Origin of the sequence: Microbacterium sp. NPDC086615 (assembly GCF_040686055.1) — a bacterium.
Lineage (GTDB): Bacteria > Actinomycetota > Actinomycetes > Actinomycetales > Microbacteriaceae > Microbacterium.
The window spans coordinates 181,585-238,003 of the sequence record NZ_JBFBJJ010000001.1 but is presented as its reverse complement, the minus strand read 5'-3'; the positions used below and the strand labels follow the sequence as shown (position 1 = coordinate 238,003).

Annotated in this window: 51 protein-coding genes and 1 tRNA gene (1 of these 52 cut by a window edge); 35 read left to right on the top strand and 17 right to left on the bottom strand. The window is 70.1% G+C overall.

Going from position 1 to position 56,419, the window contains the following annotated elements; genetic code table 11:
• The 3 genes from AB0O24_RS01150 to AB0O24_RS01140 form a co-directional block, all read left to right on the top strand.
• Positions 1-548 carry the 3' portion of an ABC transporter permease gene (locus AB0O24_RS01150; RefSeq protein WP_275801772.1) on the top strand. Its footprint begins 211 nt before the window's first position, so the window shows 548 of its 759 coding nt (coding positions 212-759); the start codon falls outside the window, past its left edge; its stop codon occupies positions 546-548.
• Between the two features lie 38 nt (positions 549-586).
• A complete protein-coding gene (locus tag AB0O24_RS01145; RefSeq protein ID WP_275801773.1) occupies positions 587-1,504 on the top strand; it encodes an ABC transporter substrate-binding protein in 918 nt (305 codons plus the stop codon).
• Positions 1,505-1,617: 113 nt separating this feature from the next.
• Positions 1,618-3,408, top strand: a complete 1,791-nt coding sequence (locus tag AB0O24_RS01140) for an ABC-F family ATP-binding cassette domain-containing protein (protein WP_363371921.1) — start codon at positions 1,618-1,620, stop codon at positions 3,406-3,408.
• 22 nt (positions 3,409-3,430) lie between these two features.
• Here AB0O24_RS01140 and AB0O24_RS01135 read toward each other — a convergent pair whose 3' ends face one another.
• A complete protein-coding gene (locus AB0O24_RS01135) occupies positions 3,431-3,943 on the bottom strand; it encodes a hypothetical protein (RefSeq protein ID WP_275801775.1) in 513 nt (170 codons plus the stop codon).
• Complete coding sequence (locus tag AB0O24_RS01130; RefSeq protein ID WP_050901880.1) at positions 3,940-4,392, bottom strand: MarR family transcriptional regulator; 453 nt, start codon at positions 4,390-4,392, stop codon at positions 3,940-3,942. The genes AB0O24_RS01135 and AB0O24_RS01130 overlap by 4 nt, the downstream gene beginning before the upstream one ends.
• Before the next feature lie 133 nt (positions 4,393-4,525).
• On the opposite strand from AB0O24_RS01130, the gene AB0O24_RS01125 reads away from it, so the two are divergent.
• From AB0O24_RS01125 to AB0O24_RS01095, 7 genes are all read left to right on the top strand, one after another.
• Positions 4,526-4,597, top strand: a tRNA-Gln gene (locus tag AB0O24_RS01125).
• A 1-nt stretch (position 4,598) separates the two neighbouring features.
• Entirely contained in the window at positions 4,599-6,047 is a 1,449-nt protein-coding gene (glmU, locus tag AB0O24_RS01120; RefSeq protein ID WP_363371919.1) for a bifunctional UDP-N-acetylglucosamine diphosphorylase/glucosamine-1-phosphate N-acetyltransferase GlmU, read from the top strand.
• Positions 6,037-7,071: a ribose-phosphate diphosphokinase gene (locus tag AB0O24_RS01115; protein ID WP_058614481.1), complete on the top strand. Its 1,035-nt coding sequence runs from the start codon at positions 6,037-6,039 to the stop codon at positions 7,069-7,071. The genes glmU and AB0O24_RS01115 overlap by 11 nt, the downstream gene beginning before the upstream one ends.
• A 279-nt stretch (positions 7,072-7,350) precedes the next feature.
• Positions 7,351-7,854, top strand: coding sequence for a hypothetical protein (locus AB0O24_RS01110; protein ID WP_363371917.1), 504 nt, complete (start codon positions 7,351-7,353; stop codon positions 7,852-7,854).
• A 5-nt stretch (positions 7,855-7,859) separates the two neighbouring features.
• Positions 7,860-8,738, top strand: a complete 879-nt coding sequence (locus AB0O24_RS01105) for an FAD:protein FMN transferase (protein WP_363371914.1) — start codon at positions 7,860-7,862, stop codon at positions 8,736-8,738.
• A gap of 31 nt (positions 8,739-8,769) precedes the next feature.
• Positions 8,770-10,323: an FAD-dependent oxidoreductase gene (locus tag AB0O24_RS01100; RefSeq protein WP_363371913.1), complete on the top strand. Its 1,554-nt coding sequence runs from the start codon at positions 8,770-8,772 to the stop codon at positions 10,321-10,323.
• Between the two features lie 76 nt (positions 10,324-10,399).
• The gene (locus AB0O24_RS01095) at positions 10,400-11,413 is read left to right on the top strand and encodes a YdcF family protein (RefSeq protein ID WP_363371910.1); all 1,014 of its coding nucleotides are present in this window, start codon (positions 10,400-10,402) and stop codon (positions 11,411-11,413) included.
• Between the two features lie 15 nt (positions 11,414-11,428).
• Here AB0O24_RS01095 and AB0O24_RS01090 read toward each other — a convergent pair whose 3' ends face one another.
• The 6 genes from AB0O24_RS01090 to AB0O24_RS01065 form a co-directional block, all read right to left on the bottom strand.
• On the bottom strand, positions 11,429-12,886 hold the full coding sequence (locus AB0O24_RS01090; RefSeq protein WP_363371908.1) for an ATP-binding protein: 1,458 nt from the start codon (positions 12,884-12,886) through the stop codon (positions 11,429-11,431).
• Between the two features lie 89 nt (positions 12,887-12,975).
• Entirely contained in the window at positions 12,976-13,710 is a 735-nt protein-coding gene (locus AB0O24_RS01085; RefSeq protein WP_058597454.1) for a response regulator transcription factor, read from the bottom strand.
• 5 nt (positions 13,711-13,715) lie between these two features.
• Positions 13,716-14,189, bottom strand: a complete 474-nt coding sequence (locus AB0O24_RS01080) for a VanZ family protein (RefSeq protein WP_363371905.1) — start codon at positions 14,187-14,189, stop codon at positions 13,716-13,718.
• Positions 14,190-14,191: 2 nt separating this feature from the next.
• The gene (gene gndA / locus AB0O24_RS01075) at positions 14,192-15,787 is read right to left on the bottom strand and encodes an NADP-dependent phosphogluconate dehydrogenase (protein ID WP_275799416.1); all 1,596 of its coding nucleotides are present in this window, start codon (positions 15,785-15,787) and stop codon (positions 14,192-14,194) included.
• Positions 15,788-15,874: 87 nt separating this feature from the next.
• A complete protein-coding gene (locus tag AB0O24_RS01070; protein ID WP_363371903.1) occupies positions 15,875-16,393 on the bottom strand; it encodes a gluconokinase in 519 nt (172 codons plus the stop codon).
• A 26-nt stretch (positions 16,394-16,419) separates the two neighbouring features.
• Positions 16,420-17,115 (bottom strand): FCD domain-containing protein, encoded by a 696-nt coding sequence (locus AB0O24_RS01065; protein ID WP_275799419.1) that lies wholly within the window; start codon positions 17,113-17,115, stop codon positions 16,420-16,422.
• A 130-nt stretch (positions 17,116-17,245) separates the two neighbouring features.
• Between AB0O24_RS01065 and AB0O24_RS01060 the strand changes: the two genes are divergently transcribed.
• Together AB0O24_RS01060 and AB0O24_RS01055 are read left to right on the top strand one after the other, a co-directional pair.
• Positions 17,246-18,025 (top strand): SDR family oxidoreductase, encoded by a 780-nt coding sequence (locus AB0O24_RS01060; RefSeq protein WP_275799420.1) that lies wholly within the window; start codon positions 17,246-17,248, stop codon positions 18,023-18,025.
• A gap of 19 nt (positions 18,026-18,044) precedes the next feature.
• The gene (locus tag AB0O24_RS01055) at positions 18,045-19,046 is read left to right on the top strand and encodes a zinc-binding dehydrogenase (protein ID WP_363371899.1); all 1,002 of its coding nucleotides are present in this window, start codon (positions 18,045-18,047) and stop codon (positions 19,044-19,046) included.
• A 52-nt stretch (positions 19,047-19,098) separates the two neighbouring features.
• On the opposite strand, the gene AB0O24_RS01050 is transcribed toward AB0O24_RS01055, so the two are convergent.
• Positions 19,099-20,010 carry an NAD(P)-dependent oxidoreductase gene (locus AB0O24_RS01050; protein ID WP_363371896.1) on the bottom strand — a complete coding sequence of 304 codons (912 nt, stop codon included), beginning with the start codon at positions 20,008-20,010 and terminating at the stop codon, positions 19,099-19,101.
• 110 nt (positions 20,011-20,120) lie between these two features.
• Here AB0O24_RS01050 and AB0O24_RS01045 point away from each other — a divergent pair, with 110 nt between their 5' ends.
• From AB0O24_RS01045 to AB0O24_RS01030, 4 genes are all read left to right on the top strand, one after another.
• A complete protein-coding gene (locus tag AB0O24_RS01045; protein WP_275799423.1) occupies positions 20,121-21,176 on the top strand; it encodes a D-2-hydroxyacid dehydrogenase in 1,056 nt (351 codons plus the stop codon).
• A gap of 42 nt (positions 21,177-21,218) precedes the next feature.
• A complete protein-coding gene (locus AB0O24_RS01040) occupies positions 21,219-22,013 on the top strand; it encodes an IclR family transcriptional regulator (protein ID WP_275799424.1) in 795 nt (264 codons plus the stop codon).
• Between the two features lie 147 nt (positions 22,014-22,160).
• Positions 22,161-23,570 (top strand): MFS transporter, encoded by a 1,410-nt coding sequence (locus tag AB0O24_RS01035; protein WP_363371893.1) that lies wholly within the window; start codon positions 22,161-22,163, stop codon positions 23,568-23,570.
• Positions 23,567-24,304: a fumarylacetoacetate hydrolase family protein gene (locus AB0O24_RS01030; protein ID WP_275799426.1), complete on the top strand. Its 738-nt coding sequence runs from the start codon at positions 23,567-23,569 to the stop codon at positions 24,302-24,304. Before AB0O24_RS01035 ends, AB0O24_RS01030 begins: the two co-directional genes overlap by 4 nt.
• Before the next feature lie 6 nt (positions 24,305-24,310).
• On the opposite strand, the gene AB0O24_RS01025 is transcribed toward AB0O24_RS01030, so the two are convergent.
• Positions 24,311-24,436, bottom strand: coding sequence for a hypothetical protein (locus AB0O24_RS01025; protein ID WP_013586064.1), 126 nt, complete (start codon positions 24,434-24,436; stop codon positions 24,311-24,313).
• 277 nt (positions 24,437-24,713) lie between these two features.
• On the opposite strand from AB0O24_RS01025, the gene AB0O24_RS01020 reads away from it, so the two are divergent.
• The gene (locus AB0O24_RS01020) at positions 24,714-25,340 is read left to right on the top strand and encodes a 50S ribosomal protein L25/general stress protein Ctc (RefSeq protein ID WP_275799428.1); all 627 of its coding nucleotides are present in this window, start codon (positions 24,714-24,716) and stop codon (positions 25,338-25,340) included.
• Positions 25,341-25,450: 110 nt separating this feature from the next.
• On the top strand, positions 25,451-26,035 hold the full coding sequence (gene pth / locus AB0O24_RS01015) for an aminoacyl-tRNA hydrolase (RefSeq protein ID WP_275799429.1): 585 nt from the start codon (positions 25,451-25,453) through the stop codon (positions 26,033-26,035).
• Positions 26,036-26,099: 64 nt separating this feature from the next.
• Here the strand turns inward: pth and AB0O24_RS01010 are convergent, their stop codons facing one another.
• Both AB0O24_RS01010 and AB0O24_RS01005 read right to left on the bottom strand, forming a co-directional pair.
• Complete coding sequence (locus AB0O24_RS01010; protein WP_363371888.1) at positions 26,100-26,621, bottom strand: hypothetical protein; 522 nt, start codon at positions 26,619-26,621, stop codon at positions 26,100-26,102.
• A 114-nt stretch (positions 26,622-26,735) separates the two neighbouring features.
• On the bottom strand, positions 26,736-27,203 hold the full coding sequence (locus tag AB0O24_RS01005) for a hypothetical protein (RefSeq protein ID WP_275801594.1): 468 nt from the start codon (positions 27,201-27,203) through the stop codon (positions 26,736-26,738).
• Positions 27,204-27,268: 65 nt separating this feature from the next.
• On the opposite strand from AB0O24_RS01005, the gene mfd reads away from it, so the two are divergent.
• Together mfd and AB0O24_RS00995 are read left to right on the top strand one after the other, a co-directional pair.
• Positions 27,269-30,844 (top strand): transcription-repair coupling factor, encoded by a 3,576-nt coding sequence (mfd, locus tag AB0O24_RS01000; protein WP_275801593.1) that lies wholly within the window; start codon positions 27,269-27,271, stop codon positions 30,842-30,844.
• An 8-nt stretch (positions 30,845-30,852) separates the two neighbouring features.
• Positions 30,853-31,227 (top strand): SdpI family protein, encoded by a 375-nt coding sequence (locus AB0O24_RS00995; RefSeq protein ID WP_275801591.1) that lies wholly within the window; start codon positions 30,853-30,855, stop codon positions 31,225-31,227.
• Between the two features lie 118 nt (positions 31,228-31,345).
• Here the strand turns inward: AB0O24_RS00995 and AB0O24_RS00990 are convergent, their stop codons facing one another.
• From AB0O24_RS00990 to AB0O24_RS00980, 3 genes are all read right to left on the bottom strand, one after another.
• Positions 31,346-35,788, bottom strand: coding sequence for a cadherin-like beta sandwich domain-containing protein (locus AB0O24_RS00990; RefSeq protein ID WP_363371885.1), 4,443 nt, complete (start codon positions 35,786-35,788; stop codon positions 31,346-31,348).
• 111 nt (positions 35,789-35,899) lie between these two features.
• On the bottom strand, positions 35,900-36,976 hold the full coding sequence (locus AB0O24_RS00985) for a DUF916 domain-containing protein (protein ID WP_275796866.1): 1,077 nt from the start codon (positions 36,974-36,976) through the stop codon (positions 35,900-35,902).
• Positions 36,977-37,062: 86 nt separating this feature from the next.
• A complete protein-coding gene (locus AB0O24_RS00980; protein WP_307385753.1) occupies positions 37,063-37,728 on the bottom strand; it encodes a hypothetical protein in 666 nt (221 codons plus the stop codon).
• Positions 37,729-38,024: 296 nt separating this feature from the next.
• Here AB0O24_RS00980 and AB0O24_RS00975 point away from each other — a divergent pair, with 296 nt between their 5' ends.
• The 3 genes from AB0O24_RS00975 to AB0O24_RS00965 are packed head-to-tail and all read left to right on the top strand — an operon-like array spanning position 38,025 to position 39,959.
• Positions 38,025-38,681, top strand: coding sequence for a TRIC cation channel family protein (locus AB0O24_RS00975; protein WP_363371882.1), 657 nt, complete (start codon positions 38,025-38,027; stop codon positions 38,679-38,681).
• Positions 38,678-39,328, top strand: coding sequence for a TRIC cation channel family protein (locus AB0O24_RS00970; RefSeq protein ID WP_363371879.1), 651 nt, complete (start codon positions 38,678-38,680; stop codon positions 39,326-39,328). Before AB0O24_RS00975 ends, AB0O24_RS00970 begins: the two co-directional genes overlap by 4 nt.
• A 31-nt stretch (positions 39,329-39,359) precedes the next feature.
• Positions 39,360-39,959, top strand: a complete 600-nt coding sequence (locus AB0O24_RS00965) for a gamma carbonic anhydrase family protein (RefSeq protein ID WP_363371876.1) — start codon at positions 39,360-39,362, stop codon at positions 39,957-39,959.
• Between the two features lie 178 nt (positions 39,960-40,137).
• Here AB0O24_RS00965 and AB0O24_RS00960 read toward each other — a convergent pair whose 3' ends face one another.
• Positions 40,138-42,810 (bottom strand): phosphoenolpyruvate carboxylase, encoded by a 2,673-nt coding sequence (locus AB0O24_RS00960; RefSeq protein WP_275797876.1) that lies wholly within the window; start codon positions 42,808-42,810, stop codon positions 40,138-40,140.
• Between the two features lie 285 nt (positions 42,811-43,095).
• Here AB0O24_RS00960 and AB0O24_RS00955 point away from each other — a divergent pair, with 285 nt between their 5' ends.
• Together AB0O24_RS00955 and hisS are read left to right on the top strand one after the other, a co-directional pair.
• Positions 43,096-43,695, top strand: a complete 600-nt coding sequence (locus tag AB0O24_RS00955; protein ID WP_275797880.1) for a MazG family protein — start codon at positions 43,096-43,098, stop codon at positions 43,693-43,695.
• 82 nt (positions 43,696-43,777) lie between these two features.
• Positions 43,778-45,025, top strand: a complete 1,248-nt coding sequence (hisS, locus tag AB0O24_RS00950; protein WP_275797878.1) for a histidine--tRNA ligase — start codon at positions 43,778-43,780, stop codon at positions 45,023-45,025.
• A gap of 185 nt (positions 45,026-45,210) precedes the next feature.
• Here the strand turns inward: hisS and AB0O24_RS00945 are convergent, their stop codons facing one another.
• Positions 45,211-46,068 (bottom strand): helix-turn-helix transcriptional regulator, encoded by an 858-nt coding sequence (locus AB0O24_RS00945; protein ID WP_363371872.1) that lies wholly within the window; start codon positions 46,066-46,068, stop codon positions 45,211-45,213.
• 126 nt (positions 46,069-46,194) lie between these two features.
• On the opposite strand from AB0O24_RS00945, the gene AB0O24_RS00940 reads away from it, so the two are divergent.
• The 10 genes from AB0O24_RS00940 to AB0O24_RS00895 form a co-directional block, all read left to right on the top strand.
• The gene (locus AB0O24_RS00940) at positions 46,195-47,640 is read left to right on the top strand and encodes an MFS transporter (RefSeq protein WP_363371869.1); all 1,446 of its coding nucleotides are present in this window, start codon (positions 46,195-46,197) and stop codon (positions 47,638-47,640) included.
• 85 nt (positions 47,641-47,725) lie between these two features.
• A complete protein-coding gene (locus AB0O24_RS00935; protein ID WP_363371866.1) occupies positions 47,726-48,538 on the top strand; it encodes an SGNH/GDSL hydrolase family protein in 813 nt (270 codons plus the stop codon).
• 207 nt (positions 48,539-48,745) lie between these two features.
• The gene (locus AB0O24_RS00930) at positions 48,746-49,537 is read left to right on the top strand and encodes a cytochrome c oxidase assembly protein (protein WP_307385762.1); all 792 of its coding nucleotides are present in this window, start codon (positions 48,746-48,748) and stop codon (positions 49,535-49,537) included.
• A 31-nt stretch (positions 49,538-49,568) separates the two neighbouring features.
• Complete coding sequence (locus AB0O24_RS00925; protein ID WP_363371863.1) at positions 49,569-50,246, top strand: O-methyltransferase; 678 nt, start codon at positions 49,569-49,571, stop codon at positions 50,244-50,246.
• A gap of 247 nt (positions 50,247-50,493) precedes the next feature.
• Complete coding sequence (gene eno / locus AB0O24_RS00920) at positions 50,494-51,774, top strand: phosphopyruvate hydratase (RefSeq protein ID WP_058597836.1); 1,281 nt, start codon at positions 50,494-50,496, stop codon at positions 51,772-51,774.
• Between the two features lie 183 nt (positions 51,775-51,957).
• A complete protein-coding gene (locus tag AB0O24_RS00915) occupies positions 51,958-52,626 on the top strand; it encodes a septum formation initiator family protein (protein WP_275800008.1) in 669 nt (222 codons plus the stop codon).
• A 259-nt stretch (positions 52,627-52,885) separates the two neighbouring features.
• Positions 52,886-53,404: a DUF501 domain-containing protein gene (locus AB0O24_RS00910; protein WP_363371860.1), complete on the top strand. Its 519-nt coding sequence runs from the start codon at positions 52,886-52,888 to the stop codon at positions 53,402-53,404.
• On the top strand, positions 53,401-54,702 hold the full coding sequence (locus AB0O24_RS00905; RefSeq protein WP_363371858.1) for a S8 family serine peptidase: 1,302 nt from the start codon (positions 53,401-53,403) through the stop codon (positions 54,700-54,702). Before AB0O24_RS00910 ends, AB0O24_RS00905 begins: the two co-directional genes overlap by 4 nt.
• Positions 54,699-56,096, top strand: a complete 1,398-nt coding sequence (locus AB0O24_RS00900; protein WP_275800003.1) for an FAD-dependent oxidoreductase — start codon at positions 54,699-54,701, stop codon at positions 56,094-56,096. Before AB0O24_RS00905 ends, AB0O24_RS00900 begins: the two co-directional genes overlap by 4 nt.
• Before the next feature lie 107 nt (positions 56,097-56,203).
• Positions 56,204-56,419: hypothetical protein (locus AB0O24_RS00895; RefSeq protein ID WP_363371853.1), on the top strand; the 216-nt coding region annotated here is incomplete at its 3' end.

Here is a 56,419-nt window from a genome sequence, read left to right as displayed (position 1 = left end):
TCCCATCGTTCGGCCTGCTGATCCTGCTGACGCTGCTCCTCGGGGTGCTGCACAAGCCCGAGGCGGCGGTCATCTCGTTCGTCATCCTCGCGATCCCTTCGCTCCTCGCCGGCGCCTACACGGGCCTCGAGGCGATCGACCGTCGCGTGATCGACGCGGGGCGCTCGATGGGCATGACCCAGATGCAGGTCTTCTGGCGCATCGAGGTCCCCCTCGGGCTGCCGCTGCTGGTCGGCGGCATCCGCGCCGCGACCCTTCAGGTGCTGGCCACGGTCACGATCGCGGCCTACATCGGCCTCGGCGGGCTCGGCCAGTACATCGTGGCCGCGATTCCACTCCGCCGCTTCGACATGCTCATCGGCGGCGCGATCCTCGTCGCCGCGCTCGCGCTCGTCACCGACGGGCTCTTCGCCCTTCTTCAGCACCTCGTGGTGCCCCGCGGCATCCGTGTCGCCGGTGCCGCCCAGCCCCGGCGACGCTCAGCCCGCCGTCGCCGTGCCGAAGCTCTCGCCGTGGGATCGCCCGCAGCGCCCCCGGCGACCCCCTGATCCATCCGATTCCCGAATCACCAGAAAAGAGAGCACCCATGTTCACAGCACGAACCCGGAAGGGCCTCGGCCTCTTCGCCGGCCTCGCGGTCGCCTCCCTCGCCTTCGCCGGTTGCAGCGGCGGGTCGAGCGACCCCCTCAGCAACGGCGGCGGCGACGCCTCGGCCTCGTCCGCCACGATCGTCGTCGGCTCGCAGGCGTACTACTCGAACGAGATCATCGCCGAGATCTACGCCCAGGCCCTGGAGGGCGCGGGCAAGACGGTGACCCGCCAGTTCCAGATCGGTCAGCGCGACGCCTACATCCCGTTGCTCGAGGACGGCACCGTCTCGGTCTTCCCCGAGTACACCGGCAACCTCCTGCAGTTCTTCGAGAAGGACACCACCGCCCGCACCTCGGAGGACGTCTACAAGGCGCTGCCCGCCGCCCTTCCCGAGGGCCTCGAGGTCCTCGACCAGTCGCCCGCGACCGACCAGGACTCGTACACCGTCACCAAGGCCTTCGCCGACGCGAACGGCCTCACTTCGATCGCCGACCTCGCCAAGGTGACCTCGGGTCTCACCCTCGGAGGCAACCTCGAGCTCGCCGAGCGCCCCTACGGGCCGACGGGTCTGCAGTCGACCTATGGCGTCAGCGTGCAGTTCTCGGCCACCGGCGACACCACGGTCGACGACCTCGTCGCCGGCACGGTCCAGGTCGCGAACGTCTACACGGCCGACCCCCGTATCAAGACCGACAACCTCGTCACGCTGACCGACCCCAAGGGGTTGTTCCTCGCGTCGAACGTCGTGCCGGTCGTGAATGCGAACATTGCGCCCGAGGTGTCCGACGTGCTGAACAAGGTCAGCGCGAAGCTCACGACCGAGGGCCTCGTCGCACTCAACGTCGAGTCCAAGGTCGACCAGAAGTCGTCCGCCGACATCGCGAAGGAATGGCTCTCGGCCAACGGCCTCTGAGCCTCTCCGCTCCGACGGGGTCGTCCGGTTCGCCGGGCGACCCCGTCGTCGTTTCCGGATGCCGGGAGCACCACGCGCGCCGGGGGCCGGGCACCGCGTAGCCTGGGACGGATATGGCACATCTGCTCGGGGGCGAAGCCCTGCACCTGGAATACCCGACCAAGGTCGTCTTCGACTCCGTCTCGCTCGGCGTGAACGAGGGCGATCGCATCGGCATCGTCGGTCGCAACGGCGACGGCAAGTCGAGCCTGCTCGGCATGCTCGCGGGCATCCGCGAGCCCGACGGCGGTCGCGTGACGGTGCGCGGGGGAGTGACCGTGGGCGTCCTCGATCAGCAGGACACGCTCGACGACGACGACACCATCGGCCACGCGGTCGTCGGCGACCGCGCCGAGCACGAGTGGGCGGGAGACGCGCGCACGCGTGATGTGATCGCGGGGCTGCTCGGCGACCTGCCGTGGGACGCGCGTCTCGGCGACCTCTCCGGCGGCCAACGACGCCGCGTCGCGCTGGCGAGGCTGCTCTCAGGCGACTGGGACGTGCTGTTCCTCGACGAGCCCACCAACCACCTCGACGTCGAGGCCATCACCTGGCTCGCCGGGCACCTCAAGAAGCGCTGGGCGCCGAGTTCGGGCGGACTCCTGGTCGTCACGCACGACCGGTGGTTCCTCGACGAGATCTGCAACACCACGTGGGAGGTGCACGACCGCATCGTCGAGCCCTTCGAGGGCGGTTACGCGGCGTACATCCTGCAGCGTGTCGAGCGCGACCGCCAGGCGGCATCCATCGAACAGCGTCGGCAGAACCTCGCCCGCAAAGAGCTCGCGTGGCTGCGCCGCGGCGCGCCCGCCCGCACGTCGAAGCCGAAGTTCCGCATCGACGCCGCGAACGAGCTCATCGCCGATGTTCCGGAGATCCGCGACAAGGTGGCGCTGCAGTCGCTCGCGGTCGCACGCCTGGGCAAGGACGTCGTCGATCTTCTCGACGCGGGGGTGTCCTACGGCGACCACGTCGTGCTGAAAGACGTCGAGTGGCGCATCGCGCCGGGGGAGCGCACCGGCATCCTGGGCGTCAACGGCGCGGGGAAGTCGACGCTCCTGAACCTCATCACAGGATCGCTCGAACCCACCAGCGGACGCGTGAAGCGCGGCAAGACGGTCAAGGTCGCCACGTTGACCCAGCGTCTGGACGAGCTCGACCAGCACCTGAACGACCCGGTGCGCGTCGTCATCGCGGGGCTCCGCACCACGTACTCCTTCGGCGCGGGGTCGAAGGCGCAAGAGCTGACCCCGGGCCAGTTGCTCGAGCGCCTCGGGTTCTCGAGCGCGCAGCTCTCGACGCCGGTGAAAGACCTCTCGGGCGGACAGAAGCGGCGTCTGCAGCTCCTGTTGATCCTGCTCGACCAGCCCAACGTGCTGATCCTCGACGAGCCGACCAACGACCTCGACACCGACATGCTCGCGGCGATGGAAGACCTGCTGGACTCGTGGTCCGGCACGCTCATCGTCGTCTCCCACGACCGGTACTTCCTCGAGCGCGTCACCGATCAGCAGTACGCGATCCTGGATGCCAAGCTCCGCCACCTCCCCGGTGGAGTGGACGAGTACCTGCGGCTCCGGGCACTTCAGGATGCCGAGCCCTCGCGGTCGACGGCGGCTGGGGCCGCGGCATCCAGGGGCCTCCAGGGCGCCGACCTTCGCGCGGCGCAGAAGGAGGCATCCGCCACCGAGCGCAAGATCGAGAAGCTGCAGCAGCAGATCGACCGGGCCAAGGCGGCGCTCGCCGAGCACGACCAGGGCGACTACGTCGGTCTCGGCAAGGAGATGCAGCGCATCTCGGGTCTCGAGGCCGAGCGCGACGAGCTCGAGATGCGGTGGTTCGAGCTCACCGAGGCGATCGGCTGACCCGCGGCGCCGAGGACGCGCGTCAGTGCACCATCGTCTCGAGCACGACGATGAACACCCCGAGCACGGCGGTCGACAGGGCTCCGACGAGACGGAACACGAGCCGGGATCCGCGGCGACGGTAGGCGTTGTAGCCGAGGATCGCGAGCACGATGATCGTTGCCAAGGCGGTCCAGTCCGAGGCGTCGTCGACCGAGGCGTTCGTCATCCCCGCCCACACGAGGCAGAGCGCGGCGGGCAGCGACGCGTAGAGCATTCCGGCGGCGTGCCGCATCGCCTCGCGCGTCGAGTGGCGCAGGCCGTGCGTACCGTGCTCGGTCAGGGTGTGAGCGAAGACGTGGGCGATGTAGAAGACCAGCAGGGGGAAGACGGATGCCCCGAGCAGTTCCCAGGGTGAGTCGGCGTGGTCGTCGGCGATCGTGATGAACGACGCGTAGACGATGAGGCCGTAGATGGCCGCGGGGGAGCGGAAGCGCACGTCGAGCCACGCTTTGAATCGGTCCCACATGGTGGCGGCCGCGGCGGTGTCGGTCACGCGTCGAATCCCATGCTCAGCTTGCGCAGCAGGGTGGCCAACCGGTCGCGGTCGCTGCGCGACAGGCCGTCGAGAAGCAGCGCTTCGGCGTCGACCAGGCGGGTGATCGCGGCGTCGACACGCACACGGCCGTCGTCGGTCAGGGTCACGAGAATGCTCCGTCCATCGCCGGGGTCGGATTCGCGCCGCACGAACCGGCGGGCGACGAGCCGGTCGATGCGGTTGGTCATCGTGCCGCTCGAGACGAGCGTCTGCTGCAGGAGTTGCTTCGGGCTGAGCTGGTACGGCTCGCCCGCGCGCCGCAACGCCGAGAGGACATCCCACTCCCACGACTCGATGTCACTGCGGCGGAAGGCTTCCTTCCGGGCGATGTCGAGGTGACGCGAGAGGCGCGCGACGCGCGAGAGCACCTCGAGGGGAGAGAAGTCGAGGTCGGGGCGTTGGCGCATCCAGGCGTCGACGATGCGGTCGACCTCGTCGCTGTCCCGGTTCGTGCTCACGGTCTCATTATGGCGAGAGCGTGCGGCGCGCCGACGCGCGGCTGACGGGTCTGGCAGACTTGACCGGTGCCCGCGGGCACGGTCCGCCGTGGTGTAACGGCAGCACGACAGCCTTTGGAGCTGTTAGGTCTAGGTTCGAATCCTGGCGGCGGAGCATGACCTCAACGACCGAGCTCGCCGTCGTCGTCCTCGCTGCGGGCCAAGGCACGCGTATGCGATCCCGCCTCCCCAAGGTGCTGCATCCCGTGGGCGGCCGCCCCCTGGTCGGGCATGTCCTCGACACGGCGGCATCCCTCGATCCCGCGCGCATCGTGGTGGTCGTCCGGCACGAACGCGAGCAGGTCGCCGCCACCGTCGGCGAGCTCGCCCCCGGGGTCGTCGTCGTCGATCAGGACGACGTCCCCGGCACCGGCCGCGCGGTCGAGGCGGCGCTCGGCGCCCTCGAGGGATTCGAGGGCGACGTGCTGGTGCTGAGCGCCGATGTGCCGTTGCTCGAGACGGGCACCCTCACCGAGCTGCTCGCCACCCATCGCTCCGGCGGCACCGCCGTGACCCTGCTCAGTGCGCGCGTCGACCAGCCCTTCGGGTACGGCCGCATCCTGCGCGACGAGACCGACGGCGTGCGCCGGATCGTCGAGCAGAAAGACGCCACGGCCGACGAAGCAGCGGTCACCGAGATCAACGTCGGGGTCTACGTCTTCCAGGCGTCACCGCTTCGGACCCAGCTCGCGCTCGTCGGGACCGACAACGCCCAGGGCGAGAAGTACCTCACCGACGTGGTCGGTCTGCTCCGGGACGCGCACCTCGGGGTCGCGGCATCCGTCACCTCCGACGCCGCCGCGGCGCTCGGGGTCAACGACCGTGTCCAGCTGTCGGAAGCGGGCCGCACGCTCAACGCGCGAACCGTCCGTCGCTGGCAGCTGGAGGGCGTCACGGTCGTCGACCCCGCGACCACCTGGATCGACGTGACCGCGACACTGGCGCCCGACGTCACGATCCTCCCGAACACGCACGTGCGCGGCGCGACCGTCATCGCGTCGGGGGCCACGATCGGCCCCGACACCACGCTCACCGACTGCGAGGTGGGCGAGGACGCCACGATCACCCGCACCGACGGCACGCTCGCCGTCATCGAGGCCGGAGCGACCGTCGGCCCCTTCGCCTACCTGCGTGCGAACGCCCGCGTCGGCGTGAACGGCAAGGTCGGCACGTTCGTCGAGGTCAAGAACTCGTCGATCGGCGAGGGCAGCAAGGTGCCGCACCTGTCGTACATCGGCGACACCGACATCGGTCGCGGCGTCAACCTCGGCGCCGGCGCGATCACCGCGAACTACGACGACCTCACCAAGCACCGCACCGTGATCGGCGACGAGGTGCACAGCGGCTCGCACAACGTCTTCGTCGCGCCGGTTACGATTGGAGACGGCGCCAAGACGGGTGCCGGTGCGGTCATCCGCAAGGACGTCCCGCCCGGCGCGTTGGCCCTCAGCGTTGCACCTCAGCGCAACATCGAGGGGTGGGTCGAGAAGAACCGACCGGGCACCGCAGCGGCCGATGTGGCTGCGCGGGCTCGGGCTGAACAGGAAGCGGCCGATGGCTCGTAAGAAGAATCGTGTAGACCTCGACCGCGACAACGGCATCGCCCCCGGGCTCGTCGCCAAGACCAAGAAACGACTCGTCGTCGCCTCGGGGCGCTCCCACCCCGAGCTGGCGAAGCAGGTCGCCGAGCACCTCGGCACCGAGCTCGCTCCCACCGAGCACCGCACCTTCGCCTCGGGTGAGATCTACACCCGCTTCGAGGTGTCGATCCGCGGCTGCGACGTCTTCGTCGTGCAGTCGTTCGGGCCGCCGGTCAACGAGTGGCTCATGGAGCTGCTCATCATGCTCGACGCGCTCAAGCGCGCCTCGGCAAAGCGCATCACCGTCGTCGCGCCGTACTTCCCGTACTCGCGTCAGGACAAGAAGGGCCGTGGTCGCGAGCCCATCAGCGCCCGGCTCGTCGCCGACCTGCTGAAGACCGCCGGGGCCGACCGCATCATGAGTGTCGACCTGCACGCGGCCCAGATCCAGGGCTTCTTCGATGGCCCTGTCGACCACCTGTTCGCCAAGCCGGTGCTGCTCGAGCACTTCGAGCAGGGGCTCACCGGTGAGGACCGCGAGACCCTCACCGTCGTCTCGCCCGACATGGGGCGCGTGCGCGTCGCCGACACGTGGTCCGACAGCCTCGGCGCGCCCCTGGCGATCATCCACAAGCGTCGCGACCCGAAGGTCGCCAACCAGGTGTCGGTGCACGAGATCGTCGGCGACGTGAAGGGACGCACGTGCCTCCTCGTCGACGACATGATCGACACCGGAGGCACGATCCAGAAGGCCGCACAGGCCCTCAAGGCCAACGGCGCGCGCAAGGTCATCGTCGCCGCCACGCACGCGATCTTCAGCGATCCCGCGAGCGAACGCCTGCAGGATCCCGCGATCGACGAGGTGGTCGTCACCGACACCGTGCCGCTGCCCGCGGAGCGCCGCTTCCCCGGTCTCACGGTGCTGCCGATCGCGCCGCTGCTCGCGCGCGCGATCCACGAGGTCTTCGAGGACGGCTCGGTCACGAGCATGTTCGGCGGCGACGCGTAAGCGTTCCTCCGTCGCTCAGCCGTCTCCTTCCGGGAGGCGGCTGAGTTCGTTTCCCTCGTGGCTGTACCGTCAGGCGGAGTCCGGGACCGACACGCCGGTTCCGGATGCCGTGACCCGGCGTGTCGCCCGAGATCTCCGCGCGACGGTACGGGGTTCCCCGCCCACTGCGCCGCAGGGTCTCTCATAGGTTGCACAAAGTATTGAACCGAGGTGCCGCCAAGGTCGTGTTCCTACGGTGAGCACGAACGCGCCGCGAGGCACGACAGAAGGAGGACCCTGATGATCCGCACCACCGCCGTACCCCGTCCCGTCCGCATCGGCACCGCTCTCCTGGGCGTCGCCGGCATCGTCACCCTGGCCGGTTGCTCGGGCGGCTCGACCACCGACGCCGCTGCTCCCGCCGAGTCGGCTCCGGCGGCGACCGCGGCTCCGACCGCGAGCGCGACCACCGACAGCTCGACGACTGACAGCTCGACGACCTCGAGCACCTACAAGGACGGCACCTACGAGGCGACGGGCCAGTACGCCACGCCCGAGAGCGTCGAGACCGTCGACGTCACCCTCACGATCGCCGACGACACGATCACCGCCGTCGAGGTGACCGGCGACCCGCAGGCCGCGGAGTCCAAGCGCTACCAGAGCGAGTTCATCGGCGGCATCAAGGACGAGGTCGTCGGCAAGAAGCTCGACGAGATCTCGGTGAGCAAGGTCGCCGGGTCGTCGCTCACCAGAGGCGGCTTCAACAAGGCGGTCGACACCATCAAGACCGAGGCCAAGGCCTGACCATCATGACCATCCCGACCGCGACGGGTTCGACCTGGACCTTCGACGCGATCGGCACGTCGTGGGCGATCGAGACGGCGGCGCCGCTGCCCCCGGTCGCCCGCGACGCGGTGTCGGCCGTCATCGACCGCTTCGACCGGGAGTGGTCGCGGTTCCGCGACGACTCGCTCGTCTCCGCCCTCGCGGGAGGACGCATGGCATCCGTCCCCGCCCCCGACGACGCGGATGCCATGCTCTCGCTGTACGACGAGCTCGACACCGCGACGGCCGGCGCCGTCAATCCGCTCATCGGCGACGCGCTCGCGCGCCTGGGCTACGACGCGCGGCTGACGCTCGCCCCGTCGGGCGATCCGGAGCCGGTACCGGTGTGGCGCGACACCCTCTCGTGGAGCGACGGGCGGCTCGCCGTCGCGCGTCCCGCCACGATCGACGTGGGCGCGCTCGGCAAGGGTCGTCTCGTCGACCTCGTGGTCAACGCGGTGCGCGCGCACGTCGACGGCGACATCGTCGTCGACGCATCCGGCGACCTCGCCGTTCGCGGCGAGCCGATCCGCGTCGCGCTCGAGCACCCGTACGACCCGACCCTCGCGATCGGTGTGATCACCGTCGCCGAGGGGGCGCTGTGCGCGTCGGCGATCAATCGGCGGGCGTGGGGCGACAACCTGCACCACGTCCTCGACGCCCGCACGGGCGCGCCGGTCCGGGCCTACGCGGCGACCTGGGCAGCGGCCGACACCGCGATGCGGGCCGACGCCCTCGCGACCGCGTTGTTCTTCGACGGGGGACCGGAACTCGCGGCATCCTGGAACGCGCACTGGGTGCGTATGCACACCGACGGTCGCGTGGAATGGTCGCCGGGTTTCACCGGCGAGATCTTCTCGTGACCTCAACGCCACAGCTTTCGAAGGGAATCCCATGAGCGCCACGCTCACCGCGGGCTCGACCCGCGTGCTCGGCCTCATCGGCCGGGTGTCGATGTACCGCCTCGTCCTGTCGTCGCTCGGTCTGCTGGCCGTCTATGCCCTCGTGCTCTCGTTCGCCGGACAGATCGGCCCCCAGCCGCTCGAGATCGTCGCGAGCGCCGTGGTGCTCGCTGTCGCGTGCGCGGCAACCGACCTGGCCGCGCAGGGCGTACTCCGGATGCCGCGCCGCCTCGAGTCGTCGCTCATCACGGCCGCGATCGTGCTGTTCGTCCTCCGGCCGAGCCTCGAGCCGCTCGCTCTGGCCGGTCTCGCCCTCGCCGGGGTCGTGGCATCCGCATCGAAGTACCTCCTCGTCTGGCGTGGCCGTCACGTCTTCAACCCGGCGGCCACGGGGGCGGCGGTGCTGACCATCGTGAGTGTCTGGGCGCCGGATCTCGGTGGCTCGGCCTGGTGGGTCGGAACCCCGTTGATGGCGATCGGCGTACTGGTGCTCGGTGTGCTGCTGCTCCTACGCACCGACAAACTCCCGATCGTGGTGACGTTCTGGCTCGTGGCGATGGCGGTCGCATTCGTGCGCACCAGCATCCAGTTCCAGACGGCGGGCTTCCCGGTCGACGTGCCGGCGCTGCTCCTGCAGGTCGCGTTCTCGTCGCCGTTCCTGTTCCTCGGTGCGTTCATGCTGTCGGAGCCGCTCACGCTGCCGCCGCGCCGCCTGCAGCAGTACGCCGTCGCGATCGTCGTGGGCGTCCTGGCCGGCTGGCCGATCGCCGTCGGGGCGATCACGCTCGGACAGGAGCGCGCTCTGCTGATCGGCAATCTCGTGGCGTTCGCGTTCTGCCTGCGCGCGGCGGTGCGCCTGCGCGTCGAACGCCGTCGCGACCTGACTCCGACCGTCCGCGAACTGACCTTCCACGCCGCGCGTCCCTTCGCGTTCTCGCCCGGTCAGTACCTGGAGCTCGACGTCCCGCACCGTCGCCCCGACGCCCGCGGCACGCGGCGGGAGTTCTCGATCGTGTCCGCCCCGGAAGACCTGCCCGAGGTGCGCATCGCCTACAAGGACGGCTCGCAGTCCTCGTACAAGAAGGCGCTCGCGGCCGTCGAGCCGGGCTCGACTCTCGCTGTCACGGGCGTGTGGGGGGACTTCGTCCTTCCCTCTCGACCGACCGCGCCCGTGCTGCTGGTCGCCGCAGGGATCGGCGTGACGCCGTTCGTCTCGCAGCTGCGGCACCTCCAGGCCACCGGGCAGCGCCGCGACGCCGTTCTCGTCTACGTGGTGTCCGACCCGAGCGAACTCGCCTTCCGTGATGAGATCGCGGCGAGCGGCATCCCGGTCGTCGTCTTCTCGCGTGAGGAACCGCACGATCTGCCCGCGGGATGGTCGTGGGCGGGACCCGACCGGGTCGACGCCGATGCTGTGCTTCGCACGGTTCCCGACATCGCCCAGCGCGTGGCCTATGTCTCGGGTCCGCCCCGGCTCATCTCGGATCTCGCGCCGGCGCTCGCCAAGGCCAGATCGCTCAGGACCGACGCCTTCGCGGGGTACTGACCCGCGACCGGACGCAGACGCGGGCGCGCCCCGCAAGCGCCCGGGAGGGGCAGGCCCGACCCGATAGCGTCGCGACATGCTCCTCCTGGCTTTCGCCGCGCTGCTGCTCGTCGTCTTCGCGGTGGCGCGTGCCCGTCAGCGTGCCCAGCTGCGCGAGGGGACTCTGCTCGTCGCCGCGGTCGTCTTTGCCGCGCTGGGCGTGCTGCAGCTGCTCGTGCAGACGGATCCGGATGCCGCCCGCGCGGCGATCCTCGTCGTCGCCGTCGCGGTGCCCGTGGTCGTGGCGGTGCTCGCGGTGTTCCTCATCACCAACGGCATCACCATGCTGCGACTCGAGGGGCGGAGTCTGGCGAACCTGCTGTCGCTGATCGCCGGGATCGGGCTCGTGGCCTTCCCGTTCGTCCTCCTCGCGCTCCTGGCGTGGGGAGGACTGGGCGGCTTCCTCGTGGCGGCTCTCGTGGTCCTGATCGCGGGGTACGCGGCGGCCGCGTTCGTCGCGTTCCTCGTGTCGTCGCTGCTGTACGCCGCGCTGCCCGTCCCGCGCACGCCGACCGCGATCGTCGTCCTGGGCTCCGGGCTGATCGACGGGCGGGTGCCGCCGTTGCTCCGGGGCCGCCTCGATCGCGCGATCGCCGCCTGGCAGCGGGCGGTCCGGGCCGGGGGAGTCGCGCCCTTCGTCATCCCGTCCGGCGGTCAGGGGCCCGACGAGCCGCGCGCGGAGGCCGAGGCCATGGCGGACTACCTGCGAGAGCGCGGCATCCCCGCGGACCTCGTCCATCCCGAGACGCGCTCTCTGAACACACGGGAGAACCTCGCCTTCTCACGTGCGATCGTCGGGGAGATCGGCGCATCGAAGCCGCTGCTGGTCGTCACGAGCGACTACCACGTCCTTCGCGCAGGGCTCCTGGCGCGTCGCGAGTTGCCCGGAGCGCGTGTGGTGGGTGCCCGCACGGCGGCGTACTTCGTGCCGAGTGCGTTCCTCCGTGAGTACGTCGCCCTGCTGAACCGGCAGAGGTGGATGCACGTCGTCTTCGCGCTCGTCTTCGGCGTCGCGCTGGTGAGCGTCTACGCCGTGATCTTCCTCACGTGAACCCCCGCCTCGTCGTCAGGCGTCGGCGGGCGGACCGGGGTCGGCGGGCTTCGCGGGAAGGCGGACCTCGAAGGTCGTGTCTCCGGGCGTGCTCTGCACGCTGATCGTGCCGCGGTGCGCTTCGACGATCGCCCGGGCGATCGACAGCCCCAGCCCCGTGCCGCCCGTCTTCCGGTCGCGAGAGCGGTCGGCGCGGGCGAAGCGCTCGAACAGCTGGGCCGCGACCGCGGGGTCGACCCCGGGCCCGTTGTCGTGGACGCGAAGGACGGCGTCGTCGCCCTCGCGGGTCACCGAGACGGCCACCTCGCTCCCGGCCGGCGTGTGCGTGCGCGCGTTGGCGAGCAGGTTCGCCACGACCTGGTGGAGCCGAGACGCGTCGCCGGCGAGTTCGACGGGTTCGTCGCCGACGTCGATGGTCCACGAGTGGTCGGGTCCGGCGGGCCGCGCGTCCCCGACCGCCTCCACCGCGAGACGCGTGAGGTCGACCGTGCCGAAGACGAGTTCCTGGCCCTCGTCGAGCCGGGCGAGCAGCAGCAGATCCTCGACCAGCGTCGTCATGCGGATCGACTGGGCGAGGATCCGCTCGAGCGACTGCTCGGTGGTCTCGACGGCCATTGCGGTTCGCTGACGCGACTCGTCATCGTGGGCCTGGCGCATGGCGCGCAGCGAGAGCTCCGAGAACCCGCGGATGGATGCCAGGGGCGTGCGCAGCTCATGACTGGCGTCCGCGACGAATCGGCGCATCAGTTCTTCGTTGCGTTGGCGGGCGGAAAGTGAGGCATCGACACGGTCGAGAAGCGTGTTGAGGGCCGCGCCGACCTGCCCGATCTCGGTGTGGTCGTCGACCTGTTCGGTGGGCACGCGCTCGGTGATCGACACGTCGCCCTGGTCCATGCGGATCGAGGCGACGCGCGTCGCCGTCTCGGACACCGCCTTGAGGGGGCGGAGTCCCAGACGGATCACGAGTGCGATGACGGCGGCGAGGAGCAGGAGCCCACCGGTCGTGACCAGGGCGACCGTGGTGAGGATGGCACCGATCGTGCCGGTGACCTGTGACAGGGGAAGCCCGACGAGAAGGACCTCGTCACTGCCGGCCGTGCCGTAGGGGCGGACGAGGTATTCGCCGAGGTTCGGCAGTTCCACCGTGCGCGAGGCGGGGCTCGACGAGGCGAGGCTCTCCACGATCTGCGCGAGCTCGTCGGCGGTCAGGGCGCGGGAGTTCCCGTCGTCGACGACCGCCCCCGTCGTCCCGCCGAGGCGCGTCTTCATGACCATGAGGGTGCCGTTGTCGAACGGCCCCGAGTCCAGGACGTTCTCGGCCGTGCTCTGCAGATTGATGCGCGGCTGGGCGAGCGAGGCGACGTCGCCGACCTCCGCCTCGAGGTTGTTCAGCAGCACCTGGCTGAGGATCGCGCTGGTGGACACCCCGATCATGATGAGGATGAACGCGACCATACCGATGACCGCCGTCATCAGGCGAGCCTGGAGGCTCCACGGCCGACTCAGCCGCCGTGAACGGGCGGGCGGAGGAGACACCGGTGGCTCCGGCCGCGGGGGAGTCGTCACTGCGGCGCTTTGATCATGTAGCCGACGCCGCGAACCGTGTGGATGAGCGGCTCGTGACCCGCGTCGATCTTCTTGCGCAGGTACGAAATGTACAGCTCGACGACGCTCGAGCGGCCGCCGAAGTCGTAGTTCCAGACCCGGTCGAGGATCTGCGCCTTCGACACGACACGGCGCTGGTTCCGCATGAGGAACCGCAGCAGCTCGAACTCGGTCGCGGTCAGCTCGATCTCCTGACCCGCGCGCACGACCTCGTGGCTGTCCTCGTTGAGCGACAGGTCGCCCACGCGCAGGATCGGCTCCGCGTCGCGCGTCAGAGCGGTACCGGCGCGGCGCATCAACCCGCGCAGACGCGCCACGACCTCCTCGAGGCTGAAGGGCTTCGTGACGTAGTCGTCGCCACCCGCGGTGAGACCGGCGACGCGGTCCGCGACGGCGTCCTTCGCGGTCAGGAAGAGGACCGGCACGTCGTTGCCGGAGTGACGCAGCCGCTGCAGGACCGCCATGCCGTCGAGGTCGGGCATCATGATGTCGAGCACCATGGCATCCGGAGCGAAGTCGCGCGCGGCCTGCAGGGCGTCGAAGCCGGAGCCCGCTGTGCGGACGTCCCATCCCTCCATGCGCAGAGCCATCGAGAGGAGGTCGGTGAGCATCTGCTCGTCGTCGACGACGAGGACGCGCAGGGCGCTCCCGTCGGGGCGAGTGAAGGCGGGAGCGGTGGCGGTCACGGTCATGGAACTCATTGTGCGCTCGTATCTATGAGCTTTCTATGGCGTGGCTTATGGGAATCCTGAGAGCGAGCTGCGCGCCAGCCGACAACGGCCATCAGGACGACGCCGATCGCCGCTCCCGAGGTGTTCGCGATCACGTCGCGCACGTCGGCGACGCGGGTGGGGAGGAACAGGAGCTGCGTCGTCTCGATCGCGGAGCTGATGAGCAGGCCCGCCGCGATACCGTGCCACCACCGTCCGCCCCACAGCAGGACGAGCACGCCGAGGGGCGCGAACATCACCACGTTGGCGGTGAACTCGACCCCGTCGAAAGTGATCCACGCGGTCGGCGGCCAGCCGCGGGCGGCGCGGAGGATCGCGTGCAGGATGCCGCCGACGTTCTCGTCGTAGATCGTGGGACGCAGCGTCATCCACCAGACTCCCGCGGCGTGCAACGCCGAAGCGGCGACGAGCAGAGCCCGTCGCCGCCTCGTCACCTGCACCGTCAGTGAGTGTCCTCTGCCTCGATCTCGGTGCGGTCGCCCGACCAGAGGGTGTGGAACGTGCCCTCCTTGTCGACGCGACGGTACGTGTGCGCACCGAAGAAGTCGCGCTGGCCCTGAATGAGCGCCGCGGGGAGGCGCTCGGCGCGCAGGCCGTCGTAGTACGCCAGCGACGAGCTGAACGCGGGGGCGGGGATGCCGCTCGCCGCGGACAGCGCGACGATGTGGCGCCAGGCGTCCTGGGCGCGGCCGAGGGCCTCGACGAAGTACGGCGCGGTCAGCAGCACGGGGAGCGTGGCCTCGGCGTCGTATGCCTCGGCGATGCGGTTGAGGAACTGGGCGCGGATGATGCAGCCGCCGCGCCAGATCTTCGACACCGCGCCGAGGTCGATGTTCCAGTCGTACTGGGCCGCGCCGGCGCGGATCTCGTCGAAGCCCTGAGAGTAGGCGACGATCTTCGAGGCGTACAGCGCGAGGCGCACCTGCTCGATGAACGCGTCGGCATCCTCGCCCGAGAGCAGGTCGGTGCCAGAGGGGCCGGGGAGCTCGCGCGAGACCTCGCGCTGCTCGGGGTGGCTCGACAGCGACCGCGCGAAGGTGGCCTCCGCGATACCCGAGACGGGGACGCCCAGGTCGAGGGCCGTCTGCACGGTCCAGGCGCCGGTGCCCTTGGCGCCGGCCTGGTCGAGGATGACGTCGACGAGGGGCTTGCCGGTCTCGGCATCCGTCTGACGCAGGACCTCGGCGGTGATCTCGATGAGGTACGACTCCAACTCGCCGCGGTTCCACTCGGCGAACACGTCGGCGATCTCGGCGGGGGTCTTGCCGGTGGCGCGACGGATGAGGTCGTATGCCTCTGCGATGAGCTGCATGTCGGCGTACTCGATGCCGTTGTGCACCATCTTCACGAAGTGGCCGGCGCCGTCGTGGCCCACGTGGGTCACGCACGCCTCGCCCTCGGCGACCGCGGCGATGGAGGTCAGGATCGGGCCGAGCGTCTGCCACGACTCGTCCGAGCCGCCGGGCATGAGCGAGGGGCCCAGAAGGGCGCCCTCCTCACCGCCCGAGACACCCATGCCGACGTAGTTGATCCCCGTCTCGCGGACGGCCTTCTCGCGGCGGATCGTGTCGGTGAAGAGGGCGTTGCCGCCGTCGACGATGATGTCGCCGGGCTCGAACACCTTGACCAGCTCGTCGATGACGAAGTCGGTGGGGCGACCGGCCTTGACCATGATGATCGCGGTGCGAGGCTTCGACAGCGACGCGGCGAAGTCCTCGTACGAGAACGACGCGACGAAGTTCGCCTCGGGGTGCGCTTCGAGCAGCTCGTCGGTCTTCGAACGCGAGCGATTGAACACCGCGACGGTGTTGCCCTCGCGGCTGGCGAGGTTGCGTGCGAGGTTGGACCCCATCACCGCCAAGCCGACGACGCCGATGTTCGCGTGGGCCTGACCGTCGCCCTGTGGGCGCGAATCGGCCTCGGCGGTGGGACGCGCGACCTCTTCGGGGCCGGGCGCACCCTCGTGCACCTGCGCGGCCTCGTGCGGGGCCTGGTCCTGGTCGGTCGAGGGTCCGGTCGGGGAGGGGGTGGACGTCATGCGTTTGCTCCGTATTCAGGTGCGAGGAAGGGTGGGCGATTCACGCGGGCCGCCTCCGCCACTTTATCGGCTCGGCCTTTGCGTGTTTCAGGGGGTGATGGTGGGGAGGCTGAGTCGGTCGATGACCTCCTCGACCTGCTGGGAGGGAGTCAGATCGAGGTCGACGCGGATCGCCCGCTCATCGGCATCCGGCATCTGCAGGGTCTCGAACTGCGAGGTGAGCAGCGACGGCGGCATGTAGTGCCCCTGGCGGCGCAGAAGGCGCTCGAGCACGAGAGCGGGGTCGCCCATGAGGAGGACGAACGTGACCTCGTCCCGGCGCAGCACGTCACGGTAACTGCGCTTCAGTGCGGAGCACGTGATGATCCCGGGGCGGCCGGCCGCGATCTGTCCGTCGATCCACGCCGCGACGCGGTCGAGCCACGGCCAGCGGTCGTTGTCGTTGAGGGCGTGACCGGATGCCATCTTGGCGACGTTGGCCTCGGGGTGCAGATCGTCGCCCTCTTGGAAGTCCCACCCGAGGCGTCCGGCGAGCATGCTCGCGACGGTGGATTTGCCGGTCCCGGCGGGACCCATGAACACGAGGACGGGGGGTGTGGTGACCATGAGCTCTCTCTTCGTCGATCGGTCGGTCAGAGGGTGGGGCGGACTTCGGTCAGCACCGCTGCGACGTAGCGGCGGGTGTGCTCCTCGGCGGCATCGGCGTCGGCGCGGCCGATTGCGGCGGCCGTCTCGACGTGGTTGTCGAGGGCGTCGGGGTTGGGGATGCCGGGGGTCAGTCCGTGGAGGGCGCGTCCCTCGATTGCGGCGGCGATCGGCGCCCGGGCGGCTGCGAGCATGAGATTCCCGCTCGAGACGAGGATCAGGTCGTGGAACGCGATGTCGGCCGCGAGGTACTCGGGGGAGTCGCCGAGGCCCGCAGCTCCCAGGCGGGCGAGCTCGTCGGCGAGGCGGAGCAGCTCGCCGCGCTGCAGGTCGGTGGCGCGGCGGGCGCTGAGGCGCGCAGCCGCCGGTTCGATCGCGGCCCGCAGTTCCGTCGTGTTTGCGATGAGCTGGTCGCGGCGGCGTCCGGCGAGCTGCCACCCGATCAATCGCGTGTCCAGGGCGCTCCAGTCGACCGCGGGGCGCACCGTGATGCCGACCCGACGCCGTTGCTCGAGCATGCCCATCGCCTCGAGCACGCGCACGGCTTCGCGCACGACGGTGCGGGAGACGGCGTACTCGGACTCGAGCGCCGCGAGAGTCAGGACGCGACCCGCGGGCAGGTCGCCGTCGACGATGCGCATCCCGATGGCATCCACCAACGAGCCGTGCGACGCTCGGGCCATCCGTCCCTCCTGAGTTGTTTGATACGACCATATCTTGTCAAAAATATGATCATTGTGTGAGGATTTGCGGGCGTGAGTCGGTGATCGGCTTCGCGGCCGCTCTCACCGTCTTCAGACTCGGAGGACCCCCATGACCGCCTCGAACGCCGATCTGTTCGACGTGTCCGACCGCTTGGCTCTCGTGACCGGCTCGTCTCGCGGCCTCGGCCGGGGCTTGGCGCTGACCCTCGCACGCGGCGGAGCGCGGCTGATCGTGCACGGACGGGACGCGGATGCCGTGGAGCAGACGCGCGCCGAAGCCGAAGAGCTGTCGGGTCGTCCCGCGCACGCCGTGACCTTCGACGTCAGCGACGCCGGCGCCGTCGAGAGCGCCGTCGCGGATCTGCTCGACAACGTCGGGGCGCCCGACATCCTCGTCAACAACGCGGGCGTGCAGCGCCGCGCGCCCATCCACGAGTTCCCGGTCGCCGACTGGGACGACATCGTCGCGGCGAACCTCTCGGGCGTCTTCTACGTCTCGCGCTTCATCACGCCCGCGATGGTCGCTCGGGGCTCGGGCAAGGTCGTCAACGTCGCGTCCGTGCAGTCGCGCCTCGCGCGTCAGACGATCGCGCCGTACTCGGCGACGAAGGGCGGTGTCGCGCAGCTGACCGCCGGCATGGCCGCCGACCTCGCGCGGTTCGGCATCCAGGTCAACGCGCTCAGCCCTGGTTACTTCGCGACCGAGATGAACCGCGCCCTGGTCGACGATCCCGAGTTCACGCGCTGGCTGACGCAGCGCACGCCTGCGGCCCGATGGGGCGACGTCGACGAGCTGCGCGGCGCGCTGCTGTTCCTCGCGTCCGACGCGTCGAGCTTCGTCTCGGGTCAGAACATCTTCGTCGACGGCGGGATGACGGCGGTCGTCTGACCGCGGAGAGGAATCATCGATGAAGTCTCTGCTGATCGAGAAGGCGCTCACCGCTGAGGTGCGCGACGTGCCCATCCCCGAGCCCGGCAAGGGGCAGGTGCGCCTGCGTGTCGAGTACGTCGGCATCTGCGGGTCGGACCTGCACTACTACTACGAGGGCGCGAACGGGGCGTTCGTGGTTCGGGAACCCCTGGTCCCCGGTCACGAGCTCTCCGGCCGCGTCGACCTCGACCCCTCCGGCGCTCTGGCGCCGGGGACGCCGGTCACCGTCCACCCCGCGCGCTTCGGCACGCCGCGCGAGGGCATCGAGAATGCCCCGCACCTGTGGCCGGGCGGGTCATATCTCGGCAGCGCATCGACCTGGCCGCACACGCAGGGCGCGGCATCCGAGTACCTGATCGTCGAGGCCGACATGGTGCGCGTCCTTCCTGACGGTCTGCCCGTGCGCCGTGCGGTTCTCGCCGAGCCGCTCGCGGTCGCGCTCCACGCGCTCGGCAAGGCCGGTCCCGTCGAGGGGCTCGACGTGCTCGTCACCGGTTCCGGGCCGATCGGCCTGATGGCCGTGGCGGCTGCCGTCGCTGCCGGTGCACGCGTCACCGCCACCGACGTACTCGCGGGCCCGCTCGAGCGGGCGGCGGCGCTCGGCGCGTCGGCGACCATCGATGTCTCCGCCGACGCGGTGGAATCGGGTGCCTATGCGGTGGTCCTGGAGTGCTCGGGCGTGCCGGTGTCGATCTCGACCGCGCTGAAGGCCGTCCGCCCCGGTGGCACCGTCGTGCAGGTCGGCATGCTCCCCGACGATCCGCGACCGGTGAACCTCGCCCCCTTCATCTCGAAAGAGGTGCGCTATCTCGGCGCGTTCCGCTTCCGCGACGAGATCGATCAGGCGGTCGCGCTGCTCGCGGCGAACCCCGGCATCGAGAGCGCGCTCACGCACGAGTTCGCGGTGACGGATGCCGCCGAGGCCTTCGCCACGGCGCGGGACTCGCAGCGCTCGGGCAAGGTCGTCTTCGCCCTCTGAGGAACAATGACGCCCCGGTGGTCGCTGCCACCGGGGCGTCGTCATTCGTGCGTCAGTCGTCGCTGCGGACCGCCGTGAACCGGCGCGTGACGGCGATGTCGCGCTCGCCGAGGCCACGGTCGACGATCTCGTCGAAGGCGGCGCGGAGGGCGGGAAGCAGTGCCGGGCGCGTGTCGGTCGCGGCGGCGATATCGGCGGCGAACCGCAGATCCTTGACCATGTAGCCCGCGACGCCGCTGGGTGAGTCGTCGCCGGTCACGAGCTTCTGGCGGCGGCTGGCGAGCAGGTTCGACCCCGCGTACCCGCCGCCGAGCAGTTCCCAGAGCGCCGCGGGGTCGACGTCGGACCGGGCGGCGAGCTCGGTTGCCTCACCGAGGGCGAGGATGGTCGCCGCCACGACCATCTGGTTGCACGCCTTGGCCACCTCTCCCGCGCCGAGGGGGCCGAGACGGACGGGGGTGCCGCAGGGCGCGAGGAGCTCCCCGGCGAGATCGGCGACGGTGCTATCTCCGCCGAGCATGATCGACAGGGTCCCGGCCTTCGCGCCGTCCTCGCCGCCCGAGACAGGGCAGTCGACGACCCGGATGCCGGTGGGCAGCCGTTCCGCCAGCTCGCGCACGCCGACCGGAGAGGATGTCGACCCGATCATCAGGAGGAAAGGGCGCCCGTCGATGCCCGCGAGCAGCCCGTCGGGGCCGTCGAGGTGCTCCTCGAGCTGCGGGAGGTCGGGGAGCATGACGAGGACGGCGTCGGTGGCCGCCGCGAGTTCTCGCGCCGTCGACGCCCACGCGGCTCCCGCCGCGGTCAGTGCGTCGCGCTCTCGGCGGGCGTGGACGGTCAGGGCCCCGCGCGCGGACAGCAGATGCTGCGCCATGGGCTCGCCCATGGCGCCGAGGCCCCAGACGCCGAGGCGCACCTCGGCGGCGGGGGGAAGGGTGCCGGTCTCTTCGTCGAGCGTCGTCATGTCGGCATCCTATCGGCTAGACAATAGGTTGAACAGGGTTCAGTATGGTGAACGACGTTGGACGAGTCCGCGACGGGCGACCAGCCTCGCGGCGAGAGGAGACGACGACGATGTCGACACGCAAGAGCTTACGCGCGGTGGTGGCGGTGCCCCTGAAAGAGGAGCACTGCGAACTGATCGAGCGCCTCGAGCCGCGCGTCGAGCTGATGCGCGACGCCTCGCTCACGCACCCGATGCGCGGGCCCGCCGACTGGTCGGGTGACCCGGCGCACGAGCGCTCGGCTGACGAGCAGCGCGCATTCGACGACATGGTCGACTCGGCGGACGCGCTCTTCGGCATCCCGGACGTCGATCCCGCCGCCCTCGCACGGACCGTCGCCGCCAATCCGAAGCTGCGGTGGGTGATGACGACCGCTGCGGGCGGAGGAGGGCAGGTGAAGGCGGCCGATCTCGACCGCGCGGCGCTGGATCGCATCGTCTTCACCACCAGCGCCGGCGTCCACGGGGGACCGCTCGCCGAGTTCGCGGTGTTCGGCGTCCTCGCCGGCGCGAAGGACCTGCCGCGGCTCGCGCAGCAGCAGGCGGATCGACGCTGGACCGATCGCTGGGAGATGCGCCAGGTCGACGAGATGACCGTGCTCGTCGTCGGGCTCGGGGGAATCGGGGCGGAGTGCGCGCGCCGCTTCCACGCGCTGGGCGCCGAGGTGTGGGGGACGACGCGCTCCGGCACCCCCGTGGACGGGGTCGACCGCCTCGTCTCGCTCGACGAGCTGGCCACGGCGGTGAGCGAGGTGGATGCCATCGTCGTCACCCTGCCGGGAACCGATCAGACGCATCACCTGATCGGCGCCGAGGTTCTCGCCGCGGTGAAGCCGGGGGTGATCGTCGCGAGCGTCGGTCGCGGGACCGTGATCGATGAGACGGAGCTCCTCGCGGCTCTCGACGACGGACGCGTGTCCTTCGCCGCCCTCGACGTGTTCGAGGTGGAGCCCCTCCCGGAGGAGTCGCCGCTGTGGCGGCATCCGAGAGTCCTCGTCAGCCCGCACACGGCCGCGCTCAACAGCAAAGAGGAGGAGCGCATCGCGCGCCGGTTCGCAGAGAACGCCACGCGCCTGCTCGACGGCGAGCCGATGCGCGCGGTTGTCGATACGGTCGAGTTCTATTGACCTGTCGCGGCCCTCGCGACTCCGGTTCGACGGGAGGACGCCGTGAGTGATGACGAAGCGAGCGCGATCGCGCGCGATCCGGCTCCAGCCGTCGGGCGCAGCATCCGTCTTCTCGGCCTGCTCGCCGAGGCGGGTCGCGCGCTGACGCTCACCGAGCTGGCGGCGGGCCTCGGGCTCGCGAAATCGTCGACGGCCAATCTGTGCCTGTCGCTGGAGGCGGGGCGCATGATCGAGCGCGTGCCGCTCGGCTACCGTCTCGGGATCCGCACGGCAGAACTCGGGGGAGCGTTCGCCGCGCAGTTCAACCAGGTGCGCGAGTTCTACGCCGTCTGCGAGACCTCTCCGGCCCTCTCGTCCGAGCTCGTGCAGGTCGCGGTCCTCGATGACGCCGACGCCCTTTATCTGGCGCGCTACGAGGGCTCGCGCTCCGTGCGGCTCGGGACCCCGCTCGGCTCGCGCCTGCCCGCGGCCCTGTCCGCCACGGGGCGCGCGCTGCTGATGACCCGCAGCGACGACGACGTCCGGGCGCTGCTGACGCGAGGGCGTCCGCTGCCGAAGCTGACGGAGCACAGCACGGTCGACGTCGAGGGCGTCATCGCCAAGCTCGCCGCGGCGCGGGAGCGCGGGTGGTCGGTCGACGAGGAGGAGTCGTTCCGCGGCATCGTCGGCGTCGCCGTGCCGCTCGAGGGGTGGGCGCCCGGTGATCCGCAGCTCGCCCTCGGCGTCGGCATCCCCGTCGCGGATGCCACCCCCGAACGCGTCGCCCGTGTCGGTGCCGCGCTGCGCGAGGCGGCGAAGGCGCTGACGAACCCGTTCAGCGCGTCGCGCTCGCGCTGAGGAGCGCCTCCTCCGCCTCGGAAGGGGCGGTGATCGTGGTGTCCGCGGGAGGGGAGACAAATCCTGCGTCCAACATATTGAACTGTGTCCACAGGGTTGGTACAGTCGCGGAAGTCGAAAGACCCCAGCCGATCGAAGGAGATGGCCGTGACCACTGCATCCACACCGACGCCGCAGCCGCAGGATGACCCCGAGTACGCTGCCAATCTGCGTCGCGCCACCCTCGCATCGAGCATCGGTAGCGCGCTGGAGTACTTCGACTTCGCGCTCTACGGCCTCTCGACGGCGTTGATCTTCAACGTCCTGTTCTTCTCGCAGGACAACCCGGCCCTCGCCACGGTCGCGGCCTTCGCGACCTACGGTGTGGGATTCCTCGCCCGCCCCTTCGGCGGACTGTTCTTCGGCGTCCTGGGCGACAAGCTCGGCCGCAAGTGGGTGCTGGTCATCACGATCCTGCTGATGGGCGGGGCGTCCACGGCCATCGGCCTGCTCCCGACCTACGAGGCCGTCGGCATCCTCGCGCCGATCCTTCTCGTCATCATGCGTCTGCTGCAGGGCTTCGGCGCCGGCGCCGAACAGGCCGGTGCCACCGTGCTCATGGCCGAGTACGCGCCGGTCAAGCGCCGCGGGTTCTTCTCGGCGCTGCCGTTCATCGGCATCCAGGCGGGCACGCTGCTCGCGGCCGTCGTCTTCAGCCTCATCTCGCTGCTTCCCGAGGACCAGTTGCTCAGCTGGGGCTGGCGCGTGCCGTTCCTCGCGTCGTTCGTGCTCATCCTGCTCGCGCTGTTCATCCGCATGCGCCTGCGCGAGACCCCGACGTTCATCGAGCTCGAGAAGAGCGAGCAGATCGCCGAGCGCCCGATCCGCGACATCTTCACGCGGGGCCTGCCGGGCGTCATCGTGGGCATCGGCCTGCGCATGGCCGAGAACGGCGGCTCGTACATGTTCAACACCCTCGCGCTGACGTTCTTCGTCGCCTCCGTGGGTGGCCAGGCCGACCGCAGCCTGCTGACCTGGGGTGTCACGCTCGGCTCGCTCATCGGCATCTTCTCGGTGCCCCTGACGGGCGCGCTGTCCGACCGTATGGGTCGCCGCACCGTCTACCGCATGGGTGCGCTGTTCATGCTGGTCTTCACCTTCCCCGCCTGGTGGCTGATCTCGCTCGGGAGCTACCCGATCACGATCGCCGTGATCGCGATCGGCATCGGCGTCGCCGTCAACTCGATGCTCGGACCGCAGTGCGCCATGCTCCCCGAGCTGTTCGGCAACCGTCACCGCTACCTGGGCGTGGCGATGGCGCGCGAGATCTCGGCCGTTCTCGCCGGTGGCCTCGCGGGAGTCCTCGGCGCGTACATCATCGCCGTGAGCGGGGCGAACTGGCTCCTCCTCGCGATCTACATGGGGACGCTCGCGCTCATCACGACCGCCTCGACGTTCCTCGTCCCCGAGACGCTCCGTCGCGACCTCACGCGTACCGACGACGCCATCAAGGTGTCGCGCGACGAGGCGGGCGAGGGTGTGGATGCCACGACCGTGACCGTTCGGACGATCCGGTGACCCGTATCGCCCGCGTGCGGACGACGGAGGGCGTCCGCACTGTTCGGCTCGACGGAGAACGGTTCGTGCCGATCGCCGACCCCTACGCCGCGTTCGCTGCGGGGGAGCAGATCACGGATGCCGGGACCCCGGTGGAGGGGACTTTCGAAGCGCCGTGCGTCCCGACGGTCGTCGTGGGAATCGCTCAGAACGGGCCCGACCACGCGGCTCCCGTCCAGGCGTGGCTGAAGAGTCCTCGTACCGTCACGGGTCCGGACCAGACGGTCGCACTCCGCCGCGACGCCGGTACGACGGTCGCCGAGGCGGAGGTCGCGGTCGTGATCGGTCGCGACACGACGGGCCTTACGGCCGAGAACGCGCACGAGTACGTGCTCGGCATGACCGCGGTGAACGATCTGTCGAGTCCCGATCGGTCGGCATTCGACCCCCGCAACTTCGAGTCGAAGTCGGGGGAGGGGTACACCCCACTGGGGCCGTACATCGACACCGCGATCGGTCTCGACGACGACGTGACGCTCCAGCTCGTCGTCGACGGGGAGCCCGTTCGCGACACGTCGGCGGGGCGCTACCCGATGTCGATGCGCGCGTGTCTCGCGTACGTCGCAGCGTGGACGACGTTGGGCCCCGGGGACGTGATCATGATGGGAGCGCCGTTCTCGGCATCCCCGATCCGTCCGGGAGTCACGGTCGAGGTCGTCGTGGGCGAGATGCGGCTGCGGACCCCGACGATCTGACGTGCGTCAGTGCTTCTTGTAGCCCGCGTTGCGGCCCATCGAGAAGAGGGCGCCGATCGCGCCGATGCCGCCGAGGAGGGCGACACCGCCGATGACCCAGAGCACGACGTGGGAGAAGAAGCCGCTGTCCATGATGATCCTTCGGGTCGGTGGGTTTCGATTCTACCGGCGCGCTCCGGTGCTCCTCGACACGCGCGGGTCGTGCGGACGCGCTCGCGCTGGTAGACTTCCGGGGAACTTCGGCGAGGGACTGTCGCACACCGTTTGGTGAACGTGGCATCCGTGATCGACGCGGTGATGCAGGCTCCCGGCTTTCCTCACGCGCTCGCGTTCGAGTCGAATCCAGACCACCGGTGCGGGCCGTGTTCCGCCCCCAAGCTGCGGGCCGCATGCCCGCGAGGAGAACATCATGTCGGAAGACAACAAGGTCGTCGCGGAGCTCCGCGAGAACTTCGGCAAGGGCTTCGCCCGTCGCCTCCGCGCCGCGGGCAAGATCCCGGCCGTCATCTACGGCCACGGCACCGAGCCCCAGCACGTCGCGCTGCCCGGTCACCAGACCGCGCTGCTGATCCGTCGCGCGAACGCCCTGCTCGACCTCGACATCGCGGGCAAGAGCCAGCTCGTGCTGGTCAAGGACGTCCAGAAGGACCCCGTGCGCCAGATCATCGAGCACATCGACCTCATCGTCGTGAAGAAGGGCGAGAAGGTCCAGGTCGACGTGCCCGTCGTCGTCATCGGCGAGCCCTTCTCCGGCACCATCGCGATGCTCGACACCGCGACCGTGTCGCTCGAGGTCGAGGCCACCCACATCCCGCAGAACGTCGAGGTCGACGTCGAGGGCGCCGAGGACGGCACGCAGATCACCGCTGCCGACCTGAAGCTCCCCGCCGGCGCGAGCCTGGTGACCGAGCCCGAGACCCTCATCGTGGGCGTCTCGGTGCCGCTCGACACGCTGGCCGCCGAGGAAGAGATCGCCGAGGCCGACGCCGAGGTCGCCGAGGAGCAGTCCGAAGAGGCCGAGGCCGCCGACAACTGACACCGGACGGCTGCGAATCGCAGTTCGTCGACGAGGGGGCGCGTACTCGCGCCCCCTCGTTTCGTTTCCGGCTGAACTGTCATTTCGGCCGAACCGAGAGAATGGATGCCATGGCAGACACGTGGGTGATCGTGGGACTGGGCAACCCGGGCCCGCGCTACGAGGCGACGCGGCACAACATCGGCCAGATGGTCGTCGACGAGCTCGCGGCGCGGCGGAGCGAAGCGTTCCGCGCACACAAGGCGAACGCCCGCGTCGCCGAGACGTGGCTGCGCCCGGGCGGCGCCAAGCTCGTGCTCGCGAAGCCGAACAGCTTCATGAACGTCTCGGGCGGTCCGGCTGCCGGGCTCGCCCGCTTCTACGACGTCGCTCCGGAGCGGGTGGTGGTCGTCCACGATGAACTCGACATCCCATACGACACCGTGAAGCTCAAGACGGGCGGCGGTCACGGCGGACACAACGGTGTCCGCGACGTCGCCAAGGCGCTGGGCACTCCGGAGTTCCCGCGCGTGCGCGTCGGCATCGGCCGCCCGGTGGGTCGGCAGGACCCAGCGGACTGGGTGCTGGATCCGTTCGGCGCGACCGAGCGTCAGACCCTGCCGATCCTCGTCTCGGATGCCGCGGACGCGGTGGAGATGCTCGTCGAGGAGGGGCTGGTCGCGGCGCAGCAGCGATTCCACGCCCCGCGCGCCTGACGAGAGCTCACATGACGAGAGCCCCGGCCGATCGGCCGGGGCTCTCGTCATGTCGCTGAGGGGCTCAGCCGATGGTGTTGACGTACGGCGCCGCTCCGGCGGTCGCGCCGATGCCGAAGACCACGGCGACGACGATGCCGCCGAGGACCGCGAGGATGATCGCGGTGATGCCGTAGCCGCGGCCACGGTTCTTGACGGCCGCGATGATGCCCTGGATGAAGCCCCAGAGGCCCAGCGCGCCGAAGACGAGGAAGCCGGCGACGGCGAGCAGACCCGCCACGGCTGCGGCCTGCTGCGCGCTCTCGGGGAGCGTCGACGCGTCGATCTGCGTGCCGTTCGCGCCGGTGGTCGCGTACTGCACGAGGGCGCCGCTCTGCATGCCGCCGATGAATGCGAGGATCGAGCCGATCACGATCGCGGCCAGCGACACCACGAAGGCGATGAGGCCGAGACGATTCGACGGCTTCGCGGCCGACGCGGTCGGCGGCTGGTAGCCCGGGGACGCGGGGTAGCCCGCCTGAGCGGCGTCGGCGCGCGTGGCGGGAGGAGGGTTGTACGGCTCGGGGGGCGGCGTCGTGCTGCTCACGGGGTACTCCTTCGATCGCGGGACGGATTCATCCCATGGCCGCGAGTATAGGGAGACCGACCGATTTCTGAGAAGAAGCTGGACGCGCGCCCGCAAACGCGGTAACGCCCCGAGTCAGACGAGCGCTCCTCCCGTGCCCGCGGTGGTTCCGGCACCCGCGACAAGCGCGATGGCCACGAGGGCGCCGAACACCAGGGGGCCGAGGGCGGCGAAGACGATGGCGACGATGCCCATCGGTCGGCCCCGGTCGCGAGCGGTCGCGATGATCCCGACGACGAGCGCGGCGATCCCCAGTGCGGTGCCGCTCCAGAAGGCGATCTCGACGACGAGGACGAGATCGCGGACGGGGGTCAACACCCGCAGGTCGATGTTCTGTCCGCCTTGAGCGACGATCTGCGCGCCGGCTCCGCGGCCGACGCGGAACGCGGCGAACCCGGCGACCGCGGGGGCGACGAGCATGCTCAGGATGCCGGCCACGAGGGCGAACGCCCCGAGAGGGCGCCGCTTCTTCGGCTTCGGTGGGGGAGCCAGAAGCGTTCCCGTCGCGGGAGCGACGTAGGGGGAGGCGAAGGGCGACGACATGTCAGCACTCTACGAGACGGGCTCCCGCCGACCCGATGTCGGTGCCCCCGCGTAGACTTTCCCGAGTGACAGTTCCCGGGATCGTGCGCGCCCTCGAGCAGGCTGAGTCGTACCGTGAGGCCGCGTCCGCGGCATCCGCCGACCTTTCTCTCTCCCTCGTCGACGGGCTCGATGCCCCCGTCATCGCGGGCCTCGTCGAGCGTCGCCGCGCGGCGGGCGACCCGGGTGCCGTGTTGGTGATCGCCCCGACCGGACGTCGTGCCGAGTCCCTGGGGCCGGCGCTGGATGCCGTCCTGCCCGGCGCGCAGGTGCTGCACTTCCCCGCGTGGGAGACGCTCCCGCACGAGCGTCTCAGCCCGAGCCCCGAGACCGTGGGACGACGCCTCGACGTGTTGCGCCGGATCGCCGCGTGGAACGGTGATGCGCCCCTCGTGGTCACCGCGTCCGTCCGCAGCGCTCTGCAGCCGCTCGCACCGGGACTCGGCGACGTCGCTCCGGTCGAGCTGGCCGTCGGCGGCCGCGGCCACGAGCTCGAAGCGGTCACGACGCGACTCGTCGAGCTGGCGTACCACCGCGTCGACATGGTCTCGCGCCGCGGCGAGTTCGCCGTGCGCGGCGGCATCCTCGACGTGTTCCCGCCCGTCGCCGACCACCCCTACCGCGTCGAGTTCTTCGGCGACGAGGTCGACCAGATCCGCGCCTTCTCGGTCGCCGACCAGCGCTCGCTTCCGGGCGAGGTGACGACCGTCACGCTGGTTCCCAGCCGCGAGCTCCTGCTCACGCCCGCGGTGCGTGCCCGCGCGGCGGCGCTTCGCGACGCCTACCCGGCCCTGCGCCAATTGCTCGAGAAGATGGCCGAGGGCATCCCCGCCGAGGGCATGGAGTCGCTCATCCCGGTGCTGATCGACGACCTCACCACGCTCGTCGACTACCTGCCCGGCGGCAGCGCCGTTGCCCTCGTCGATCCCGAGCGCTCGCTCGCGCGCGCGACGACGCTCGGCGACACCAACCGCGAGTTCCTCGAGGCCGCGTGGTCGGCGGCGACGGCGGGAGCCGACACCCCCGTCGATCTCGACTCCGGCGACTTCGTGACCCTCGACGACCTCCACGAGCGCGCCAGCGGTCGCGGGGGAGTCTGGTGGCAACTCAGCGCCTTCGACTCGGGCGCAGCGGATGCCGAAGACGAGGGGCTCGTGACGGGGGACGACTCCGCGCACCGCATCAAGGCCGACGCCGTTCCCTCGTTCCAGGGCAACGTCGACGGGGCCACCGCCCACGTGGGCCAGTTGCTCGGCGACGGGTGGTCGGTGATCGTCACGGCATCCGGACCCGGCCTGGTCGACCGCGCGCGCGACGTGCTCGCCGAGCGCGGGATCGCGGCGCGGCGCGTGGACGACGTGCTCACCCCTCCCGAGCCCGGTGTCGCGCACGTCGTGTGCGCGCCGCTCGAGCGCGGCTTCGAACTCGGCGAGGCGCGGTTCGCCGTCATCACCGAGACCGAGTTCTATGGTCGCTCAGTGGGCGGCGACAACCGCGGCGCGAAGAAGCTCGCCTCGCGCCGCCGAAACGTCGTCGATCCGCTGCAGCTGAAGCCCGGAGACGTCGTCGTGCACGCGACCCACGGCATCGGCAAGTTCATCGAGCTCACGCAGCGAGAGGTGTCGAGCGGCGGGCGCAACGCCGTGAAGACGACGAAGGAGTACCTCGTCCTCGAGTACGCGCCCTCCAAGCGCGGCTACCCGGGCGACAAGCTGTTCGTCCCCACCGATCAGCTCGATCTGCTGTCGAAGTACGTCGGCGGCGAGGCCCCGACCCTGTCGAAGATGGGCGGCAGCGACTGGGCCGCGGCGAAGGGCCGGGCCCGCAAGGCCGTCCGTGACATCGCCGTCGAGCTGGTGAAGCTGTACTCGGCGCGCATGGCATCCAAGGGATACGCCTTCGGTCCCGACACCCCGTGGCAGCGCGAGCTCGAAGAGGCCTTCCCCTTCGCCGAGACGCAGGACCAGCTGCAGACGATCGACGAGATCAAGGCCGACATGGAGAAGCCGATCCCCATGGACCGCCTGCTCTCGGGCGACGTCGGCTTCGGCAAGACCGAGGTCGCCGTACGCGCGGCGTTCAAAGCGATCCAGGACGGCAAGCAGGTCGCGATGCTCGTGCCCACGACCCTTCTCGTGAAGCAGCACCTCGAGACCTTCGCCGAGCGCTTCGCCGGGTTCCCCGTGACCGTGCGCCCGCTGTCGCGTTTCCAGAGCGACAAAGAGGCCAAGGCCACGCTCGCGGGGCTCACCGACGGCACCGTCGACATGGTCATCGGCACGCACCGCATCCTCACCGAGAAGGTCATCTTCAAAGACCTCGGGCTGATGATCATCGACGAGGAACAGCGCTTCGGCGTCGAGCACAAGGACGCCCTGAAGAAGCTGAAGACCAACGTCGACATCCTTGCGATGAGCGCCACGCCCATCCCGCGCACGCTCGAGATGGCGGTCACCGGCATCCGCGAGATGTCGACCCTCGCCACCCCGCCCGAGGATCGGCATCCGATCCTCTCCTACGTCGGGCCGCGCAACGACAAGCAGATCGCGGCCGCCATCCGCCGCGAGCTGCTGCGCGAGGGCCAGGTGTTCTACGTGCACAACCGCGTGTCGTCGATCCAGCGCGTCGCGGCGCACCTCGCCGAGCTCGTGCCCGAGGCCCGCATCGTCGTCGCGCACGGTCAGATGGGCGAGCACGCTCTCGAGCAGGTCGTCGACGACTTCTGGGAACGCCGCGCCGACGTGCTCGTGTCGACCACGATCATCGAGACGGGCCTCGACATCTCGAACGCGAACACGATCATCATCGACCGGGCCGACAAGTACGGCCTGTCGCAGCTGCACCAGCTGCGCGGTCGCGTCGGTCGCGGGCGCGACCGCGCGTACGCCTACTTCCTCTACGACGAGATGAAGCCGCTGTCCGAGACCGCGGCCGACCGCCTCGAGACGATCGCCGTGAACAACGACCTCGGTTCCGGCATGCAGGTCGCGTTGAAAGACCTCGAGCTGCGCGGGGCGGGAAACCTGCTCGGTGCCGAGCAGGCGGGGCACATCGCGGGTGTCGGGTTCGACCTGTACCTGCGCATGATCGGCGAGGCCGTGTCGACCTTCCGCGGTGAAGACGTCGACGGCCCCACCGAGCTGCGCCTCGAGCTTCCGGTCGACGCGCGCCTGCCCGAGTTCTACATCGACAGCGAGCGGCTGCGCCTCGAGGCCTACCAGAAGCTCTCGGCCGCGGCATCCGCGACCGCCAAGGACGACGCGATCGATCTGGTCGTCGAGGAACTGCGCGATCGCTACGGCGAGCCGCCCGCCGAGGTCGAGGGTCTCATCGCCGTGGCGCGCCTGCGTCGCCGCGCGGCGCAGGCCGGGCTCGCCGATGTCGTCGCCATGGGCTCGAACCTCCGCATCGCCCCCGCGAACCTCGCGGAGTCGATGCGCGTGCGCCTGCAGCGGCTCTACCCGAAGGCGAAGCTCGTCGCGGGCGGCGACGCGATGGTCGTCCCGCTCCCGCAGGACGCCGACGACGCGAATCTCATCGCGTGGGTGCGGCAATTGCTCGACGCGCTCTGGCCGCTGCCGGTCGAGACGGCGTCGGTCTGAGGGATGCCATGATCGGCGCACTCGTGACGAGCACCGTGGCGATGGTCGCGGTGGCGGCGCTCGCGTTCTGGACCGCGCAGCGCGGAGCGGCGGGCACGCTGCCGCGGAACGACTTCATCGGCATCCGGACGGGGGCCACCCGGGCATCCGACGAGGCGTGGATCGCCGCGCATCGCGCCGGTGCCGTCGATCTTGCTTGGTCCGGAGCCGGCGCGCTCCTCACCGCCCTGGGTCCCTGGGCGGCGCTCATCGTGCCGACATCCCTTCGCGAGTTCGTCATCGTCGTGGCAGTCGTCGTGGGTCTGGTTGTGCTGCTGGGCTTCTCGCTCCGAGCGGCGGTGGTCGGCGGTCGCGCCGCGCGGGAGTTGACCGAAGGCCGGTGAACGCCCGCGTGGGCGGGCAGGGGTGTTCACCGAGGACGCGTGCGCGCGCACCCGTCCGGTGGCGGGTGTGGTGACGCGGCCGGCTGGTGGTCAGCCGGCCGCGTCGTTGGGGTGGGTGTTAGTTGCAGGTGCGGGTGGTGTAGGGGGCGGTGGTGGTGGCGGTGGTGGGTGTTCCGTCGATGGTGGCGGTGACGGTGGCGGTGGCTGTGCCGGCGGTGATGGTTTTGCTTCGCGTGGTGTAGGCGAAGCTGGTGCTCTTGCCGGCGGCGAGGGCGGTGGTGGTGCGTGTTCCCCAGGGGGTGGCGACGGTGGTGTCGACGGTGCGGGAACTGGTGTTGGTGACGGTGACGGTGAGGACGACCTTTCCGCTGACGCATCGCGAGGAGGCGGTTGCTTGGGCGCTGAGGGTGGGGGTGGGTGCCTGGGGGACCACGTCCACGGTGTATTGGGTGGTGGTGGTGTGGTCTTGGGCGAGGGTGTTCAGGGTGAGACGGGTGGTCGTGCCCTGGGTGAGGGGGAGGGTGCGTGGTTTGGTGTCGTCGATGAGGATGTCTCCGACTTTGACCAGGCCGCTGGGGGTGGTGGGGTCGGCGTCGAAGGTGACGCTGGTGGTGCCGGCGGGGACGGTGAGCGTGTAGGCCTTGGTCGTGCCGGTGAAGGTCGGGCTGAGGGTGCCGGTGGTGAAGGTCAGTTTGGAGAGGTTCGCGTCGGTGGCGTAGGTGGTAGTGCGGGCCGTGGTGAGGCCGTAGATTCCGCCGACGTAGCTGCCGGAGCCGTCGGCGGTGAAGCGGACGGTGACGACGGGAATTTTGTTCCCCTTGGCGTCGAGGACGTATTTGCCGGCGGCGTCTTTTTTGTAGCTGTCGGTGGTGGCGATGTTCTGCAGGATCGACGCGGGGATCTCGTCCCACTGGGTGTAGAAGGAGTTGCCCTGGGCGTTGGTGATCTTCTCGGTTTTCAGCTTGGTGCCGTTGAGGAGCACGTCGAAGCTGCGGCCGTTGTCGCCGCCGTTGTAGCGCACGCCGAGGTAGTTCTTGGGTGCGGTGGGGTCGACGTTCATCTCCAGCTGGAAGTACGATCCGACGGAGCGTTCGGCGTCGCGGTAGGCCTGTCCGGCCCAGCTGCCGGAGTTGGAGCGGACGGTTTTGAGGTTGCGGGCGGCTTCTTCGCTGCTGTTGCCGAGTGCGGAGAACGCGTCGATGTTCACCTCCGTGTCGCGCAGCGCCTTCTTGTCGTCCAGGATGCGCTGCTGCGCCGCCGCCGAATCCACCGGCTCCGACCCGTCCGAGAACGACAGGGCGCTGAATCGAGCGGTCGAGGTGCCCAGTTCGCCCGAGTTGCCCGCGCGACCGGCGCTGGACTGTACGACACCCGCATCGAGGTTCTCATCGGCACCGACGAGCGGGGCCTGGCCGAGGGTGGTGTAGTTCGTGCCGTCGGTCGAGTACGAGGCGGTGACGATGTTCTTGTTCCGCGTCAGCTTGACCCACAGCGGGCGAGCGGTCGTCTGAACCGCAGCGGCCTGCGAGTCGATGGCGCCATCGCCGTCCTTGTCGTAGCGCAGCGCGATCCAGTTGGGCTCGATGGCGAGGTGCGCGTATCCGGTGGACTTGTCCGCCGACGCGGCATCGGCCATCTTGCTCAGGTCGTTGCGCACCGACAGGCCCGCGCGATACCAGCCCGTGTTGCCGCCCTCGAACTTCGCGGTGATCGACCCGGTGGGCGTCAAGACGTCGCTCTTGTAGACGGAGGTGTACTCGTCACCCCCGCCGCCGATGTCGCGGCCCTTGTTCTGCAGCGCGATCACGTCGCCCGTCTGCACGGCTTGGTTCTCGGCGTACAGCGAGGGCGCGGCCGTGGTCAGTCCGGCGGCCACTCGACCGCCGAGGGCGACCGCGAGCGACTTCGACACCGTCTCGCGGCTGGTGCCGGTGAACTCCTGGCGGGTCATCGTCGCGTTGGCAGACACCGTTCCACTGGTGACGGCGTCGGCGCCGGTGATCTTCCAGGTGGCCGTGGCGGTGACGCCCGGCTCGAGGCTGGTCGGGGCGGTTGTGAGGGGGGTCAGCGAGACCTTGTCGGATCCGCTCACCTGTACGGCGATGTCGCTGAGGGGGGTCGAGCCGAAGTTGGCGACGGTGGCGGTGAGGATCTGCGATCCGGAGGTGTCACGGGCGATCGAGAGGTCGAGACCGCGCGATTGGCCGATCCAGTCACCGGGCTTGCGGTACTGCGGCGAGATGCCCGCCTCGGCGATCACCTTCTGAGCCGCCAGGGGGTACTCGTTGATGCCCAACTGCGACCTCGTGGTGATGCGGTTGTTGTAGTACTCGCCGTTGGCGTCGCATTCACCGGAGTTCGCGCACCACGGACCTGCGTTGATACCGCCGCCGAGCCACCAGGTGCCGTCGATCGTGTTGTCGCGCGTCGAGTTTCCGACGTTATCGGCCGGGGTGCCCTGGTTCTCATTGAACCCGTTCGCGAACGCCTGGTAATACGTGCCGTCGAGGGCGTTGTTCTTGGCCGTCAGGTAGCGGGTGCCTTCGTCGAAGTAGAGCTTGGTGCCGTCCCCGCCGCGCAGGTAGTTGCTGTCCCAGCTGCTGCCGGGTGCCGCGCCGAGGTGGTAGAGGACGCCGCCGTCGTTACCCTCCTTCTTGAAGTCCCACATGACGTTCTTGGCCACGTGCATGTTCTTCGCGATGGTGGGGTTGTTCTCCGCGAAGCGGGGCCAGAAGATGTACGAGCCGCGACCCTGGTAGACGGCGTTGCCGCCGGCATCCGGAACACCCCAACCCCAGCCGGTGTCGACGACGTCGTAGGGGCCGTTGGTGAGTTCGTTGTTCGAGATCTCGGCACCGTCGATGTAGGTCGCCAGCACCGCCGAGGATTCGAAGTAGTCCTGGCCCATCTTGGTGATGCGGTTGTTGGTGATCGAGAGGGAACGGTTCGCCTGCGCGTCGGTTGCCGGACGGGCGGCGGCGAGCGTGGTGCCGCCCGCGACGACGGCCGAGCCGGCGATGTCGTTGAACGTGTTGCCCACGACCGAGACGTTCTGGGCTCCGAGGCCGACCCCGGAGGAGTTCGCCTCTTCGTTCATGCCGATCCCGAGGCCCTTCGAGCCGAGGTGGGTGAACTCGTTCAGGGTGAACGACACGGACTTCGCCGCCGACACCTGGATGCTTGCGGGCGTCTGCTGGAACATGTTGCGGTTCGACTCGAACACGAAGCAGTCGATCGCGTAGGTGCCCTGCGCGCACTCCTTCTTCTGCGCGTCGGGGTGCGCGGCGTTCCACGCCGCGAGCTGCGTCGAGTTCAGCGGCATGGTCGGGTAGTCCCGCAGCCGGATGAGACGGGTCAGGTCGTTCGTGGCGACCGGGCTGTTGTCATCCAGGTATCGATACGCGTTGAACGCGTCGCGCTTGATGAGGCGCACAAGTGGTGCCTGATCCTTGGTGGGGTCGAAGGTGCGCTGATCCGAGGTGGGCAGGTCCTTCGTGGTGGGGTCGGTCAGTGCGTAGAGGTATCCGCGCAGGACCGCGCCGTTCTGCTGGCTCGCGTAGCCGTCGTCGCTGTTCGCTGCCGTGTCGCTGGAGTACTGGAACGACAGTCCGGAGAAGGTCAGGTTGGACACCGGTGCCGACGCCGAGTCGCCACTGATGCTCATCAGCGATGTCACCTGCGGGGCGACGATCGAGAGGCTGTTGGGGTTCACTCCGGATGCCGGCTTGTACGACAGCTTCTTGGCTTCGGTGTCGTAGTACCACTCGTTGTCCTCGTCGACGAACGCGAGGGCATTGCGCAGCGAGAAGGCGGGGGAGTGCAGGGGCTTGTTGACGGTGTCCCAGCCCCAGGTCTGGTTGTCCCACGACGGCTGGCGCATGGTGACGACGTTGTTCGAGATCGACTGGAAGGGGGCGAACCGGTCGGTGAACGAGGCCCGGCTGCGCAGTTCGATGCGCTTCTGCGCAGCGGGCGACAGGGCGGTCAGCTTGGCCCAGGCCGCGCCGACGTCACCGGCGGAGACGTAGGCCGGGTCGACGGTGAGGCCCGTGCGAGAGAAGCTGAACTTGTTGTAGTCCACCCACATGCGCGACCGCAGCGCCTGCGCGCCGTTGACGTAGAGCTGGCGGAAGTCGATGGCCGAGTCGAGCGGGGCTTCCCAGATGCCGTTTCCGTCGGTGTCGGTCCATCCGGTGACCGCCTTCCCGCCGGAGAGGACCGGTTTGGCGCCGTCCGCCGCCTTCCACGTCACGGTGTTGCCGTTCTGGCCCCCGTCGGCGGTGCGAAAGGTGAGCGCCTGAGACAGCGGATACACGCCATCGGCCAGAACGACCGTGACGTTCGACGAGGAGTTCGCCCCGCGCACGGCTTCCTGCGCTCGGGTGAGCGTCTTGAACGCGGATCCGGAGCTCGTTCCGTTCGCCGAGTCGCTGCCGGACGGCGAGACGTAGAACGTCGTCGTGGTGGCGGCCGTTGCCGGGGCGGCAGCGACGAGCCCGACTGTGGTGAGCGCTGAGACGACGGACAGAGCGGTGATGACACGTAGTGCGCGTTTCGGCACGGTGACTCCTCTTTGAGTGCGTGGGGCGTCCGTGGGGACGCGAGAACATCGGGGTGGGATGGGGTGGGAAACGGGGACGTCGTCGTTCGGCTCAGCCGCCGCGCCGGCTCCTCAGCGGTTGCGCGCGCGCAGCTTCGAGCTGTCCCAGGCGACCGGGTCGGCTTTCTTTCGTTCCTCCTCTCGTGCGGCGGCGACGGCGCGGCGCAACCGCTGCTTCGCGCGCAGGCGGTCCCAGGCGATCGCGCCCGCGATCAACAGGACGGCGAGCAGGATGAGCAGGTGCGGCCAGGGCACCGCCGCGGCGACGAACGACTCGTGTGCCGGAGACACCTGCAGCCCGTCGCCCTCGGGTGCCGAGACCCGGGGGGAGACGCTCACCTCGCCCGGGACGACGAACACGGGCCAGACCTGGCCGATGGTCAGCGTGACGCGCCGCTCGGCCCCCGGCAGCAGCTCCAGCGGAGCCTCACCGGGCGCGGGCGCGAAGTCGGCGGACTGCCCGAGAGAGGTGGTGGCGGTCGCATCGACGATCAGTCGGATGTTCCCGGTGTTGCGCACGACGAAGCTGGCGTCGAGAGACCCGGGCTCCAGCGGGTTCCAGGCGGTGCGATACCCGGTGTCCACCTCGCTGACGGTGTACGCGGGGGTGAGCTGGCCCGTCACCCGGGTCAGGACCCGGAAACCGACGCGGCTTTCCACCCCGATGCTGTTGCCGCTGTCGTCCGTTCCCGTCGACGACACGGATGCCGCGATGCCGGCCGCGTGATCGCCGGGTGTCGCTGTGCTCGGGACCGTCAGCGTGAACGGGACGTCCACCGTCGCCCCGGCACCCACGGTCACCGTGCGCGCGACGTCGATCCAGGTGCCGGAATCGACGGACGTCGCCCCCGTCGGCAGCATGTTGAATCGCCCGCGCTCGTTGGTGTAGCCGTCCGCCGCCGTGATCGCGAAGGTGACGGGTGTCTGCGAGAAGTTGCTCACCTGGAAGGTGTCCGAGCCGGTCTCGCCCGGATCGAGGGTGAGATCGACCCGGGCGCGCGGGGAACCGTCCGACGCGGGGACCGGGCGCACCGCCCAGGTCGTGTCGTCGGACGTGGTCGAGGCCGCTGCCGGAGGGGCCCACGCCACGACGAAGACGAACGTGAGCAGGACCCAGAGAAGGGAGTGCGGAGACCGTCGTATCGGCATCTCGAATCCTTAGGGGACGTGCCAGGGCAGCGCTCACCGGCCGGGCGCGCGCAGCGTGCCGCGCCGACCGGTGAGCGTCGCCGGGATCACTCGAAGAGCGAGATGGTCAGGGTCGAGGTGTACGAGCCGGCGGCGACCGTCTGGGGGGTCTTGAGCTTGAGCGTCGCGGTGGCCGTCCACGCGGTGCCCTTGGCTCGAGCCTCCGCCGACGACGTCGCGATCGCGAACAGTTCCTTGTCCTTCAGGCCGACGTTGTTGTTGTTGGCGGGGTTGTTGGTCGGGTCGTCGAGAGCGGGAACGGTCCCGTCCCCGGGAGCGACGGTGCCATCACTGTCCGTGGTGACGTCGGGCGTCCATCCGAGGTTCTCGGGACCGATGACGTCGGTGCTTCCGGCCTTGGTGAACGCGCTTGCCTGGCCCTCGACATACCAGGCGGTCGGGATGACGTTGCCGTCCGAGTCCGTCGTGTCCGCGGGGATCTGCGAGGGGTCGCGCGTGTCGTTGACCGTCACGGTGGGCAGGGTTCCCCAGAACTCTCGGGTCTCGGCATTACCGTCGTCGACCTCGGTCAGTGAGGTGCTGTCACCGTCGACGGTGAGGGTCAATGCCCCGGTGCTGACGGGAGCGATGTCGACGTTCACAGCCACTCCGTGGTCCTCTTCGACCGCGAATGCGGCGGATGCGACGCCGCTCAGGAGCAGACAACCGACTCCCGCAGCAGCGACGCGGATTCCGACGGCAGACTTCTTCATTTCTTCCTCTCGATGGGGAACGGCCACGGGGCCACGGGCGGGCGCTGACCGGGCTTCGTGCGGCGCGCACCGAACAGGCCATGGTGTCGGGAACGTATCGGCGGGAATTCGACTTTGAATCACCCTGATCGGTGTCGGAGACGCACCGAAAACGTTCATCAGACGTATGACCTATTACGAGAAAGCTAGCGCACACCAGCGCGTCGTGTCGAGTGCGAAAAATCGGCAGCCGAAACCTTCGTTGCGGGGCCGGAGCTACCGCTCCGTCGACCGCGCGACGCTGCCAGGATGAGCACATGACCAATGCCGCGATCGCCGGCCGAGGCTCGACTCGACCGTCCGTCGGGACTCGTGCCTTCGACGCCCTCGACATCGCAGCGACGGCGCTGTTCGGACTCGAGGGCGCTGCGGCTGCGGCCCACGCCGGCTTCGACCTGCTCGGTGTGGTGGTGGTCGGGCTCATCGTGGCGCTCGCGGGCGGTGTTCTCCGAGACGTCCTTCTCGGTGACCTCCCGCCCGCCGCCCTGCGAACCCCCAGTCGTATCGTCGCGGGACTGGCCGGTGCGCTCGTCGCGTTCGTCTTCATCGAGATCGTCGATGCGTTCCCGGTTCTGCCCCTGCAGATCCTGGATGCCATCGGCCTCGCGCTCTTCGCCGTCACCGGCGCGCAGAAGGCGTGGGCCTCCGGCGCGAACCTCTGGGTCGTGACGATCCTCGGAACCCTCGCGGCGACCGGCGGTGGTGTCATCCGCGACGTCCTGCTGGCGCGGACCCCTTACGTCTTGTCCGAGAGCATCTACGGCACAGCCGCTGCGGCGGGCGCGGTGGTGACCGGCATCCTGCTCGCTGCGACAGGACGCCTGCGTCTGGCCCTCGGGGCCGGCTTCGCCGTGGCGCTCGCGCTCCGGCTCGGTGCGGTCGTCTGGGGCTGGTCCCTGCCGAGGATCGCGTGACGCTCACGGTCCGCGTGTCCGGCACCGCGGTGCGCCCTCTCCCGGGGCGCCCCTCGCTCGGCGCGCGGGCGTTCGCGGCCTTGGACATCGTCGCCACCGGGGTCCGCGGCGTCGAGGGCGCAGCGCTCGCCGCCCACGCCGGCTTCGACCTGCTCGGCGTTCTCGTGGTCGGGTTCGTCGCGGCCGTCGTCGGCGGGATGCTGCGCGACGTGCTCCTGGGCGATCTGCCCCCGGCCGCTCTGCGTTCCTCGAGTCGCATCATCGTTGCCCTGGCGGCGTCCGGGGCCACGTTCGCGCTGTTGAAACTCGTCGACGAAGTCCCTCCGACGGTGCTGCTCACGCTCGACGGCGTCGGGCTCGCCCTGTTCGCGGTGATCGGTGCACAGAAAGCCTCGGCGCACGGCGCGAGCCTGTGGGTGGTCGTCGTGGTCGGGGTGGTCGCCGCGACGGGCGGGGGAGTCGTCCGCGACGTGCTCCTCGGGCATACGCCCGTGCTCCTCACCCAGAGCGTCTACGGCGGGGCTGCTGCGCTCGGGGCTCTGGCCACCGGCATCCTGCTCGTCACCACCCGACGTGCGCACCTGTCGATCGTGGTCGGATTCGTCCTCGCGTTCGGTCTCCGCGAGGGGGTGCTGCTGATCGGCTGACGTCGGCGGGCCGCGGGTCTACGCTGACCGCATGCGCTTCGCTCACCTCGGGGCCGAGCCCCGCATCCATGCCGACGCGGTCGTTGCTCCGACGGCCGTCGTCAGCGGCGACGTCACGATCGGTCCCGGATGCCAGGTCCTCCACGGTGCCGTTCTCACCTCCGAGGGCAGTCCCATCGTGTTGGGCGAGAACGTCATCGTGATGGAGAACGCGCTCGTGCGTGCCAGTTCGACGCACCCCGTGCATGTGGGTGCGCACACCCTGGTCGGGCCGATGGCGAGTGTCGCCGGTGCGGATGTGGGCGAAGAGGTGTTCCTCGCCACGGGGACGCGTGTGTTCAACGGAGCCGAGATCGGCGACCGCAGCGAGGTCCGTATCAACGCGGTCGTGCACCTGCGGACCGTCCTCCCCGCCGAGACCGTCGTGCCGATCGGGTGGGTCGCCGTCGGCGAACCGGTGCAACTGCTCTCGCCGGACCGTCACGACGAGATCTGGGCCGCGCAGAAGGAACTCGACTTCCCCGGGTACGTCTTCGGCCTCGACCGCGAGACCCCCGACCTGATGGTGCAGCTGACCGCGCGGTACGGCCGCAGCCTCGCGCGCCACGCCGCCGACCGCGCCCTCGACTGAGTCCACGCCCGGCTCGGGTGTGCCGTCCCGCGGAGTTCGTGGGCGACACGCCGGTTCGGGGGTGGTCGGGGCGGCGTGTCATGGCCGAACTCCGCCTGACGGCACGTGCCCGCCTCGCACGGCGGCGCGCCGACCCCCGCGAGGGGAGCCGGCGCGCCGAGGATCGAACGGATGCCGCTCAGCCGGTGTTCTGCAGACCCGCCGCCACACCGCTCACCGACAGCAGCAGCAGGCGCTGGTGCTCGGCATCCGGGGTCCCGGACTCGGTCGAGGCGTCGCGGAGCGCGCGCAGCGCGCGCAACTGCAGCAGAGACAGGGCGTCGACGTACGGGCTGCGCATCTTCACCGCGCGCTGCAGCACCGGCTTGTTGCCGAGCAGCTCACCGCCCGTGATGCGCTCGACCCACGAGCGGGTGAGGAGCATCTCGTCCATCACGAGCTGAGCGAGGTCGTCGCGGTCGCCGAGCGCGAGGTAACGGCGGGCGATGCGCTCGTCGGCCTTCGCGAGGCTCATCGCGACGTTGTCGATCATCGTGCGGAACAGGGGCCACTGCTCGTATGCATCGCGGAGGCGCTGCTCGTCACCGACCGCGTCGAGTGCGGTCCCGAGGCCGAACCATCCGGCGAGGTTGATGCGGGCCTGCGTCCACGAGAACACCCACGGGATGGCGCGCAGGTCTTCGAGCGATTCGACCGACAGGCCGCGACGCGCGGGACGGGAGCCGAGCGCGAGATGACCCAGCTCCTCCATCGGGGTGACCGTGGCGAACCACGGCGCGAAGCCCGGAGCCTTCACGAGGGCGAAGAAGCGCTCGCGCGAAGCGACGTCCATGGTCTGGGCGACGTCGGCGAATGCCTCGGCGGCCCCGCGGTTACGGCGCTCGATCGAGGGAGAGGATGCCGTGAGCACGGCCGCCGCGACCTGGTCGATGTGGCGCATGGCGATGTCGGGATCGCCGTAGCGGGCGAAGATGACCTCGCCCTGCTCGGTGAGCTTGAAGCGTCCGTCGACCGAGTGCGGCGGCTGCGCGAGGATCGCCGAGTTGGCGGGTCCACCGCCGCGCCCGAGGGCACCGCCGCGGCCGTGGAAGAGCGTGAGCTCGATGCCCTCGGCCTCGGCCCACGTCGAGATCTTGGCCTGGGCTTCGTAGAGGGCGAGGTTCGCGGCGACCGGCCCGACGTCCTTCGACGAATCGGAGTAGCCGAGCATGACCTCGAGGCGTCGGCCGGTGGCATCCAGTCGGCTGACGAAGGAGGGGTGCGTGACGATCTCGGCCAGGATGCCCGGGGCCGCCTGCAGGTCGGCGAACGTCTCGAAAAGCGGGATGACGTCGAGCACGGGGAGGGCCTCGCCCGGGCCCATCGCGTAGGAGGCGAGCTCGTGGACGTTCGCGAGGTCTTCGGCTGACTGCGTGAACGACACGATGTAGCGGCCGGCGGCGCGGGGGCCGAAGCGCTCCTGCACGTAGGCGATCGAGCGGAAGACCTCGAGCACCTCGTCGGTCTGCTCGCTGCGCTCCCCACCCGCTCGCAGATCGTCGAGCACCTTCCGGTGGACGGCGGAGTGCTGGCGAACCTCGAGCTCGGTCAGATGGAAGCCGTACGTCTCGACCTGCCAGACCAGACGCTGGAGCGCGCCGTATGCCTGCCGTGCGGCGCCCGCGGCGACGAGCGAGTCCTGCACGACGCGCAGGTCGGCGAGAAGGTGCTCGGGGTCGCGGTACGCGAGGTCGGCGTTGCGCGTGCGGGTCGCGGCGATCTTGCGCGCGAGGAGCAGCATGATGCGCCGGTGCGGCTCGTCCGGAGACCGCTCGGCGATCTCCTTGGCCGCGTCCTCGTCGGCGGCGCGCAGACGGTGCCACAGGGCGACCAGTGCGTCGCTGGGCGGCGTGGTCTCGGCATCCAGGGTGAGACCACGCCCCACGCGCTGCGTCGTGCGCTCGAGGCCGAGGAGCACGTGCTCGCTCGCGATCGCGGCGGCCTTGCGGGTGACGGATGCCGTGACGAACGGGTTGCCGTCACGGTCGCCGCCGACCCACGATCCGACGCGAACGAACGGCTTCACGATCGGAGCGCGCGATCCGGCGTTCTCGCCCTGCAGGATGTCGTCGATGCGGCGGTACACGCGCGGGACCGCGGTGTAGAGGGTCTCGTCGAACACCGACATGACCGAACGGACCTCGTCGACCGGCGATGGCTTCTCGCGGCGCAGGGGAGCGGTGCGCCAGAGCGTGTCGATCTCCTCGAGCATGCGCCGCTCGGCACGGCGGCTCTCGGTGCCGCCCTCGGCCGCGGCGTCGTGCTCCGATAGCAGTTCCGACAGACGACGGATGCTGGTCGAGATCGCGCGGCGGCGAGCCTCGGTGGGGTGCGCCGTGAAGACGGGGTGGAAGCGCAGGGCCTGCAGGCGGGCGAGGGCGGTGTCGGCGCCCACCTCTTCCGACAGGCGTTCGAACGCCGAGGCGATCGTGTCGGGCGTACCCGAACGCGACGGGCGGTCACCACGCTCACGCAGGATGCGCACGCGCTGGTGCTCCTCGACGAGATTGACGAGGTGGAAGTACGCCGTGAAGGCGCGGGCCACCTCGTCGGCCCGCTCGATCGAGAAGCCGTCGGCGATCGCCGCGGCCCGCTCGAACGCCTCGGGCGTCTCGTCGGTGTAGGCCTGGATCGTCGCCGTGCGCAGCCGCTCGACGTCGTCGTACAGTCCGGGGGAGCCGCTCTCCTGAAGCACACGGCCCAAGAGCGATCCGAGCAGGCGCACATCGGCACGCATCTGTTCGGGCAGCTCCTGGCCGGCCTCGAAGCGGCCCACGAGGTCGATGGCCTCGGTCGGGGTCAGTTCTCGCACACGCCCCAGATTATCGGCGTCCCGTGTCGAGCAGATGACGCGCGGACACAGTGGTACACGTCCGATCCGTCGCCGCCGTGCCGAACTCCGGACTTTTCGCCGCTCGTCGCGCGGATGCCGCGGGATTCTGCGGTCGCTGCCGCGCGGCATCCGAGATCTTCCGGAGTTCGGTCCGTTCTCGGTCCGCCGCGCGTTCGAGCGGGGCATACTCGGGACAGCGGCGTCTTCGCCGCCGAGGAGGGAGGCGCCGTGACCGACGACGCACTGCGACAGGCCGCCGGCACCATGCGAACCGTGCGCGAGCGCTGCGCGTGGACGCGGACCATCGATCACCGCGACCTCGTGCCGTACCTCGTGGAGGAGAGCGCCGAGGTCATCGACGCCGTCGAGACCGGCACGCGCGCCGACCTGCGCGAAGAGCTGGGCGATCTGCTCTGGCAGGTGCTCTTCCACGCCGAGATCGCCGCGGGCGACCCCGACGACCCCTTCGACATCGACGACGTCGCGCGCGGGCTGACCGAGAAGATGGTGCGGCGGCATCCTCACGTGTTCGCGGACGCCGTGGCATCCACTCCCGAAGAGGTGCTCGTGCACTGGAACGCGGCAAAAGCCGCAGAGAAGCACGACCGCACCAGCGTGCTGGACGGTGTCAGCGATCACATGCCGTCACTCGCGCTGGCGCAGAAGGTGATCGGCAAGGCGGCTCAGGTGGGGGTCTCCGCACCGCATCATCGCCTCGCCGACCCCGCCTCCGAAGCCGAGCTCGGCGACGCCCTGCTGACGTTGGTGCAACTCGCCCGCGATCGCGGGTGGGATGCCGAGCGCGCCCTGCGCGAGCGCCTCCGGAGCCTGCGCGCCGAGGTGCGCGCCGCCGAGCAGTCCTGACTCTCCCCGGGCTCGCGCGCAACGGGCACCCGCCCAACCCTGGAACAATGGACCAGTGGCATCCGTGAACCCGCCGCGCGGCATGCGCGACTTCCTCCCCGCTGACAAGGCCCGCCGCGAGCGCGTGCTCGCCGTCATCCGCGAGCGCTACCGCGCCCACGGATTCGATGAGATCGAGACCCCCGTCATGGAGGACTACGACCGCCTGCACGCGGGCCTCGGCGGCGACAACGAGAAGCTGTCGTTCAGCATCCTTAAGCGCGGAATGGATGCCGAGGCGATCCGCGCCGTGGCCGACGATCCCGCCGCCCTCACCGATCTCGGCCTGCGCTACGACCTCACCGTCCCGCTCGCGCGGTTCTACGCGACGAACCGCGCTCAGCTGCCGACGGTGTTCCGCGCGATCCAGATGGCGCCCGTCTGGCGGGCTGAGCGGCCGCAGAAGGGACGCTACCGCCAGTTCCTGCAGTGCGACATCGACATCATCGGCGACGCCTCGGCCCGCGCCGAAGCCGAGCTGATGACCGCGAGCCTCGACGTGCTCGACCACCTGGGTCTCGAGGGCGGCTCCATCCGCGTGAACGATCGGCGTGTGCTCGACGCGATGCTCGACGTGTTCGGCTTCGTCGTCGACGAGCGTCCGGGCGTGCTCATCACGATCGACAAGCTCGACAAGATCGGGCCGTCCGGCGTCATCGCCGAGCTGCGCGATCGCGGTGCGACCGCGGACACCGTCGATGCTCTCGCGGCCTACCTCGACCGCCCCGCGAGCACCCGGTCGTTCGACGAGGCCGGTATCCGCGCGGCCTTGCCCGACGGCATCCCGGACCAGGTCATCGCGCACCTCGTCGCGCTCGGCGAGACGGTGGCTGCCGCCCGGGGCGCCGACGCCCCTCTCGTTTTCGACCCCTTCCTCGTTCGCGGCATGGGCTACTACACCGGCACGATCTTCGAACTCGCCCACCCGGGCGTCGATTACTCGCTCGGCGGTGGCGGTCGCTACGACGGCATGATCGGGCGCTTCCTCGGACAGGACGTCCCGGCCGTCGGGTTCTCGATCGGATTCGAGCGCATCGTCGATCTGCTGCAGGATGCCGCGGACACCGGCGAGCGATCCGTCGTCCTCGTGCACGACCGAGATGTGCCGCTCACCACGCTGCTCGCGCTGAAGACGGCGTTGATCGCCCAGGGCGCGCGCGTGCGCATCGAGCAGCGGGCGAAGAACATGAAGGCCCTGCTCGAGCGATCCGCCGCCGACGGGTATGCGTCGTTCGCGAGCGTCGGGGTGGATACCACGGCCGAGTCTCTGGAGCTTCGCCCACTGAACTGAGAGCGCGCGGGGCCGCTGCGCGCGCCTCGCTCGTGAGGTCCCTGAGCTCGTCGAAGGGACCGGCCCTCGCGGGTCCCGGTGGCTTCGACAAGCTCAGCCACCTCTCGCGCGGCTCCGCGTCGGTACGGGGGCTGGCGACGAGCTCAGCCACCTTTCGCGCAGCTCCGCGTCGGCGAGGGACGCGGCTAAGCGACCGCGCTGATCAACGCCTCCGTCGGGTTCTCGGCCGCGAGGCGATCCAGACGCGCCGCGGTGTCGGCATCCCGGGGCGAGAACCAGACCACGCGAGAGCCGAGGCCGTCGTCGATCCACAGGCTCGACATCTCGAGGTTCAGTTCGCCGACCCGCGCGTGCACGAGGTGCTTGACGGCATTGCGCTCGCCGCCCACGTCGCCCAGGCGCCAGAGCTCGGCGAACCGCGGCGACTCCTCTTCGAGCTCGGCGACGAAGCGCTGCCAGGACGGCTCCTCGTGGTGTCGCCCGTACGCTGCGCGCAGGCGCGCGGCGATCCGCCGTTGGGCGTGGTCGAGGTCGACGTGCGCGTGTTGCCACACGGAGTCGGTGAACAGCAGCACGGCGCAATTGCGTCGCTCGGCGGGCATCTCGTCGAGGTCGTCGAACAGGTAGCGGTACGAGCGGTTGTACGCGCGGATATCGAAGCGAGCGGTCTGGACCGCCGCGGGGTAGGGGAGCAGCTTCTCGAGCAGATCGAGATGCGTTGCTCCCACGCAGAGGCGCGCCCCTCGATCGGGTACGGGGAGGTCCGCGAGGGCGAACAGGTGGTCGCGCTCGTCGGCGCTCAGGCGGAGCGCTCGCGCGATGGCCGCGACGACCTGCCCGGACGCGGCGATCGGTCGGCCCTGCTCGAGCCAGGTGTACCAGGTGAGCCCGACACCGGCGAGCTGCGCGACTTCTTCACGGCGGAGACCGGCGACACGGCGTCGCGTGCCCTCGGGCAGCCCCACGTCTGCGGGGCGAAGACGCGCGCGCCTACTGCGCAGGAACCCCGCGAACTCGGCGCGGACATCATCGGATCGGGTCACGGCATCGCTCCTTCTCCGGCGATCATAGGGCGGTCCTCCGACACTCGACCGCCGCAGGGGAGTGGTGCCAGTACCAGGATGAGTGCACTCCTGGTACCAGGATGCCGCGGTCTCCATGCTGGCACCATGACCACCTCCACACACCCGCCCACCGGCACGGCCCCCGTGCCGATCCGTCCGGGAGCCTTCGCCGATGTCCCCACCTGGCGCTACCTCGGGTTCCTTCTCGGGCCGGGCGTGGGGACGTTCGCCTTCAACGCGGTCACCGTGATCCTGCCGACGCTGCGCGAGCGCTTCGGGGCGGGTGATGTGGCTCTCGAGCTCGTGATCGCGGGTTACGGCATCCCCTTCGCGGTCCTCCTCATCCTCGGCGGACGGCTCGGCGACCGCTTCGGGCGGCATCGCCTGTATGTCGTCGGCATGGGACTCTTCCTCGTCTCGGCGATCGCGTGCGCGCTCGCCCCCTCGATCGAGACGTTGATCGCCGCCCGGATCGTGCAGGGCGTGGGCGCGGCCCTCTGCACACCGCAGGTCCTCGCCACGATCCAGGCCACCTCGCAGGGAGCCGCACGCACCCGCGCGATCGCCGCGTTCGGGGCGAGCGGCGGGATCGGTGCCGCCGTCGGCCAGGTCGCCGGAGGGGCGCTCGCCGCGCTGTCGTTCGGTCCGGTCGAGGGATGGCGCGCGGTGTTCGTCGTCGTCGCGCTGATCGCCGTCGCGGCGATCACGTTCGCTCCGCTCGCGCCCCGGTCGCGCGCCCACGAGATCGTTGCGATCGACCTCGCCGGCACCGCGGCGCTGGGGCTCGGCATCCTGGCCGCTTCCCTGGCCCTGACCTTCGGCCCGGCGTGGAACTGGTCGTGGCCGGTCGGTGTCGCCCTCGTCATCGCGGCGGTGTCGCTCGTGGCGATGTGGAAGCACCAGAACGCGATCGAACGCTCCGGGCGGGTGCCGCTCCTGCCGCCGAGCGTCCTGCGCCTTCGGCCCCTGCAGCTCGGCCTGATCGCGGCCGGCCTCTTCTTCGCCGGATACTCGGCCCTGCTCTACGTCTTCCCGCGCGCGGTCGAGGCGGGCGGACTGACGTCGCTGCAGGCCGGCCTGACTCTGCTGCCGTTCGCCGTCGTCTTCGCGGGCGTCTCGCTCGCCGTGGCGCGTATCCAGAGCCGGCTCGGCGACTCCACGCTGATCCTCGGCGTCTCGCTGCAGATCGTCGCCCTGGTCGCGATGGCCATGACTCTCGCGCTCGCGTGGGGGAGTGAGATCGGGTTGTGGCTGCAGCCTTCGCTCCTCGTGCTCGGCGCCGGTCAAGCGCTGATCTTCTCTCCCCTCACGCAGCTCGTGGTGCGCGAGGTCCCCGTCGAGGCGGCCGGGCTGTCGGGCGGAATGTTCAGCACCGCCCAGCAACTGGCTCTGTCGTTCGGCGTCATCGTGATCGGAGGTGTCATCGCCCTGACCGGGGTCGCCGGCCGGGCTGAGCTGCTCGCGGGTCTCGGCCTCGACATCGCGCTCGCCGTCGCTGTCCTCGCGCTGGCGGTGGCCCTGCGTGCGCGGAGCCGCCGCGCGGCGGTGTGAGCCGTCCGGATGCCGGGAGCCCGCCGTCGCCCTCCCGTCACGGCGCGGCCACCCGGCGTTCACCGTGGGCCGGTGTCATCGGAGGATGCGCACGCGTCGACCGGTGACCCTGGCCGCGGCCTCCGTCGTGGCGCTCGCCGGGGCGGGGGCGGTCGGTCTGCGGACCCTCCTCATCCGCCAGGCGGCGGTTGCCCGCCGCCGCATCGGTAAACCGCTCGGTGAGCAGGCGCTCGACGCCGACCGCGTGTGGCGCCGGAAGAAGCATCCCGGCGAGCCGGTCGAGCTGTTGCTGCTCGGCGACTCGATCGCTGCGGGTCTCGGCGCCGCCCACCGGCGCGACACGCTCGGTGCACGCCTCGCGAAGGGGATCGCGTGGCACGCGGGTCGGCCGGTGCGGCTGCGCACGGCGGCGGTGGTGGGGTCGGAGACGTCCGCTCTCGCCGCCCAGGTCGCGTCGCTTCCCGCGGAGTACGTGCCGGACGCGGCGGTCATCGTCGTCGGCGGTAACGACGTCACCCACCGCATCCCCGCGGCACGCTCGGCGGATCAGCTGGCCGACGTCGTCCGTGAGCTGCGGGAGCGCGGCGTGCCCGTGGTGGTCGGTACGTGCCCTGACCTGGGGACGCTGCGCGCGATTCCGCAACCCCTGCGTGCGCTGGCCGCGCGCTCGTCGAGGCAGTTGGCGTCGGCGCAGGCTGCGGCGGTCCACGGCGCCGGAGGGCGCGTCGTCGCGCTCGCTCAGGCCGTGGGGCCGATGTTCGCCGAGCGCCCCGACGAGATGTTCAGCATCGACCGCTTCCACCCCAGCGCACTCGGCTACCGCCGCACGGCCGACGCGTTGCTCCCCGCGGTGCTCGCCGCGCTGGCCGAACCGGCGCACCCCGGGCGAAACTCCTGATCGTCCCGCTCTCGCGCCGTCCCGACCCCCGGGTTCACGCTGCGAGGCGTCGCGAGAGCTCGCGAAACTCAGGAGTTTCGCACGACCCCGGGCCGGGCCGCTCCTCGGCCGATCCATAGGTCGCGGCCCTACTTTTTCCCCACGCCTCCCATCGATGTCTTCCTCAGCACCTGGCGCGCCGATCCGATCACGCTCGGCGTGCTCTTCGTGGCATCCGTCGCCTATCTCCTCGGCGTCCGCCGCGTGCGTCGCCGGGGCGAGCCGTGGCCGGTCCGCCGTACGATCGGCTTCTTCGCGCTCGGGTTGCTTCCGTACGCCGTCATCGAGCTCGGCTTCCTCGGCGTGTACTCCGCGGACCTGCGCTGGGCGTTCTCCACGCGCATCGCGCTGCTGATCTTCGCCGTGCCCGCGGGGATCGCCGCCGGTCGTCCTCTCGACCTCGTCCCTTCCGCCCTCCGCGAGCGTGTTCTCGCCTCCCGGGTCACCCGCATCTTCGGCAACGCGATGGTCGCCACCGTCGTCATCGCGGCGGTGTTCTGCCTCTTCCTCACGCCGGTGGCCGGCATCCTGCGCGTCAATCCCGTAGTCGAGGCCTCCCTCGGCATCGTCGTGCCCCTCGTCGGGCTCGCCATGGTGCTGCCGATGATGGCCCTGGGCGCTGTGCACACGGGAACCTTCATCGCGATCGAGTTCCTGCTCGCGTTCGTCGAGCTGCTGATCGACTCGGTTCCGGGCTTGCTCATGCGGCTCAACGACAATGTGCTGGATCTGATCCCGGATGCCACGCGCGCGGTGTCGTGGTGGCCGTCGACGCTGCACGATCAGCACCTGGCCGGCGACTGGATCTGGTTCATCGCCGAGTTCGCCGACGTCCCGATCCTCGTGATCCTCATGATCCGGTGGATGCGCAGCGACCGCGTCGAGGCGAAGAGCTTCGACGACCTCTCCGACGAGGAGTACGACGAGATGACCCGCGCTCACCTGCGCGGCGAGCGTTGACCCGCGCTCTCCTCGCCGACAGGCTGGGGGAGTGCCCACCCACGAAGACGTCGACGCGTTCCTGACCGACACCCTGGTCGGTGACGACCCCGTTCTGGATGCCGTGCTCCAGACGCAGCACGACGGTGGCCTTCCGTCGATCGAGGTCGCCCCCGTCAACGCCAAGTTCCTTCACCTGCTGACCCGCATTGCGGGCGCGCGGCGGGTGCTGGAGGTCGGCACGCTCGGCGGCTACTCGAGCATCTGGTTCGCCCGGGCGGTCGGGGCGGGAGGACGCGTCGTCACGATCGAGGCCGAGCCCGCCAACGCGGAGATCGCGCGCGCGAACCTCCATCGCGCCGGGGTCTCCGACCGGGTCGAGGTGCGCGTCGGTCGCGGGGCCGACGTCCTCCCCACCCTGGAGGGCGAGGAGCCCTTCGACCTCGTCTTCATCGACGCCGACAAGGAGTCGAACACCGTCTACCTCGACTGGGCGGCGCGGCTCGGGCGCCCCGGCACCGTCGTCGTGCTCGACAACGTCGTGCGCGGGGGAGAGGTGGCCGACGCGGACACCCCCGATTCCAAGGTGCAGGGCGCCCGCGCGGGCCTGCTGATGCTGGGGCAGGATCCGCGGTTCGACGCCACCGCCCTGCAGACGCTCGACCGCAAGGGCTGGGACGGGGTGGCGGTGGCGATCGTGGTGGACCCGGTGGCAGCGGCCGGAGCCTGAGGAGGTCCCTTCGCGCGGTGAGGTCCCTGAGCGCGGTGAGGTCCCTGCGCGCGGAGAGGTCCCTGAGCGCGGAGAGGTCCCTGAGCCTGTCGAAGGGACCGGGCGCACGCGCTCACCGGTGGCTTCGACAGGCTCAGCCACCTCGTGCACGACCCGACCGCACGCCCGCCGAACGACATCACTAGACTCGACTGCGGACCGACGACGCTCCGCCCTCTTCCACCCAAGAACCAACGAGGAGTCCTTCGTGGCACTTATCGAGGCTGTCAACGCGCGCGAGATCCTGGATTCGCGCGGTAACCCGACCGTCGAGGTGGAGGTGCTCCTCGACGACGGCATCGTCCAGCGTGCGGCCGTTCCGTCCGGCGCGTCCACCGGTGCCTTCGAGGCCTACGAGCTGCGCGACGGTGACAAGAGCCGTTACGGCGGCAAGGGCGTGCTCAAGGCGGTCGCCGCGGTCGTCGACGAGCTCGGCCCGGCCATCGAGGGTGTCGAGGCCAGCGAGCAGCGCATCATCGACGAGATCCTCATCGAGACCGACGGCACCGAGAACAAGTCGCGCACCGGCGCCAACGCCATCCTCGGCGTGTCGCTCGCCGTCGCCAAGGCCGCCGCCGACAGCGCCGACCTCCCCCTGTTCCGCTACCTCGGCGGCCCGAACGCGCACCTGCTGCCCGTGCCGCTGTTCAACGTCATCAACGGCGGCGAGCACGCCGACAACGGCATCGACTTCCAGGAGTTCTTCCTCGCGCCCATCGGTGCCGACACCTACGGCGAGTCCCTCCGCTGGGGCACCGAGGTCTACCACGTCCTCAAGGGCGAGCTGAAGTCCGCCGGCTACAACACCGGCCTCGGCGACGAGGGTGGCTTCGCCCCCGACCTGCCCAGCAACCGCGAGGGTCTCGACTTCCTCATCCGCGCGATCGAGAAGGCCGGCTTCACCCCCGGCAAGGACATCGCGGTCGGCCTCGACGTCGCTGCCACCGAGTTCTACAAGGACGGCGTCTACACCGTCGAGGGCAAGGAGTGGAGCGTCGACACCCTGGTCGACTACTTCGCCGACCTCGTCGCGAACTTCCCGATCGTCACGATCGAGGACGCGCTCGCCGAAGACGACTGGGACGGCTGGAAGAAGCTGACGGATGCCATCGGCTCCAAGGTCCAGCTCGTCGGCGACGACCTCTTCGTCACCAACCCCAAGCGACTGAAGCAGGGCATCGACCTGGGCGTCGCGAACTCGCTCCTGGTGAAGGTCAACCAGATCGGCACGCTGTCCGAGACCCTGGATGCCATCGCCCTGGCGACCCGTTCCGGCTACACCTCGATGCTGTCGCACCGCTCGGGTGAGACCGAGGACACCACGATCGCCGACCTCGCCGTCGCCGTGAACGCCGGCCAGATCAAGACCGGTGCTCCCGCGCGCAGCGAGCGCGTCGCGAAGTACAACCAGCTGCTCCGCATCGAGGAAGACCTCGGCGACGCCGCCGTCTTCGCCGGCCGCTCGGCGTTCCCCCGCTTCAAGGGCTGAGCGTCTGACATCGTGAGGAGGGGGAGCCACGAGGCTCCCCCTCCTTCGTCGTTTCCGGGATTCTCGCGTGTTCGCTGAGACCCTCGACCGTCCGCGGCGCGTCCCCGGGGCGCCGCGAACGGGCGTCGTAGACTCGGCTCGGCCCGTTCGAGGAACACGCGGGCGAGGACGAGAGGGGATGCCGTGGACCGACCGACACTGCCTCCCCGGGGCTCGGCATCCGAAGGTCCTTCGGGCGCGAAGGGCAAGGCGGCTTCGGGCAGGGGTGCGAAGCCCAAGGGCGCGAAGACGCCCGCCGCGAAGACCGCTAGGACCAAAGCCCCCGTCGCAAAACCGCAGCCCGCTTCGCCGAAGCGTCCGGTCGCCGCGCAGCGCCGGGTCGACGTGCGGGGCTGGCTCGGCGGCATCCGCGTGTCGGGTTTCGTCGTCATCATGCTCGGCCTCGTGGTTCTCGGAACCTTCGTGCTCGTCCCGACGGTCGGGACGTACATGGATCAGCGTCAGCAGATCCAGGCGCTGAAGAGCGCGGTGGCTCTGAGCCAGTCCCAGGTCGCCGACCTTCAGGCCCAACGCGAGCGGTGGTCGGACCCGGCCTACATCACGACCCAAGCGCGCGAGCGGTTGTACTACACGATGCCCGGCGAGGTCGTGTACCTCATCGACGACGATTTGCCCGCCTCGACCGCGCTGCAGGAGCAGCCCGACGTGAGTGAGGACGTCGGGCAGACCCGTACCGACTGGATGTCGCAGTTCATGCGGTCGCTCACGTCCGCGGGCGCCGCTCAGGTGGTCGTCCCGACCGTCGGTGTTCCCGACCCGACGCCTGCCCCCGCCTCGACGCCCGCGCCCTGAGCGGGGCCTTCCCCGGCCGCGGCGTGACGTTCGGACGCGGCGCTCCGCCCTGTCGAGTGTTCGCCCGTGCGGGTGACGTCGTCACGCATAAACGCTCTTTGCTCACATAAACGCGAGCGCAGCGTGTTTCTGTGAGCGAATGGCGTTTATGGAGCGCGCAGGCGGGCCGCACCGCTGCCCGCACCGCCTCGACCGCGCCGAACCACCGCCCGCACCGCTCTCCCGCAGGCCGGCAACACCGCCGGGTACCCTGGAAGCGATGACTCCTCCGCAGCTTCCCCCCGCCTCCGACGCCGACCTCGCCGTTCTGCAGACGCAGCTCGGCCGTGTGCCGCGTGGCGTCGTCGGCATTGCGGCGCGCTGTGTCTGCGGCAACCCCACGGTGGTCGCGACATCTCCCCGGCTCGACGACGGCAGCCCGTTCCCCACCTTCTACTACCTGACGCATCCCGCTGCGACGGCCGCGATGTCGGTACTCGAGGCCGGGCACGTCATGAAGGAGTTCCAGGACGAGCTCGCCGAGGACGACGACCTGCGCACCGCGTACCTCGCCGCGCACGAGGCGTATCTGCGCGACCGAGCGGCGTACGGCGAGCCCGACGAGATCGCGGGGATCTCCGCCGGCGGGATGCCGACGCGCGTCAAGTGTCTGCACGCTCTGGCCGGCCATTCCCTCGCCGCCGGTCCCGGCGTCAACCCGATCGGCGACCGCGCTCTCGCCCGCGGCACCTGGTCTCCCGAGCGGTGCGTCTGCGAGACACCCGGAGCCGGAGGATGAGACGCGTCGTCGCCGCGGCGGCATCCCTCGTCCTCGCGGTGATGCTCAGCGGGGCGACGACCGCTCCCGTGCCCGAAGACCCCACCGACAGCGTCCGCGCCTCGGAGTACTGGCTCGATCAGTACGGCATCCGGGATGCGTGGAAGACCACCCGCGGTGCGGGGCAGACGATCGCCATCATCGACACGGGAATCGGACGCGGGCCGACCGAGTTCAACGGTGCCGTCGCCGGCGGAACCGACGTGTCGGGGGCCGGCTCGTCCGATGGCCGCACTCCGGTCGGCGCGGTGGACTCGAACCACGGCAGCTGGGTCGCCTCTCTCGCGGCTTCTCGGGGAACCGGGAACGGCCGCGGGATGATCGGTGTCGCCCCCGAGGCGGAACTGCTGTCGATCTCGATCGGGTTCGGGGCCTCGGCATCCGTTCCCTTCACCGAACAGATCGCGAAGGCCATGCGGTGGGCCGTCGACAATGGAGCGACCGTCATCAACCTGTCGCTCACGACGAACACTCTCGACTGGGATCCCAGCTGGGACGACGCCTTCATGTACGCGTTCGACCATGACGTGGTCGTCGTCGTCGCCGCCGGCAACCGGGGAAGCGGCACCGACCGCGTGGGCGCCCCCGCGACCATCCCCGGTGTGCTCGCCGTGGGTGGCGTCGACCCGTCCGGACGCGCGAGCAGCGACGCGTCCACCCAGGGCATCACGATCGGCATCTCGGCTCCGAGCGAGCGCCTCCTGGGCGTGTCGGCAGACGGAACGCTCGCGCAATGGAACGGCACGAGCGGCGCAGCGCCGATCGTGGCGGGCATCGCCGCTCTCGTGCGTGCCGCGCATCCGGGAATGGATGCCAACAACGTCCTGAACCGTCTCATCTCCACCGCGAAGCCGGCTCCGGGCACCTCACCCGGACTCGACCTCCTTTACGGCTACGGTCTCGTCGACGCATCCCGTGCCGTCACGGCGGACGTCGACTCGGTGTCGGAGAACCCGCTCGGCAGTCTCGAGGACTGGATCCGCGTCTACCGCCGCGCCGACAGCGAGCCGAGTCCGACGCCCACGTCGGCGCCCGTCTCGATCCCGCCGCTCCCGCCGATCGAGGGGCCGCCCTCGGCGAGTTCGCCTCTGCTCCCGTCGCGCGATACCGTGCTGTACGGGTCGCTGCCGCTCGCGGGTGCCACGCTCGCCGCTATAATGATTGCGCTCGGCGTCAGTGCTGCTGCCCGGCGAATTCGAAAGGCGCGCATTCATCGCGAGCCGAGCCGCACCACAAACCAGGAGTCTCTCCCATCGTGACCAGCACCGTGCCCAGGATCCTCATTGTCGGCGGAGGCTACGCGGGTTTCTACACCGCGTGGAAGCTCGAGAAGCTGCTCAGCCGCGGCGAGGCCGAGGTCACCATCGTCGACCCGCTGCCCTACATGACCTACCAGCCGTTCCTCCCCGAGGTCGCGGCCGGTGAGATCGAGCCGCGCCACGTCGTCGTCGGCCTCCGTCGCCACCTCAAGCGCACCACGGTCATCGCGGGCAAGGTCACGGGCATCAACCACGCGACCAAGACGGCGACGATCACCCCCATCGCGGGCGACGAGACCTGGCAGCACGAGTACGACCAGATCGTCGTGACCGCCGGTGCCGTCTCGCGCACGTTCCCGATCCCGGGTATCGCCGAGAACGCGATCGGCCTCAAGACGATCGAAGAAGCCGTCGCGATCCGCGACCGCCTCACCTCGAACTTCGACAAGGCGTCGGTGCTCCCCGCCGGCCCCGAGCGTGACCGCCTGCTGACCGTCGTCGTCGTCGGCGGCGGCTTCGCCGGCATCGAGGTCTTCGCCGAGCTGCGTGCCTACGCGTCGTCGCTGCTGAAGTCCTACCCCCAGCTGTCGTTCGACGACACGCACTTCCACCTCATCGAGGCCATGGGCCGCATCATGCCCGAGGTGTCGCAGAAGACGAGCGAGTGGGTGCTCGCCGACCTCGCGAAGAAGGGTGCCTTCGTGCACCTCGACACGCAGGTCAAGGGTGCCGTCGACGGCATCATCGAGCTCTCCACGGGCGAGCAGCTGCCGAGCGACCTCATCATCTGGACGGCCGGTGTCATGGCGAACCCCACCGTCGTTCGTGGCAGCGACCTCCCCGTCGAGGAGCGCGGTCGCATCCGCACCCGCCCCGACCTGCGCGTCGGCACTGACGAAGAGTTCGTCGAGGGGGCCTGGGCCGCTGGTGACGTTTCGGCCGTTCCCGACCTCTCGGGCGGCGGCGTCGGTGGCTTCTGCGTGCCGAACGCTCAGCACGCCGTCCGCCAGGGCAAGCTCATGGCGAAGAACATCGTGGCGGTGCTGCGCGGCGAGGAGCCCAAGCAGTACTTCCACAAGAACCTCGGTGCCGTCGCCGGTCTCGGTCTCTACAACGGTGCCTTCCAGTCGGGCAAGATCGCTCTGACCGGCTTCATCGCCTGGCTCGCCCACCGTGGTTACCACGGCCTGGCCATGCCGACGTGGGAGCGCAAGTTCCGCGTGATCGGCGACTGGGTGCAGAACTTCGTCCACGGTCGCGAGATCGTCAACCTCGAGGCCGTGCAGAACCCGCGCGCGACCTTTGAGGAGTTCGCGGCTCGCCCGCGTCCCGCGGCTCCCGCCGCCGAGGCGCCCACGGCCGAGAAGAAGCCCGAGCCCGTCGCGGCGAAGTAAGCTTCCGCGTTCCGAGACCCCCGTGCCCTCTCTGGGTGCGGGGGTCTCGTCGTTCCCGGATGCCACGGCGCCGACGCCACGGCATCGGGTGCCGTCGTGCGGAGTTGATGATCGACTCGCTGTCCGGGTCGTCGTGTGGCGGCGTGTCGGGTGCGGACTCCGCCGGACGGTACGGCGGTGCCGTGGGGGTCTGGGTGGTTCCGGATGCCGCGGCACCGGTGCGGTGGCATCGGGTGCCGTCGTGCGGAGTTGATGATCGACTCGCTGTCCGGGTCGTCGTGTGGCGGCGTGTCGGGTGCGGACTCCGCCGGACGGTACGGCGG

Excerpts from the sequence above, each read along its gene's own strand:
- AB0O24_RS01100 (WP_363371913.1), top strand. The coding sequence starts at position 8,770 with ATGAGCGCCACGCTCACCGCGGGCTCGACCCGCGTGCTCGGCCTCATC.
- AB0O24_RS01050 (WP_363371896.1), bottom strand. The coding sequence starts at position 20,010 with ATGACGACGCTCGACGAAGAGACCGGCACCCTTCCCCCCGCCGCCGAG.
- glmU (WP_363371919.1), top strand. The coding sequence starts at position 4,599 with ATGACCTCAACGACCGAGCTCGCCGTCGTCGTCCTCGCTGCGGGCCAA.
- AB0O24_RS01085 (WP_058597454.1), bottom strand. The coding sequence starts at position 13,710 with ATGACCGTGACCGCCACCGCTCCCGCCTTCACTCGCCCCGACGGGAGC.
- AB0O24_RS00965 (WP_363371876.1), top strand. The coding sequence starts at position 39,360 with ATGCGCTTCGCTCACCTCGGGGCCGAGCCCCGCATCCATGCCGACGCG.
- AB0O24_RS00995 (WP_275801591.1), top strand. The coding sequence starts at position 30,853 with ATGATCGGCGCACTCGTGACGAGCACCGTGGCGATGGTCGCGGTGGCG.
- AB0O24_RS01090 (WP_363371908.1), bottom strand. The coding sequence starts at position 12,886 with ATGACGGCGGTCATCGGTATGGTCGCGTTCATCCTCATCATGATCGGG.
- AB0O24_RS01130 (WP_050901880.1), bottom strand. The coding sequence starts at position 4,392 with ATGCGCCAACGCCCCGACCTCGACTTCTCTCCCCTCGAGGTGCTCTCG.
- AB0O24_RS01065 (WP_275799419.1), bottom strand. The coding sequence starts at position 17,115 with ATGGCCCGAGCGTCGCACGGCTCGTTGGTGGATGCCATCGGGATGCGC.
- AB0O24_RS01060 (WP_275799420.1), top strand. The coding sequence starts at position 17,246 with ATGACCGCCTCGAACGCCGATCTGTTCGACGTGTCCGACCGCTTGGCT.
- AB0O24_RS01025 (WP_013586064.1), bottom strand. The coding sequence starts at position 24,436 with ATGGACAGCGGCTTCTTCTCCCACGTCGTGCTCTGGGTCATCGGCGGT.
- AB0O24_RS00935 (WP_363371866.1), top strand. The coding sequence starts at position 47,726 with ATGCGCACGCGTCGACCGGTGACCCTGGCCGCGGCCTCCGTCGTGGCG.
- AB0O24_RS01055 (WP_363371899.1), top strand. The coding sequence starts at position 18,045 with ATGAAGTCTCTGCTGATCGAGAAGGCGCTCACCGCTGAGGTGCGCGAC.
- AB0O24_RS01020 (WP_275799428.1), top strand. The coding sequence starts at position 24,714 with ATGTCGGAAGACAACAAGGTCGTCGCGGAGCTCCGCGAGAACTTCGGC.
- AB0O24_RS01095 (WP_363371910.1), top strand. The coding sequence starts at position 10,400 with ATGCTCCTCCTGGCTTTCGCCGCGCTGCTGCTCGTCGTCTTCGCGGTG.
- AB0O24_RS01140 (WP_363371921.1), top strand. The coding sequence starts at position 1,618 with ATGGCACATCTGCTCGGGGGCGAAGCCCTGCACCTGGAATACCCGACC.
- gndA (WP_275799416.1), bottom strand. The coding sequence starts at position 15,787 with ATGACGTCCACCCCCTCCCCGACCGGACCCTCGACCGACCAGGACCAG.
- AB0O24_RS01145 (WP_275801773.1), top strand. The coding sequence starts at position 587 with ATGTTCACAGCACGAACCCGGAAGGGCCTCGGCCTCTTCGCCGGCCTC.
- AB0O24_RS01005 (WP_275801594.1), bottom strand. The coding sequence starts at position 27,203 with ATGTCGTCGCCCTTCGCCTCCCCCTACGTCGCTCCCGCGACGGGAACG.
- hisS (WP_275797878.1), top strand. The coding sequence starts at position 43,778 with ATGCGCGACTTCCTCCCCGCTGACAAGGCCCGCCGCGAGCGCGTGCTC.
- AB0O24_RS00985 (WP_275796866.1), bottom strand. The coding sequence starts at position 36,976 with ATGCCGATACGACGGTCTCCGCACTCCCTTCTCTGGGTCCTGCTCACG.
- pth (WP_275799429.1), top strand. The coding sequence starts at position 25,451 with ATGGCAGACACGTGGGTGATCGTGGGACTGGGCAACCCGGGCCCGCGC.
- AB0O24_RS00975 (WP_363371882.1), top strand. The coding sequence starts at position 38,025 with ATGACCAATGCCGCGATCGCCGGCCGAGGCTCGACTCGACCGTCCGTC.
- AB0O24_RS01105 (WP_363371914.1), top strand. The coding sequence starts at position 7,860 with ATGACCATCCCGACCGCGACGGGTTCGACCTGGACCTTCGACGCGATC.
- AB0O24_RS01045 (WP_275799423.1), top strand. The coding sequence starts at position 20,121 with ATGTCGACACGCAAGAGCTTACGCGCGGTGGTGGCGGTGCCCCTGAAA.
- AB0O24_RS01110 (WP_363371917.1), top strand. The coding sequence starts at position 7,351 with ATGATCCGCACCACCGCCGTACCCCGTCCCGTCCGCATCGGCACCGCT.
- AB0O24_RS00910 (WP_363371860.1), top strand. The coding sequence starts at position 52,886 with ATGACTCCTCCGCAGCTTCCCCCCGCCTCCGACGCCGACCTCGCCGTT.
- AB0O24_RS00905 (WP_363371858.1), top strand. The coding sequence starts at position 53,401 with ATGAGACGCGTCGTCGCCGCGGCGGCATCCCTCGTCCTCGCGGTGATG.
- AB0O24_RS00940 (WP_363371869.1), top strand. The coding sequence starts at position 46,195 with ATGACCACCTCCACACACCCGCCCACCGGCACGGCCCCCGTGCCGATC.
- AB0O24_RS00980 (WP_307385753.1), bottom strand. The coding sequence starts at position 37,728 with ATGAAGAAGTCTGCCGTCGGAATCCGCGTCGCTGCTGCGGGAGTCGGT.
- AB0O24_RS01115 (WP_058614481.1), top strand. The coding sequence starts at position 6,037 with ATGGCTCGTAAGAAGAATCGTGTAGACCTCGACCGCGACAACGGCATC.
- AB0O24_RS00955 (WP_275797880.1), top strand. The coding sequence starts at position 43,096 with ATGCGAACCGTGCGCGAGCGCTGCGCGTGGACGCGGACCATCGATCAC.
- AB0O24_RS01070 (WP_363371903.1), bottom strand. The coding sequence starts at position 16,393 with ATGGTCACCACACCCCCCGTCCTCGTGTTCATGGGTCCCGCCGGGACC.